44 protein-coding genes, 1 tRNA gene and 1 pseudogene are annotated in these 42,180 nt (G+C 69.6%); 32 read left to right on the forward strand and 14 right to left on the reverse strand.

The window, feature by feature from the left end; translation table 11 throughout:
* Positions 1-7: 7 nt before the first annotated feature.
* From RR1_RS18725 to RR1_RS18740, 4 genes are read right to left on the reverse strand one after another with little or no spacing between them, the layout of a single operon-like run.
* Positions 8-349 carry a response regulator transcription factor gene (locus RR1_RS18725; RefSeq protein ID WP_071990696.1) on the reverse strand — a complete coding sequence of 114 codons (342 nt, stop codon included), beginning with the start codon at positions 347-349 and terminating at the stop codon, positions 8-10.
* Positions 350-384: 35 nt separating this feature from the next.
* On the reverse strand, positions 385-1,560 hold the full coding sequence (gene macS / locus RR1_RS18730) for a MacS family sensor histidine kinase (RefSeq protein ID WP_010836944.1): 1,176 nt from the start codon (positions 1,558-1,560) through the stop codon (positions 385-387).
* Positions 1,561-1,569: 9 nt separating this feature from the next.
* Positions 1,570-1,797, reverse strand: coding sequence for a hypothetical protein (locus RR1_RS18735; RefSeq protein ID WP_010836945.1), 228 nt, complete (start codon positions 1,795-1,797; stop codon positions 1,570-1,572).
* Positions 1,794-2,117 carry a hypothetical protein gene (locus RR1_RS18740; RefSeq protein ID WP_010836946.1) on the reverse strand — a complete coding sequence of 108 codons (324 nt, stop codon included), beginning with the start codon at positions 2,115-2,117 and terminating at the stop codon, positions 1,794-1,796. Before RR1_RS18740 ends, RR1_RS18735 begins: the two co-directional genes overlap by 4 nt.
* A 78-nt stretch (positions 2,118-2,195) precedes the next feature.
* On the opposite strand from RR1_RS18740, the gene RR1_RS18745 reads away from it, so the two are divergent.
* Positions 2,196-3,701, forward strand: a complete 1,506-nt coding sequence (locus RR1_RS18745) for an HNH endonuclease signature motif containing protein (protein WP_238558932.1) — start codon at positions 2,196-2,198, stop codon at positions 3,699-3,701.
* 20 nt (positions 3,702-3,721) lie between these two features.
* Here RR1_RS18745 and RR1_RS18750 read toward each other — a convergent pair whose 3' ends face one another.
* The 4 genes from RR1_RS18750 to RR1_RS18765 all read right to left on the reverse strand — a co-directional run bounded on the left by RR1_RS18750 (position 3,722) and on the right by RR1_RS18765 (position 7,224).
* On the reverse strand, positions 3,722-4,345 hold the full coding sequence (locus tag RR1_RS18750) for an Ltp family lipoprotein (protein ID WP_010836948.1): 624 nt from the start codon (positions 4,343-4,345) through the stop codon (positions 3,722-3,724).
* 97 nt (positions 4,346-4,442) lie between these two features.
* Complete coding sequence (locus tag RR1_RS18755) at positions 4,443-4,934, reverse strand: DUF779 domain-containing protein (RefSeq protein ID WP_010836949.1); 492 nt, start codon at positions 4,932-4,934, stop codon at positions 4,443-4,445.
* Positions 4,935-4,986: 52 nt separating this feature from the next.
* Positions 4,987-6,510, reverse strand: coding sequence for an aldehyde dehydrogenase (gene adh, locus RR1_RS18760; RefSeq protein ID WP_040772302.1), 1,524 nt, complete (start codon positions 6,508-6,510; stop codon positions 4,987-4,989).
* An 87-nt stretch (positions 6,511-6,597) separates the two neighbouring features.
* The gene (locus RR1_RS18765; RefSeq protein ID WP_040772308.1) at positions 6,598-7,224 is read right to left on the reverse strand and encodes a class I SAM-dependent methyltransferase; all 627 of its coding nucleotides are present in this window, start codon (positions 7,222-7,224) and stop codon (positions 6,598-6,600) included.
* Between the two features lie 127 nt (positions 7,225-7,351).
* Here RR1_RS18765 and RR1_RS18770 point away from each other — a divergent pair, with 127 nt between their 5' ends.
* Positions 7,352-8,215, forward strand: a complete 864-nt coding sequence (locus RR1_RS18770) for an aldo/keto reductase (protein WP_051111053.1) — start codon at positions 7,352-7,354, stop codon at positions 8,213-8,215.
* 150 nt (positions 8,216-8,365) lie between these two features.
* Positions 8,366-9,379, forward strand: coding sequence for an alpha/beta hydrolase (locus RR1_RS18775; RefSeq protein ID WP_051111054.1), 1,014 nt, complete (start codon positions 8,366-8,368; stop codon positions 9,377-9,379).
* Here the strand turns inward: RR1_RS18775 and RR1_RS18780 are convergent.
* A complete protein-coding gene (locus RR1_RS18780) occupies positions 9,366-10,814 on the reverse strand; it encodes a phospholipase D-like domain-containing protein (RefSeq protein ID WP_143153929.1) in 1,449 nt (482 codons plus the stop codon). The genes RR1_RS18775 and RR1_RS18780 overlap by 14 nt on opposite strands.
* 97 nt (positions 10,815-10,911) lie before the next feature.
* Complete coding sequence (locus RR1_RS18785) at positions 10,912-12,075, reverse strand: NAD(P)-binding domain-containing protein (protein WP_010836955.1); 1,164 nt, start codon at positions 12,073-12,075, stop codon at positions 10,912-10,914.
* 105 nt (positions 12,076-12,180) lie between these two features.
* Here RR1_RS18785 and RR1_RS18790 point away from each other — a divergent pair, with 105 nt between their 5' ends.
* From RR1_RS18790 to RR1_RS18825, 8 genes are all read left to right on the forward strand, one after another.
* Positions 12,181-12,912, forward strand: coding sequence for an enoyl-CoA hydratase (locus tag RR1_RS18790; RefSeq protein ID WP_010836956.1), 732 nt, complete (start codon positions 12,181-12,183; stop codon positions 12,910-12,912).
* Positions 12,902-14,071: an MBL fold metallo-hydrolase gene (locus RR1_RS18795; RefSeq protein WP_010836957.1), complete on the forward strand. Its 1,170-nt coding sequence runs from the start codon at positions 12,902-12,904 to the stop codon at positions 14,069-14,071. The genes RR1_RS18790 and RR1_RS18795 overlap by 11 nt, the downstream gene beginning before the upstream one ends.
* 10 nt (positions 14,072-14,081) lie before the next feature.
* Positions 14,082-16,592 (forward strand): HAD-IC family P-type ATPase, encoded by a 2,511-nt coding sequence (locus RR1_RS18800; RefSeq protein WP_010836958.1) that lies wholly within the window; start codon positions 14,082-14,084, stop codon positions 16,590-16,592.
* Between the two features lie 68 nt (positions 16,593-16,660).
* Entirely contained in the window at positions 16,661-16,993 is a 333-nt protein-coding gene (locus RR1_RS18805; protein WP_010836959.1) for an antitoxin, read from the forward strand.
* 114 nt (positions 16,994-17,107) lie between these two features.
* Positions 17,108-17,446: an STAS domain-containing protein gene (locus RR1_RS18810; protein ID WP_040772313.1), complete on the forward strand. Its 339-nt coding sequence runs from the start codon at positions 17,108-17,110 to the stop codon at positions 17,444-17,446.
* 46 nt (positions 17,447-17,492) lie between these two features.
* Positions 17,493-17,960 (forward strand): ATP-binding protein, encoded by a 468-nt coding sequence (locus tag RR1_RS18815; RefSeq protein WP_169847067.1) that lies wholly within the window; start codon positions 17,493-17,495, stop codon positions 17,958-17,960.
* 79 nt (positions 17,961-18,039) lie between these two features.
* Positions 18,040-18,756: a GAF and ANTAR domain-containing protein gene (locus RR1_RS18820; protein ID WP_010836962.1), complete on the forward strand. Its 717-nt coding sequence runs from the start codon at positions 18,040-18,042 to the stop codon at positions 18,754-18,756.
* Positions 18,753-19,055 (forward strand): hypothetical protein, encoded by a 303-nt coding sequence (locus RR1_RS18825; RefSeq protein WP_010836963.1) that lies wholly within the window; start codon positions 18,753-18,755, stop codon positions 19,053-19,055. The genes RR1_RS18820 and RR1_RS18825 overlap by 4 nt, the downstream gene beginning before the upstream one ends.
* Before the next feature lie 28 nt (positions 19,056-19,083).
* Here the strand turns inward: RR1_RS18825 and RR1_RS18830 are convergent, their stop codons facing one another.
* Complete coding sequence (locus RR1_RS18830; protein ID WP_010836964.1) at positions 19,084-19,386, reverse strand: MerR family transcriptional regulator; 303 nt, start codon at positions 19,384-19,386, stop codon at positions 19,084-19,086.
* A 132-nt stretch (positions 19,387-19,518) separates the two neighbouring features.
* On the opposite strand from RR1_RS18830, the gene RR1_RS18835 reads away from it, so the two are divergent.
* From RR1_RS18835 to RR1_RS18890, 12 genes are all read left to right on the forward strand, one after another.
* Positions 19,519-20,754 carry a lipase family protein gene (locus RR1_RS18835; protein ID WP_010836965.1) on the forward strand — a complete coding sequence of 412 codons (1,236 nt, stop codon included), beginning with the start codon at positions 19,519-19,521 and terminating at the stop codon, positions 20,752-20,754.
* A complete protein-coding gene (locus RR1_RS18840) occupies positions 20,751-21,953 on the forward strand; it encodes a sensor histidine kinase (RefSeq protein ID WP_010836966.1) in 1,203 nt (400 codons plus the stop codon). Before RR1_RS18835 ends, RR1_RS18840 begins: the two co-directional genes overlap by 4 nt.
* Positions 21,954-22,000: 47 nt before the next feature.
* The gene (locus RR1_RS18845; RefSeq protein WP_040772303.1) at positions 22,001-22,783 is read left to right on the forward strand and encodes a LytR/AlgR family response regulator transcription factor; all 783 of its coding nucleotides are present in this window, start codon (positions 22,001-22,003) and stop codon (positions 22,781-22,783) included.
* Complete coding sequence (locus RR1_RS18850) at positions 22,768-23,142, forward strand: DUF485 domain-containing protein (RefSeq protein ID WP_010836968.1); 375 nt, start codon at positions 22,768-22,770, stop codon at positions 23,140-23,142. The genes RR1_RS18845 and RR1_RS18850 overlap by 16 nt, the downstream gene beginning before the upstream one ends.
* Before the next feature lie 2 nt (positions 23,143-23,144).
* Positions 23,145-24,887, forward strand: coding sequence for a sodium/solute symporter (locus RR1_RS18855; protein ID WP_010836969.1), 1,743 nt, complete (start codon positions 23,145-23,147; stop codon positions 24,885-24,887).
* Between the two features lie 189 nt (positions 24,888-25,076).
* Entirely contained in the window at positions 25,077-25,448 is a 372-nt protein-coding gene (locus RR1_RS18860; RefSeq protein WP_040772317.1) for a DUF485 domain-containing protein, read from the forward strand.
* Entirely contained in the window at positions 25,445-27,076 is a 1,632-nt protein-coding gene (locus RR1_RS18865; protein WP_010836971.1) for a monocarboxylic acid transporter, read from the forward strand. The genes RR1_RS18860 and RR1_RS18865 overlap by 4 nt, the downstream gene beginning before the upstream one ends.
* An 89-nt stretch (positions 27,077-27,165) precedes the next feature.
* Complete coding sequence (locus RR1_RS18870; protein WP_010836972.1) at positions 27,166-27,597, forward strand: type II toxin-antitoxin system Rv0910 family toxin; 432 nt, start codon at positions 27,166-27,168, stop codon at positions 27,595-27,597.
* 57 nt (positions 27,598-27,654) lie between these two features.
* Positions 27,655-29,979, forward strand: a complete 2,325-nt coding sequence (locus RR1_RS18875; protein WP_010836973.1) for an ATP-dependent DNA ligase — start codon at positions 27,655-27,657, stop codon at positions 29,977-29,979.
* 53 nt (positions 29,980-30,032) lie between these two features.
* Positions 30,033-30,452, forward strand: a complete 420-nt coding sequence (locus RR1_RS18880) for a pyridoxamine 5'-phosphate oxidase family protein (RefSeq protein ID WP_010836974.1) — start codon at positions 30,033-30,035, stop codon at positions 30,450-30,452.
* A gap of 47 nt (positions 30,453-30,499) precedes the next feature.
* Positions 30,500-30,925: a pyridoxamine 5'-phosphate oxidase family protein gene (locus RR1_RS18885; protein ID WP_010836975.1), complete on the forward strand. Its 426-nt coding sequence runs from the start codon at positions 30,500-30,502 to the stop codon at positions 30,923-30,925.
* 103 nt (positions 30,926-31,028) lie between these two features.
* Entirely contained in the window at positions 31,029-32,336 is a 1,308-nt protein-coding gene (locus RR1_RS18890; RefSeq protein WP_010836976.1) for a polysaccharide pyruvyl transferase family protein, read from the forward strand.
* A 15-nt stretch (positions 32,337-32,351) separates the two neighbouring features.
* Here the strand turns inward: RR1_RS18890 and RR1_RS18895 are convergent.
* Positions 32,352-32,424, reverse strand: a tRNA-Arg gene (locus tag RR1_RS18895).
* Between the two features lie 250 nt (positions 32,425-32,674).
* Here RR1_RS18895 and RR1_RS18900 point away from each other — a divergent pair.
* Together RR1_RS18900 and RR1_RS18905 are read left to right on the forward strand one after the other, a co-directional pair.
* Positions 32,675-33,661 (forward strand): aldo/keto reductase, encoded by a 987-nt coding sequence (locus RR1_RS18900; protein ID WP_040772304.1) that lies wholly within the window; start codon positions 32,675-32,677, stop codon positions 33,659-33,661.
* Between the two features lie 14 nt (positions 33,662-33,675).
* Positions 33,676-34,287, forward strand: coding sequence for a TetR/AcrR family transcriptional regulator (locus RR1_RS18905; protein ID WP_169847068.1), 612 nt, complete (start codon positions 33,676-33,678; stop codon positions 34,285-34,287).
* Positions 34,288-34,297: 10 nt separating this feature from the next.
* Here RR1_RS18905 and RR1_RS18910 read toward each other — a convergent pair whose 3' ends face one another.
* Positions 34,298-35,641 (reverse strand): lipase family protein, encoded by a 1,344-nt coding sequence (locus RR1_RS18910; RefSeq protein WP_040772305.1) that lies wholly within the window; start codon positions 35,639-35,641, stop codon positions 34,298-34,300.
* A gap of 167 nt (positions 35,642-35,808) precedes the next feature.
* Here RR1_RS18910 and RR1_RS18915 point away from each other — a divergent pair, with 167 nt between their 5' ends.
* From RR1_RS18915 to RR1_RS22970, 6 genes and pseudogenes are all read left to right on the forward strand, one after another.
* Positions 35,809-37,062: a hypothetical protein gene (locus tag RR1_RS18915; RefSeq protein ID WP_010836980.1), complete on the forward strand. Its 1,254-nt coding sequence runs from the start codon at positions 35,809-35,811 to the stop codon at positions 37,060-37,062.
* 111 nt (positions 37,063-37,173) lie between these two features.
* Complete coding sequence (locus RR1_RS18920) at positions 37,174-37,701, forward strand: NfeD family membrane protein (RefSeq protein ID WP_010836981.1); 528 nt, start codon at positions 37,174-37,176, stop codon at positions 37,699-37,701.
* A gap of 15 nt (positions 37,702-37,716) precedes the next feature.
* Positions 37,717-39,255 carry a flotillin family protein gene (locus tag RR1_RS18925; protein ID WP_010836982.1) on the forward strand — a complete coding sequence of 513 codons (1,539 nt, stop codon included), beginning with the start codon at positions 37,717-37,719 and terminating at the stop codon, positions 39,253-39,255.
* A 123-nt stretch (positions 39,256-39,378) separates the two neighbouring features.
* Positions 39,379-39,573 (forward strand): annotated as a pseudogene (locus RR1_RS18930) (alanine glycine permease); the annotation flags it as partial.
* A 28-nt stretch (positions 39,574-39,601) separates the two neighbouring features.
* Complete coding sequence (locus tag RR1_RS18935; protein ID WP_010836984.1) at positions 39,602-41,032, forward strand: recombinase family protein; 1,431 nt, start codon at positions 39,602-39,604, stop codon at positions 41,030-41,032.
* Between the two features lie 171 nt (positions 41,033-41,203).
* On the forward strand, positions 41,204-41,338 hold the full coding sequence (locus RR1_RS22970; RefSeq protein ID WP_010836985.1) for a hypothetical protein: 135 nt from the start codon (positions 41,204-41,206) through the stop codon (positions 41,336-41,338).
* Positions 41,339-41,353: 15 nt separating this feature from the next.
* Here the strand turns inward: RR1_RS22970 and RR1_RS18945 are convergent, their stop codons facing one another.
* Positions 41,354-41,665 (reverse strand): helix-turn-helix domain-containing protein, encoded by a 312-nt coding sequence (locus RR1_RS18945; RefSeq protein ID WP_010836986.1) that lies wholly within the window; start codon positions 41,663-41,665, stop codon positions 41,354-41,356.
* An 86-nt stretch (positions 41,666-41,751) separates the two neighbouring features.
* Here RR1_RS18945 and RR1_RS18950 point away from each other — a divergent pair, with 86 nt between their 5' ends.
* The gene (locus RR1_RS18950) at positions 41,752-42,036 is read left to right on the forward strand and encodes a hypothetical protein (RefSeq protein ID WP_010836987.1); all 285 of its coding nucleotides are present in this window, start codon (positions 41,752-41,754) and stop codon (positions 42,034-42,036) included.
* Positions 42,037-42,180: the final 144 nt, after the last annotated feature.

Raw genomic sequence — 42,180 nt, forward strand, 5'->3', positions numbered from 1 at the left:
AGTTAGGTCAGTCGAGACCGCGTTCGATCGCGTACCTCGCGAGCTCGACGCGATTGGCCAGCTGCAGCTTCCGGAGTGTCGCCTGCACGTGGTTCTCGACCGTGCGATGGCTCAGCGCGGACAGGACGAGGACCGTCGAACCGGGCGACGCCTCGAGCACCGCGGCGGTGGCGTCGGCGCCGTTGCCGTCGGGCAGATGCATGTCCATGAGGACGACGGCGGGCCGGGTGGCCGCGGCTCGGCGCCGCGCGGCCGCGACGCCGTCGGCCGTGGCGACGACCGTGAGCCCGGCTTCCGCCAGATCGCGTGCGACGCCGTCGCGCCAGATCGGGTGATCGTCGACCACCATGACGGTCGGCGGGGGTGCATCGGTGTGGTCCTCGTTCACGCGTGTTCCCTCCCCGGCGCGTGTTTCGCGACGCGGATCTCCCATTCGACGCCTTCGCCCGGCGCGGTGTCCAGTGTCACCGTTCCGCCCAGTGCCGCGGCCCGACCACGGATCGACCGCGAGACGCCCATGCGGCCTTCGGTCTCGGCCTGCTCGAGCCTGCCCGGCGCGATGCCGACGCCGTCGTCGCGCACCGAGACGACGACGGTCTCGCCCAGATCCTCCACCAGGACGAACGCCGTCGCGGCCGGGCCGGCGTGCAGGGCGACGTTGGAGAGCGCTGTGCGGACGATCGCAGCGATCTCGTGGGCGCGCTCTCGTGGCATCGACACGGGAACGCCGGGCGCCGACAGCGATGCGCGGGTGCCTGTCTCCGCGCGCAGGACGCTGCGCAGGTCGGCGGAGTCGGCGTCGTTCACCGGCACCGATTGCTCCGAGATCAGTTCGCGCAGCGCGACTTCCTGCTCGCCGGCCATGTGTGCGAGTTCCGCCGTCGGCCCGCCGATCTCGTTGCCGCGCCGCCGCACGTACGCGAGCACCTGCAGGACGCCGTCGTGCACCTCGCGGCCGAGACGTTCGCGTTCGGCGGTCGCCGCGGCGAGGCGGGTGGCCCGCTCGAGCTGGCGGTGCGAGCGTCGCGCAGTGTTCGCGGCGAGGCCGATCGCGAGTCCCACCGACAGCAGGATCGGCGCGGTGGCGTCGCTGCCGAGATCGAGATCGGATCGTCCGCGCACGACGGCGCCGACCACCGAGATCAGCAGCCCCGTGGTGACTCCGATCAGAGGTCCGCGCAGGATCGCCGCCGACACCACGGCGTTGGTGGCCCACAGCGTCGTCGGCAGCGTCTGGTGGGTGGTGTAGAAGTCGGCATCGGCGACCAGCCGGGTCGCCGCCATCAGCGACACCACGACGGCGATGTCGGCGACGACCGGCCACGTCCGCTCCCGCGCGGTGTCGCGGGAGAGCACGATCGCGGCGGCCCCCGACCACACCGTCAGCAGCGCCACCAGCACCCAGCTGAGCATCGGCCGGGTGTAGGAGTCCACCGACACGATCTGGTAGCCCACCGCGTAGACCACGGTGGCGAGCCGGAAGACCTGTGCGGCACGCCAGATCGGCCGCACCGCGGTCGGGTCGGCGCGCGCCCGATCGGTCATGCGCTGATCGGTCATGAAGAGAGCCTAGGCTCCGAACTGCGTTCCGCCGTAGACCCCGAGCGCGATCAACAGAACGACGAACGAGAGCACCACACCGCAGCTCACCTGACGCACGGTCTCCTGTCGGGTCAGCAGGCCGACCAGCGTCAGCGCGAAGACGAGCCAGATCGCGGGGGCGAGGTAGAAGCCGGTGAACGCGCATACCAGGCCGAGAAGGATTCCTGGCTGAGTCCATTTTCCGAACGAGGTCATTGCCCACCGGTCAGCGTCGACGCGGCGGGAATCGCCACAACGCAGAGAAGTCCGAAGACGAGCCCGTACAGGACCGCGATCGAGATCGTGACTCGTTTGCGTGCCACGACGAACAGGAGTGGTACGTACACGAGCAACACCGCGGCGAGGAGCAGGCGAGAATCCGGGAACTCCGCGTCCCCGTGCCGAGACACGCTCGCCCAGGCTCCGAAGGTGATGCCTGCTGTCGCAACGGTCGTGGCGGTGGACGCGAGCCAGGCCGTGCGATCGATCGAATCCCCGCGTTCACGATCCCCCGCCATGCCGAGTGATCTTTCCATGCGCGGCGTGCGTGAGCGCCGTTCCACTGCTGCGGTCGAGCGCTGATGTGTGTCGGTGGGTCTTGGTAGACTTCGAACGTGCTTTCGGGTGGGGGTGCGGGTGGTGTCGTCCAGGTGGAAGATCACCTGGCGTCGCTCGATGCGGCGGTCGAGGGTCTGCTGGCCGCACCGTTGGCGGGGTTGTCGGACGCCGAGGTCGTCGAGGCCCTGCAGCGGATGGAGGTGTCGTTGCGGAAGGCGTCCGCGGCCGGGCATCGGGTGATCGTGGAGTCCGTGGAGCGGTCGATTCCCGCGACCCTCGCGTGCCGGTCGGTGAACGAGTTCCTGGTCCAGTCGCTGCGGATCTCGTCGGCCGATGCCGCGCGGCGCGTGCGCGGCGCGATCAAGACCGGCACCTGGCACACCGCGTCCGGCGAGGCGCTGGATGCTGCGTTGCCGACCACCGCGGCCGCTGTCCGCGACGGCGTGATCGGTCCCGATCACGTCGCCGCGATCGCGAGGACGATGCGGCAGATCCCGTGCAGCACGCCGACCGAGGAGGTGGACGCCGCCGAGCAGATCCTCGCCGACGCCGCCCGCTCCACCACGCCGGACGACGTCACGAAGATCGGGGTCCGTCTGCTGGCGCACCTCGACCCGGACGGTAAGGCCCCGGACGAGCGTGATCGCAAGCGCCGCCGCGGGCTGCGCCTCGGCAGACAGGGCACCGACCTCATGACCCCGGTCTCCGGGCTCCTCGACCCGCAGACGCGGGCCCTGCTCGAACCGGTCCTCGCGAAACTCGCCCGCCCCGGCATGAACAATCCGGACGACCCCGAATCCCCGTCCGGGGACGTGGATTCACCGGCCGTGGATCGTGATGCATTGGCGAAGGCGGCAGCACGCGACACGCGTTCCGCGGTGCAGCGCAACCACGATGCGCTGAAAGCGGCCCTGCATCACTTCCTGTCGTCGGGGGTTCTGGGGAGCCACCGCGGGCTTCCGGTGACGGCGATCGTCACCATGACGATCGATCAGGTCGAGACAGCAGCCGGGGTGGCGACGACCGCGACGGGCGGCACGGTCCCGGTCGGGGACGCGCTGCGGATGGCCGAGCGTGCACACCCGGTGCTCGCCCTGTTCGACCACCATGGGCGGCCGCTGCACCTCGGCCGCCGCCGTCGTCTCGCCTCCCCGGATCAGCGGCTCGCGCTGATCGCCGCGTCTCGTGGCTGCACCAGGCCGGGATGTGATGCACCTGCGTCGCTCTCGGCGGTGCATCACATCACCGAGTGGCGCGAAGGCGGCGCCACCGACATCACCAACGAAGATCTTGCCTGCGACAGCTGCCATGCCCTCGTCCACGACGGGCCCGGCGGCTGGACAACCCGTGTCGCACCGCCCGGCTCGCCGCATCCCGGCCGCACCGAATGGATCCCACCGCCACACATCGATCCGGCCAGGAAACCTCGCGTCAACCACCGCCACCATCTCGGCGACCTCGTGGCCGGTGCCCTCGCTCGGCGCCGCGCCCGGCAGCCGGCAGAACTGCGCCGTGGACGCGTGACGAACGACGCCGCCGGAGGTGACGGCGAGATTCCCTGACCGACTGATCCGAGCTGCGATCAGTACGCGGCGTCGGCGCCGTACTCGGCCTGCGCAGCGGTGAAGCCCTCGAACACGAGTTGGTCGACCAGTCCCGACCTCGAGAACGAGGTGAAGTCGAGGTACTGCTCGGCGCTTCGGGCTGCCTGCTCGTTCCAGTCCACCGTCACGGTGTCCGCTGCATACGTCGCGTCCTCGGTGGAGAAGCCCTCGAACGCGAGCTGGTCGATCAGCCCGCTGCGGGAGAACGCCGTGAACTGCAGGTACTGCTCGGCGGACCGGAGGGCGTTGCGCTGCCCCGCGCTGACCTGCGGCTCGGTAGGTGCAGGTGCAGACGCTGCCGTGGTCACGGGCAGAACGGCGTCCACGGCCGGCGCCGCGTCCACGGCAGCTTCAGCGGGCGCGACGGGCGCGACGGGCGCGACGGGCGCGGCGGGTGCGGGGGGTGCCGGCACGACCGCCGCCTCGTTGCTCGGCGCGGCTGTCGCCGTCCCGGCAGTGTCCGTGTCCGCTTCACCGAAAGCGGCGCCGAAGGCCAGAACCAGAGCGATGGCGCCGACCACCCACGGCCACTTCTTGCGCTTCTTCGGTGCACTGGCGCCGGTGGGCAGGCCGGGCTGCGCGGTGGGGTAGGACTCCGTCATGTCGTGCTCCTGTGGAGATGGTGCGTCGTCACCGACGCGCCCCGCATGTGCGAGAGCCGTACAGAATGACAGGACCCACCGACAGAACCTCAGCACCTCAGCGCAGCGGCGTTCCCGGCACCGGGCATGCATCGGCCGCCTCGGCGACGACGAGCGGAGCCGTCGGCAGCGCCGGCCGCGCACCGGCCCCCCAGTCGGCGCCGGTCACCGGCGGAGCATCCTCGAGTGCAGCGAGTTCGCCGGGCTCGAACACCCGGCCACGCGTGAGAAAGCGCTTGCCCTCGGGAGTTTCGAGGCTGAACCCGCCACCTCTGCCCTGGACGGCGTCGAGGACGAGTTGCGTGTGCTTCCATGTCGCGAACTGGCTGCCCGAGATCCAGATCGGGACGGCATCGGCGTCGGCGGGCGCAGACGACGGCATCGCGCCGACGTCGAGCGCGAGATCGAGGACGCCCAGCAGCACGTCGCGATCACCGACCACGAACTCGCCCAACGGATAACACATGGGCGAGGACCCGTCACAGCATCCGCCCGACTGGTGCATCATGAGCGCGCCGTGCATGCCGCGGAGGCGACGGAGCAGATCCATCGCCTCCGCGGTTGCGACGGCCCGCGGGGGAGCGGTCACGACAGCCCCCGGCTCAGAAGAAGCCCTGCGCGCCCGGCGCATACGACACCAGCAGGTTCTTGGTCTGCTGGTAGTGATCGAGCATCATGCGATGGTTCTCGCGGCCGATGCCTGACTGCTTGTATCCGCCGAACGCCGCGTGCGCGGGGTACTGGTGGTACGTGTTCGTCCAGACGCGACCGGCCTTGATGTCGCGTCCCGCGCGGTACGCCGTCGAGCCGTCACGCGACCACACCCCGGCGCCCAGGCCGTAGAGGGTGTCGTTCGCGATCGAGATCGCGTCGTCGTACCCCTGGAAGGACGTCACCGACACGACGGGCCCGAAGATCTCCTCCTGGAAGATCCGCATCGAGTTCTGTCCGGTGAAGATCGTCGGCTGGACGTAGTAGCCGCCCGAGAGGTCGCCACCGAGCTCGGCGCGCTCGCCACCCGTGACGACGTGTGCGCCTTCGCCTTTGCCGATCTCCAGGTACGACAGGATCTTCTCGAGCTGATCGTTCGACGCCTGCGCGCCGATCATCGTCTCGGTGTCGAGCGGATCGCCCTGCCGGACGGCCTTGGTGCGGATCGTCGCGAGTTCGAGGAACTCGTCGTAGATGTCCTGCTGGATCAGCGAGCGCGACGGGCACGTGCACACCTCGCCCTGATTGAGCGCGAACATCGTGAAGCCCTCGAGCGCCTTGTCCTGGAAGTCGTCGGCGGCACTCATGACGTCGGAGAAGAAGATGTTCGGGCTCTTGCCGCCGAGTTCGAGCGTCACCGGGATGAGGTTCTGCGACGCGTACTGCATGATGAGCCGCCCGGTGGTCGTCTCACCGGTGAACGCGATCTTCGCGATGCGATCGCTCGACGCGAGCGGCTTGCCTGCCTCGGTGCCGAAGCCGTTGACGATGTTCACGACGCCGTCGGGGAGCAGGTCGCCGATGATCGACCACAGGTAGAGGATCGACGCGGGCGTCTGCTCGGCGGGCTTGAGGACGACGCAGTTCCCGGCGGCGAGCGCGGGCGCGAGCTTCCACGTGGCCATGAGGATCGGGAAGTTCCACGGAATGATCTGCCCGACGACACCGAGCGGTTCGTGGAAGTGGTAGGCGACGGTGTGCTCGTCGATCTCGGAGAGCGAACCCTCCTGTGCGCGAATCGCTCCCGCGAAGTAGCGGAAGTGATCGACGGCGAGCGGGATGTCGGCGTTCAGCGTCTCGCGGATGGGTTTGCCGTTGTCCCACGACTCGGCAAGGGCGATCGACTCGAGATTCGCTTCGATGCGGTCGGCGATCTTGTTGAGGATCACGGAGCGTTCGGCGGGGCTGGTCTTTCCCCACGCGGGTGCCGCGGCGTGGGCGGCGTCGAGGGCGAGATCGATGTCTTTCGCCGTCGACCGGGCCACCTCGCAGAACACCTGACCGGTGACGGGGGTCGGGTTCTCGAAGTAGTTGCCCTCGGCCGGCGGAACCCACCGCCCGCCGATCCAGTTGTCGTAGCGGCTCTCGAACGACATCGTCGCGCCGTCGGTACCGGGGCGGGCGTACACGGTCATCGATGAACTCCTTCGCGTTCGTACATCACATCGGAACGTGTGTGTGATGTATGACACAGTACGCGCTACGCCGGTCTCGCCGAACTCTCACCTGCGCACGAGCCGGAACCACCGCGGGTCGACCTTCTTGAACGGTCCGCTCATCTCCGTCGTGTCGGCGTCCCAGTCGCACACGAACGACCACCCGTCGCCGAACCGCCGCTCGACGTGATGGTGCGACGCGCCGCTCGGGAAGAACCCGCGATGTCCCGCCCCGAAGGCGTACATGAGCAGCGAGGTCCCGGGCTCGGCCAGCCGCGTCACACGCTCGACGTAGTCGCGGCGCCGGGCGTCGTCGAGCCCGTGATAGCAGCCGACGTCGACGATGAGGTCGAACGACGTGAACACACCACCCGCCTCGACGGTGCAGACGTCGACGTTGTGGAAGTCGATCTCGACCCCCGACAGCGCCGCGCGCCGGCGAGCGCGTTCGAGCGCGTACGCCACGGTGTCGACGCCCACGACCCGCCATCCGCGCCGGGCGAGTGCGACTGCGTGCTCGCCCGTCCCGCAGCCCACACCGAGCGCGCGGCCGGGAAGGATTTGCCGGTGGCGCGTCCCCGTCGGCAGCGTCACCTCGCCGAGGAGGGTGTCGATCTGTGCGTCGAACGCGGTGAGCGGCTGCACCCACGGGGTCATGCCGATGCGGAACAACGCTTCGTGAACCAGTCCCACCCGCACACCTCCCCACATTCCGTCCAGTCCGTCTCCGGCTCGGATACCCGTTCGTGACTCGTGTGACACCTGCATGGGACGCGCGGGCCGCCCCGGATGGGGTGGCTGCATGGTTACCGTGGGAAACATGACCTCCGACGACACGCGCTTCGACAGCGCAGGCAGTGCGATCCCGACCATCGTTCTCTCCGACGGCAGACAGATCCCGCAGCTCGGTTTCGGCGTCTACAAGGTCGAGCCGGACGAGGCGCAGCGCGTCGTCGAGGAGGCTCTGACCGTCGGTTATCGCAGCATCGACACCGCGACGCTCTACGGGAACGAGGACGGTGTGGGGCGCGCGCTCGCGAACTCCGGGCTCCGCCGCAACGAGGTCTTCGTGACCACGAAGCTGTGGAACGACGACCAGGGCTACGACGAGACGCTGCGTGCGTTCGACGCGAGCATGAACCGGCTGGGTCTCGACCATCTCGATCTGTATCTCGTCCACTGGCCGGTGCCGTCGCTCGGCAGGTACGTCGACAGCTTCCGTGCGCTGCAGAAGCTTCGCGACGACGGGCGCGTGAAGTCGATCGGCGTCTCCAACTTCACGGAGGAGGCCATCGAGCGGCTCATCGCCGAGACCGGTGAGGTGCCGGCGCTCAACCAGATCGAACTGCATCCCGGATTCACGCAGACCGAGCTGCGCGCGTATCACATGGGACGGGGCATCGCGACGGAGGCGTGGGCGCCGCTCGGGCAGGGCAGCGTCCTCGGCGACCCGACGATCGAGGCGATCGCCCGGACCCACGGCCGCACCCCCGCGCAGATCGTCCTTCGGTGGCATCTGCAGATCGGCACCATCGCGATCCCCAAGTCCGTCACGCCGTCGAGGATCGCCGAGAACTTCGAGGTGATGGGTTTCCGGCTCGGGCCCGACGAGATCGACGCGATCGACGGACTCCGTTTCGACGTAGGCCGCCTCGGTCCCGATCCCGAGACGTTCGGGGCCTGACGGCGGGCTGCTTTCCGGTACCGCGCGTCCGGTTTCTCAGAGATCTCTTCGTTACGAGACGGACCGCACATCTCGGAGGGGTAACGCTCCGAACTCGTTCGAGGATTGACCCGGCAGTAGGACGCACGGGAACGAACGGAGCACCATCGCATGATCGAGACCGGTTCGAGACAGTCGTCGGCGAGAGGTGGGGGTGCAGCGCCGCGAGCCGTGTCCGTACTCGTGGCATTGGTGTTCGCGATCACCGCGGTGTTCGCGGGCACGGCCGCCGCGGCCCCGGGACACAGCACCCCCGCGCGAGCCGTGCCGTGGGGCGGGTACCAGGAACTGTGGGTTCCGTCCTCGATGGGCAACATCAAGGTGCAGGTGCAGTGGGCGTCGCGAGGCGGCACCGCTGCCCTCTACCTCCTCGACGGCCTGCGGGCGCGCGACGACCGCAACGCGTGGTCGTTCGAGACGAACGCGATGGACCAGTTCCGCGGCGACAATCTGACGCTCGTCATGCCCGTCGGCGGCGAGTCGAGCTTCTACTCCGACTGGTACAACCCGTCGAACTTCAACAACCAGCACATCACCTACAAGTGGGAGACGTTCCTGACGCGGGAGCTGCCCGACTTCCTCGCGGGCTTCGGCGTCGATCGCTCGATCTCCGGCATCATGGGTCCCTCGATGGGCGGCACCGCCGCGATGACGCTCGCCGCGCATCACCGCGACCAGTTCCGGTTCGCCGGATCGCTGTCCGGGTACCTCAACACCTCGGCGCCGGGCATGCGTGAGGCGATCCGCATCGCGATGCTCGACGCCGGCGGCTACAACTCGGACGCGATGTGGGGCTTCCCGTGGGATCCGGCGTGGTTGCGCAACGATCCCTTCGTCTCGGCGCCGCAGATGCAGGGCATGTCGCTGTACGTCGCGTCCGGCAACGGGCTGCCCGGCCACTTCGATCACCCGTCGGCGCCGATCGACTACTGGAACACGGCGATGGGCATGGGCCTCGAGTTCCTGTCGATGGTGCAGACCAGGGCCTACCAGATCCGGATGGCCTCGCTCGGCATCCCGGTCACCTTCCAGTTCAACGGCTCCGGCATCCACTCGTGGCCGTACTGGTCGGCGGAGCTGTGGAAGGCACGCCCGCAGATCCTGAACGCGCTCAACGCGTGGTGACGCCGCGGGCCTGCTGATCGGGCCCGCGTTGCCGGCGACCCCGATCGCCGGTACGCAGAATCCGGGTGAGCCCGAGACGGCGAGCAAGCCGTCCGGGCCACCCGGATTCCGCGTATTCGGGGTCGGCGAGCGACGACGACGCGACGATGCTGTCCTCGTCCGAGACGTGCGCGGCGTCGAACGGCACGAGGCTGCGGCCGTCGCCGCGCAGCTCTTCGACGACGGCGTGCAGTCCCGTGCCCGCGTCGTCGGTGCGGCGGGTGATCTCGTCGGCCGTCACCCCGAGGTGTTCGGCGAGCAGCCGCGTCCGGAATGCGGCGACGGCAGCCCGCTGCTCGGGGGCCGGCGGCTCGATCGCGATGTCGCACTCGGTGTCGAAGCCCTGCGAACGATTGTTGAGATTCGACGACCCGATCCGCAGCAGCCGATCGTCGGCGACGAGGACCTTCGCGTGCACGTAGATCGGGGTGCCGCCCTCGGCGACGGGGAAGTGGACGCCGAGCCGCCCGTGCACGTCGGCGTCCCACAGTTCCCGCAGCAGTACGCGGCGCGCGCCGTCCATCGCCTTGCGTTCGAGCCAGCCGTCGGCGTTGCGGGGCAACACGATCACGACGTCGGGGCCGTCCGGCTCGCGGAGGCGCTGCGCGATGGCGTCGACGATCGGCCGCGACGCGAGGTACTGCGTCTCGATGTAGAGCGAGCGGCGCGCCGACGCGATCGCGGCGAACCAGAGCGCCTCCACTTCGCGGATCTCGGCCCGGCCCGGCAGGTGCGGCATCGTGCGCGCGATCGCGACGTCGACGTCGCGGAAGGCGGGTTCGAGTTCGGGTGGCCACGGGTCGCTCGACGGATCGAGCGGGTCGAGGCGTTCGCCCGTCGCGCGCGCCCAGCGGCGGCGGGCGAGGGTCGCGAGTGCGCGGGCGGCCTCGCCGTCGACGGCAGCCGTGACGTCGTGCCACGGGCCGTGCGGGCGGCCCGCCGGGGTGCGGCGCACGGGATGGTCGTCGCGATGCTCGGAGGTGTCCCAGCGGTCCACCGTCATGTCGATCCCGCCGCAGAAGGCGAACGAGTCGTCGATGACGACGATCTTCTGGTGGTGCGCTCCCGCGATCGGATGCTCCGAGTCGGTGCGCAGGTGCAGGCGATCGTCGGTGATCCAGTCCGCGAGGAAGACTGGCGTCGCCGCGCGGCCGAACCGCGACACCGAGCCGACTCCCCATTCGAGAAGATGGATGTCGAGGTCGGGCCGCGTCTTCACGAGCGAGAGAAGGAATCGGCCGAGCCGATCGGGCAACTCGTCGCGACCGCCCGAACGGGGGTCGAGCCGGATGCGGGTGTCGAACTCCCAGCCGATGAGCATGATGCGGTGGCGTGCCCGCAGCATCGCTGCCTTCGCGATGCGGAAGTAGTCGGCGGCATCGACGACGACCGCCATGCGGTCGGCGCGCTCGATCCGCCAGCACGTCTCGCCCGTCCGCAGGACTGCTCCGGGATCAGTGGAGTCGGGATCGGGGACTTCGGAAGCGGGAGCGTCATCCGAGTGCGGAACGCGGCGATCCACCGGCACTGCCTTTCTCTCGATCGGAGACCGGCGGCGGCCCCACGCGGGTGGGAAGTGCGAGGTGACGGGTCAGCTCCGTCGCGGCAGCGCGTCCGGCCCGGTTGGCACCGATGGTGGACGCGGAGGGACCATACCCGACCAGGTGGATGCGCGCGTCGCGGGCGACCTGCGTCGCGAGACGCCCGGTCATCGTGATCCCGCCGCCGGGCCCGCGCAGCCGCAGCGGCGCGAGATGGTCGAGCGCGCTGCGGAAGCCGGTGTTCCAGATGATCACGTCGGCCTCGTACTCGGTGCCGTCCGGCCACCGCACCCCGTGCTCGGTGATCTCGTCGAACATCGGATGCCGGTCGAGCACACCACGTTCGCGGGCCGCACGAACCGCGGGCGTCACCGGAAGACCCGTCACCGACACGACCGATCCGGGTGGAAGCCCGCGCCGCACGCGGTCCTCGACTCGCGCCACGGCGGCGGTGCCCGCCTCGGGGGTGAACGGCACGTCGCTGAAGACCGGTTCGCGGCGGGTGACCCACAGCGTGTCCGCGACGCGGGAGACCTCGTCGAGGATCTGCAGCGCGGAGATGCCGCCGCCCACGACGACGACACGAGCCCCCGCGAACTCGTCGGGCGTGCGGTAGTCGCGCGTGTGCAGGGTGCGGCCGGCGAACCGCGCGGCGCCCGGATGGAAGGGGACGAACGGACGCTCCCACGTCCCTGTCGCGTTGATCACGCCACGCGCGACGTACAGGCCGGCATCGGTCTCCGCATGCAGCAGGCCGTCGCGGTCGCACACGACGCGGACGTCGACGGGGCGCCGCACGGGCAGCGCGAAGCGTTCCTCGTAGTCGCCGAAATATCGGGGAACGGCCGCCGACGCGCGCACCGTGCCCGGGAGATCGCCGATGTCCGCGTACTCGTCGAAGCTCGCGCCCGGCAGATCGTGCACACCGTTGACGGTCGAGAGCGTCAGCGACGGCCACCGGAACTGCCACGCGCCACCGGGCCCCGGTGCGTGGTCGAGCACGACGTAGCCGTCGCCGGGCGACAGCCCGAGCCTGCGCAGGTGGAAGGCAGCCGACAGGCCCGCCTGACCTGCGCCGATCACGAGTACGTCCACGTCGGTGCGCTGCGGTGTCATAACCTTTCGTACAACCGTCGATGTGTCCGCGCTTGTTCCGCGGCCGGCGTGTGAGGTGCGACGACATGGTGTGCGGGACGACATGGTGTGCGGACGAGGAGGGACATGATCGGGACGACCCGAGACGGTGACGTGGTGACCGTCGAGTTGCAGCGCGAGGAGCGTCGCAACGCACTGAACACCGAGCTGTGCACCGCGATCCGGGACGCGCTGACCGAGGCGGTCGACGCGGGTGCCCGCGCGATCGTCGTCACGGGCCGTGGCCCCGCCTTCTGTGCGGGCGCGGATCTGTCGGGCGACGTGTACGCGGACGGCTTCACCGACACGCTCCTCGAGATGCTGCACACCGTCGACTCCGTCCCGGTTCCGGTGATCGCCGCGATCGGGGGTCCCGCGATCGGCGCAGGCTGTCAGCTCGCGATCGCCGCGGACCTGCGCGTCGCCGTTCCCGACGCCGTCTTCGCGATTCCCGCTGCGAAACTGGGGATCTCGGTCGACCGCTGGACGGTGCACCGGCTCGCCTCGCTCGTCGGCGGCGGGCCCGCGCGCACGATGCTGCTCGGTGCGGACAGGCTCGACGCGGTCGCCGGTTTCCAGCACGGGCTCGTCAACCGCATCGGTTCGCGGTCGGACGCGCACGCGTGGGCACAGCAGATCGCGCGGCTCGCGCCGCTCTCGCTGCGTCATCTCAAGATGACGTTCAACGACGACGGCACGCAGGACGACGCTCCCGCCGAGCACATCGCGGCCCTCGAGTCCGCGTGGCGCAGCGACGACGCCGCCGAGGCGCGGACGGCGCGCTCCGAGAAGCGGGATCCGGTGTTCCGTGGCAGGTGACACGACGCCGGGTGTGCGACGCGTGCTCGGCGGGCTCGCGGTGGCCGCCGGAGTGGCGGCCCTCGCGCGGGCGGCGTGGTCGATTCCTGTCGAGATGGGTGCGCGGCGCTCCGCGATCCGCCCGTTCGCCGCGGCGTCGCCGCACTGGCGCTCCGGCACCTTCCACAACGCCGAACCGGCGCACCCCGGGCCCACCGCACCGCCGTGGCGGATCGCCGCCCGGTTCGCGACGCGGGGCCGTGTCGGCAAGCCGCCCACCCCGATACCCGTTGTCGCGCCGCAGTTTCCCGACACCGTGGCCGATCTGGCCGTCACGTGGCTCGGTCACGCGAGTGCGCTGATCGAGATCGACGGCGCCACGGTGCTCGCCGACCCGGTGTGGAGCGAACGTGTGTCGCCGTCGACCGTCGTCGGACCCGCCCGGCTGCATCCGGTGCCGTCGGGTCTGGACGAGTTGCCGCGCCTCGACGCCGTCGTGATCTCGCACGATCACTACGACCACCTCGATCGGCGCACGCTGCTCGCGCTCCGCGATCTGCAGGAGGTCCCCTTCGTCGTCCCCGTCGGCGTGGGCGCTCACCTGCGGCGGTGGGGGATCGCGGAGCAGCGCATCGTCGAACTCGATTGGGACGACTCCGTCGAACTCGGCGGCATCCGGCTCACGTGCACACCGGCACGGCACTTCTCGGGCCGCGGCCTCACGCGCAATCCGACGCTGTGGAGTTCGTGGGTGCTCGCGGGCCCGCAGCACCGCGTGTTCTTCGGTGGCGACACCGGATACACGCGGCAGTTCGCCGAGATCGGCGATCGCTACGGTCCGTTCGACGTCACGGTGCTCCCGGTCGGTGCCTACGACGAGATGTGGCACGAGATCCACATGGACCCTGAAGAAGCCGTCCGGGCCCACCGCGATCTGCGCGGGGGACTGCTGCTGCCGATCCACTGGGCGACCTTCGATCTCGCATTCCATCCGTGGGTCGAGCCCGCCACACGGCTCGTCTCGGCCGCCCGCGACGCGGACGTCCCCGTCCTGATCCCCCGGCCCGGCGAGCGCACCGAGATCGACGACGCACGCCCGGTGGGCATCGTGGGCCTGCGTGAGCAGCCCGACTCCGTGTCACCCTGGTGGATCACAGTGGCGGCGGGGCGCGCCGACTAATCTCGTCGGAATGAAGCAGGACGAACCCGCGCCGTCCGGGGATGTGGACGGGTGCGGCGCAGGAGGGCCGGCCGGCGACGGCGCCGGGGTCGCGGTGGCGACCGATCCGGAGCACGTCCGGCGGGGGCTGACCTCCGACGAGGTAGCGCAGCGCGTCGCCGCGGGACAGACGAACGACGTGCCCGCGCGGGCGAGCAGGTCGGTGCGCGACATCGTGCGCGGCAACGTCTTCACCCGCATCAACGCGATCCTCGGCGTGCTGTTCGTCATCGTCATGGCGACCGGATCGATCATCGACGGAATGTTCGGCCTGCTCATCGTCGCGAACTCGGGTATCGGCATCATCCAGGAGATCCGCGCGAAACGGACGCTCGACAAGCTCGCGATCGTCGGGCAGGCGCGCCCCGTCGTGCGCCGCGACGGTGCGGCCGCCGAGATCGCCCCCGATCGGGTGGTGCTCGACGACATCGTCGAACTCGGTCCCGGCGACCAGATCGTGGTCGACGGCGTCGTCGTGGAGAGCGCGAATCTCGACGTCGACGAGTCGCTGCTCACCGGCGAGGCCGACGCCGTCGACAAGCAGGTCGGATCGCCCGTGCTGTCCGGCAGCTTCGTGTCGTCCGGCAGCGGCGCCTACCGCGCCACGAAGGTCGGCCACGACGCCTACGCGGCGCGCCTCGCCGACGAGGCCAGCAAGTTCACGCTCGTGAAGTCGGAGCTGCGCGGCGGGATCGACCGCATCCTCGCGATCATCACGTATCTGATGATCCCCGCGGGCGCGCTCATCGTCTACAACCAGCTGTTCTCCTCGGGGCAGCCGCTCGGACCCGCCCTCAACGGCATGGTCGCGGCGCTCGTGCCGATGGTGCCGGAAGGGCTCGTGCTCATGACGTCCATCGCATTCGCGATCGGCGTGATCCGGCTGGGCAAGCGGCAGTGTCTCGTGCAAGAGCTTCCGGCGATCGAGGGGCTCGCACGCGTCGACGTCGTGTGCGCCGACAAGACCGGCACGCTCACCGAGAACGGGATGCGGCTCGCCGACGTCCACGTCATCGGGGAGTCCCCGAACGGGCAGGACCCGAAGGCCGCGCTCGCGGCCCTCGCCGCCGACGATCCGCGTCCGAACGCGAGTGTCGCGGCGATCGCGGAGGCGTTCGCGGAGCGGCCCGCGTGGGGCGAGGCCACCGCGGAGGCGCCGTTCTCGTCGGCGAAGAAGTGGAGCGGCCGCTCGTACGGCTCCCACGGGAACTGGATCCTCGGCGCACCCGACGTGCTGCAGGAGCACGGCTCGGACGTCGCGCGCCGCGCCGAGGAGATCGGCGCGAAGGGGCTGCGGGTGCTGTTGCTCGCGAGCAGCGACCGCAGCGTCGACGACGACGCCGCCCCGGGAACCGTGACGCCGCGCGCGCTCGTCGTCCTCGAGCAGAAGGTGCGTCCCGACGCGAAGCCGACGATCGAGTACTTCGACAGCCAGCACGTCGCGGTGAAGGTCGTCTCGGGAGACAACGCGGTGTCGGTCGGCGCCGTCGCCGGGACCCTCGATCTCCCCGGCGCCGAGCATCCCGTCGACGCGCGGACGCTGCCGGAAGGCGGTGAGGCACTCGCCGACGTCGTCGAGGAGTCGACGACGTTCGGGCGGGTCCGGCCCGACCAGAAGCGCGCGATGGTCGGCGCGCTCCAGTCCCGCGGGCACACCGTCGCGATGACGGGCGACGGCGTCAACGACGTCCTCGCGCTCAAGGACGCCGACATCGGTGTCGCGATGGGATCGGGCAGTCCGGCGACGCGGTCGGTCGCGCAGATCGTGTTGCTCGACAACAAGTTCGCGACGCTCCCGTACGTCGTGGGCGAGGGCCGCCGCGTCATCGGCAACATCGAGCGGGTCGCGAACCTGTTCCTCACCAAGACCGTCTACTCGGTGCTGCTGGCGTTCCTCGTCGGGATCTCGGGCGTCGCGTCGCAGATCTTCGCGCTCGATCCCGTGCCGTATCCGTTCCTGCCGCGGCACGTCACCATCGCAGCGTGGTTCACGATCGGCATCCCGGCATTCGTGCTCTCGCTCGCGCCCAACAACGAGCGTGCGCGTTCGGGCTTCGTGCCGCGCGTGCTGCGGCTCGCGATCCCGTCGGGCGTCATCATCGGCGTCACGACGTTCGTCGCGTATCTGCTCGTCTACGCGGGCCCGGACCAGACGCAGCAGCAGAAGGAACAGGCCGGGACGGCCGCGCTCGTCACGCTGATCATGATCGCGCTGTGGGTACTCGCCGTCGTCGCGCGGCCGTACACGTGGTGGAAGATCGTGCTGCTGGCCGGTTCGGCCCTCGGCTACGTGGTGATCTTCGGGGTTCCCTTCCTGCAGCGGTTCTTCGCGCTCGACATCTCCAATCCCGCGGTGCTCGCGACGGGTGTCACGTGCGGGCTGGTCGGTGTTCTCCTCGTCGAGGTCGCGTGGTGGGTGTCGGGCAGGCTCCGCGGCGAGCGCCGGCGGCTGTTCGCGACGGGCGACGACGTGCCCGAGTAGACCGGAGCCGAGCAGTGCCGCTCTCGCGCGCGCTACCGTGAGGTCGGGGGATACCGAAAGGACAGACGATGAGCTGGCGCGATTCGCTCGACAACCTGATCGGCAAGGGTAAGAAGGCGGCCACCGACAACGCCGACAAGATCCACGACGCCGTGGACAAGGCGTCGAAGTTCGCCGACGACAAGACCGGCGGCAAGTACCACGAGCAGATCGGCAAGGCGGCCGGCGCAGCGAAGAACGCCGTTCCGCGCGACGCCGCCGCCGAGCCGGGTGGCACCGAGACGCCGGCACCCGAGGCTTCCGCACCCGAGACGCCGGCACCCGAGCCCCCGGCACCCGAGCCGCCGAAGACCGAGCAGCCGAGGACCGAACCGCCGAAGACGGATCCCCCGACGCCCTGAGCCGGTACGCCCCGAGGCCGATGCCGCGAATCGACAGGTGACGCCGCCGTGGAGTTGCGGCACACTGTCGAAGTGGACCACAGCACAGCGGGTTCGTCGGACGATTACGCATTGATGTCGGTATCGGTGTCGTGGCGCGGCGACGTGCTGCTGATGTCGGTGTTCGGCGAGATCGATCTCGTCACGGCCACGCAACTCTCGGACTCGATCACCGCGGCACTCGGCAACGATCCCCGCGGCTTCGTCGTCGATCTCAGCGGCGTCCATTTCCTCGCCTCCGCGGGGATGAGCGTCCTCATGGACGCCGCGGAGCACGCGGGCCGCTCCGGCACGCGCTACGCCGTCGTCGCCTACGGTGCCGCCACCGCTCGGCCGATGGCGCTCGTCGGAGTGGGCGACGTCCTTCCCGTGTTCGACCGAGTCGACGACGCCGTTGCAGCGTGCCGAGTCTGAGGGGGCGGTCGCGATCACGGCCGCGGCGACGAACGAGCAGATCTCCGTGACGGGGCGTCACCGTCGCAGGCCGCCGTACGCGGAGGTGAGCCTGTCGTATCACGGTATCGGCGCGGACCCGTCGCAGTTGCCGACGCTGCGACGTCAGATCGGTGCGTGGCTCGGCGGGATCGGTGTCGACTCGCGTCAGCAGGGCGACGTCGTGCTCGCGACGTACGAGGCGTTCGCGAACGTCGTCGAGCACGCGTACGTCGACAGCGACGAGGATCCGCTGATGGACGTCGAGGCGACGTACGTCCCCGACACGTCGACGCTGCGCGTGACGGTCGCCGATCACGGCACATGGCGTGAGCAGGCAGGGGACTCCGGACGTGACACCGAGAGCAATCGGGGAAACGGGGTACGGCTCATCCGGCGGCTCGCCGCGCACACCGAGATCGAACGCACGTGCCAGGGGACCGTCGTCACGATGACCTGGCACATCGACGTCGATCCTCGGTCCGCCGTCTGGTGATCCGGGCGTATCGCATAATCTGTGGTGCTCCAGCGGTGAGCGGAATGCGGCCCGGTGTCGACGTGAGAAGAGAGGCCCGATGCGAGACGAGAGCGATGCCGGCCTACGCCTGGCAGACGTGTTCCGTGAGCTGGCCCAGGTCGTCTACGACGCCGACGACGCCAAGCAGATCTACGAAGCGGTGTGCGAGGTCTCGGTCGCGGTCGTTCCGGGCTGCGACCACGCGAGCATCATGCTGCGGCGGCGCGAGGGATCGACCGAGCGCGTCCTCACGGTCGCCGCGAGCGACGAGGTCGCGGCACGCGCCGACGAGCTCGAACGCATCACCGGTGAGGGGCCGTGCCTCGACGCCCTCGACGACGAGGCCGCGCAGATCGAGAGCGATCTGACGTCGCCGACGACGCGCTGGCCCGCGCTCGCGGCCCGGTTGATCGCCGAGACGCCGATTCGCGGCGCACTCGGTTTCCGGCTGCTCGTCGACGATCGGAAGGTCGGTGCGCTCAATCTGTTCGGCGACACCGCGGGCGACTTCGAGGGGGAGAACGCCGACATCGCCGTCCTCGTCGCGGCGTTCGCATCGGTCGCCGTGACGTCCGCGGTCCGGGGCGAGGACGCCTCGACGCTGCGGTCCGGCATCGACAGCAACCGCGAGATCGGCAAGGCGATCGGGCTGCTCATGGCGCAACACGGCGTCACCGACGACGAGGCGTTCGCGTTGCTCCAGCGCGCGTCGTCGCGTGCCCAGGTCCGGATCGCCGAACTCGCGAGCAGGATCGTGCAGGGACACGCGCGGTGACCGATGCGCTCGAGGACGGTCTCGTCGCGCTGTCGATGCTGACGCAGCGTGGTGCGCGGATCGTGACGATCTCCTCGGGCCTCGCCATCCGCGTGGACTACGAGCTCGACCGGGCCGTCGTCGCCGTCCCGCTGGGCGAGCTCGGCGACGTGTCGTGCCGCTGGCGCCTGACGTTGCTGTGCGACGCTCACGACGGCGGCCCCGGGAAGGTCCTCGCGGACGTCACCGACGACTGGCTCGTGGATGCGTTCGAGAAGGCGTTCGCGGAGGTGTCCGGCTCGCCCGAGTGGCACGTGTGACAATTCCGCTGCGCCGGTCCCACGGCGTTCAGCAGTCCGGCTCGGAGTCATCGGTGAGCTGCGTTTCGAGTTGCGCGATGCGGTCCTCGAGTTCGAGGACGAGATCGATCCCGGCGAGATTGAGGCCGCGGGCGGCGAGTTCGTCGATCCTGCCGATGCGGCCGACGTCCGATTCGGTGTAGTGGACGCGGCCGTCGAGCGTGTGAACGGGAGAGATCAGGCCGCGACGCTCGAACAGTCGCAGCGTCTGCGGGCCGACGCCCGACATCGACACGGCGTCCGAGAAGCCGAACAACCGCGTGCGGGCATGCGAATTCGCGACGGAGGACACGTGACCTCTCTCTCCCATCTGCTAGGGCTGAAACGGGACATTACCACCGGGATTCGGGGCCGAGGGGTGACGACCGGGATCCGGAGGCCGGCGGCGCGACGACCGCCGTCCGGCACGCTCGTGGCGAGTAGCGTGGCGGCCGTGATCCGAACCCGTACTCGTGCGTGCGCGCTCGCGGCAGGCCTCGTGTTCCTCGTGGGCTGCGGTTCGAGTGCCGGCGACGACCCCGGCCCCCCGATCGAGACGACGACGCCGGCTCCGGAGGGCGACGAACGCGGCGAGGTCGTCTCCTCGGAGCCGGTCACCGACATCGATCCCGCGGTCGCGGCGACAGGGGCGACCGTCACGCGCGTGACGTACCGGACGACCTCCGGGATCGACGGCAGCGGCGTGGACGTCGTCGCGACGGTGTTCGCGCCCGCCGGTCCCGCGCCCGAGGGCGGCTTCCCGGTCGTCACCGTCGGCCACGGCACGACGGGTGTCGAGGACGAGTGCGCGCCGTCGCTCTCGCCGACGCTCATGGGGACGACGTCGATGGTGACTCCCCTGCTCGAACGCGGCTGGGTCGCGGTGGTGTCCGACTATCAGGGACTCGGCACGCCGGGCCCGCACCCGTATCTCGATGCGGACTCCGCGGGCTACGACCTCGTCGACGCCGTCCGAGCGGCCCGCGAGGTCGTGCCGGAAACCTCGACGCGGTGGGCGGCGATCGGCGGCTCGCAGGGCGGTCAGGCTTCGTGGGCGGCGGCCGAGCTCGCCGCCGAGTACGGCGACGGTCTCGACCTCGTCGGCGCCGCGAATCTCTCGCCCGCCGCCGACCTCTCGCCGATCCTGCGTGACGCGGTCGGCGTCGACGACGGCGGCACGCTGCCGCTGACGTGGCCGCAGACGCTGCTCATGCCGTTCGTGCTCGACGGCGTCGCCGCGGTGGATCAGGAGTTCGACGAGAGCCGGTACGTGCGCGGCGTCGTCGCGGAGAATCCCGACGTCACGCGGTCGTGCGTGACGGACCGGATCGACGAGAAGCTCCGGCTCGCGTCGCAGATCCGGCCGACCGACATCGGGCCGCAGACCACGCGCGACGCGGAGGAGCTGTACGAGCATCTCGCGGACGCGGCCCTGCCGCGCCGTGGCGCGGGCGCGCCGATGTTCGTCGCGGTGGGCGGCGCGGACAACGTCATCGACGCGGCCTGGACGCGCGACGCCGTGCTGCGGGCGTGCGCACTGGGCGACACGATCGAGTACGTGTACTCGCCGGAGCAGGGGCATTCCGATCCGAACGCCACCGCGAGCGCGGTGGAGTGGGTCGGCGCGCGTTTCGCCGGTGAGCCGCCGCCGAACTCGTGCGGCGCGGACCTGCTGCCGTGACGACGGTCCTCGCCGTGATCGTCGCGGCGCTGGTGGGTGGCGGTGCGACGTACGCGTGGCTGCGGTCGCGGCGTGAGCTCGCGACGCCCGCCGAGCGTGCCGTCCACGCGGCGCTGCACTCCGCGTCGCGGGCGATCGCGCCGTTGCGCGGTGGGCTCACCGAGGCCGCCGCCGCGGAGTCGGCGCCGCATCTGCAGACGCTCACCGGTGCCGCGGCGCTCGCCGTCGTGTCCCCGGACGGCGAGGTCCTCGCGTGGAGCGGTGGTCACCGCGCGCTGGGTGCCGATGTCGCGCACGCAGCGCAGACGGCGAGCACGGCGGGCCGGCGCACCCTCGTGGCGGCCGGCGACCTCGACGGCGTGACCGGTCCGCACCCGGTGCGCGCGATCGTGGCGCAGCCTCTCATGGCCGACGACGGCACCGGGCTCGGCGCCCTCGTCGCCGTCACCGAATCCGATCCCGGTCCGGGCTCGCTGGGCGCGCTCGCCGAGGTCGCGTACTTCGTGTCCAGCCGCCTCGAACTCGCCGACCTCGACGCCTCGCGTGCACGGCTCGACCGCGCCGAGGTGCGGGCGCTGCGCGCCCAGATCAGTCCGCACTTCATCTACAACGCGCTCGGCACGGTCGCGTCGTTCGTGCGGACCGATCCCGTCCGGGCACGCGAGTTGATCCTCGAGTTCGCCGACTTCACCCGGTACTCGTTCCGTGCGGCGGGCGAGTACACGGTGCTGTCGGAGGAACTGCGCAACATCGACCGGTATCTCACGCTCGAACGCGCCCGCTTCGGCGACGTGCTGCAGGTGCGGCTGCGGATCGCGCCCGAGGTGCTCGGCGTCGTTCTCCCGTTCCTCGCTCTGCAGCCGCTCGTCGAGAACGCGGTGCGGCACGGTCTCGCGGGCAAGCCGGACGGCGGCACCGTCACGATCGTCGCGACGGACGAGGGCACCGACTGCGTCGTCAGCGTCGAGGACGACGGCGTGGGGATGGACCCGGAGCTGTTGCGGTCGGGTGCCCTCGACGCGGTCGACGAACGCGCCGGTGCGGTGCGCGAAGCGGCGCACGTCGGTCTCGCGAACGTCGACGATCGGCTGCGTGCGGCGTTCGGCAACGACTACGGGCTCGTGGTCGAGACGGCCCCCGGCGCGGGCACGAAGGTGAGCATGCGGGTGCCCAAGTTTCGGCAGGGTGTGCGGGCCTGAGGCCGCCGGGCGTGAATCCCGTCACCCGCGGCACCATAATCACGAGTGTGAACGCTCACGAGACACCTGTGACGCTGACCGTCCTCGCCGTCGACGACGAGAAGCCGGCGCTCGACGAGCTCGCGTACCTGCTCTCGGCGCAGGACGAGGTGGGGCGGATCGAGACGGCGTCCGACGCCACGACGGCGCTGCGGATCCTGCGGTCGGGCGGGATCGACGCCGTCTTCCTCGACATCGACATGCCCGGTCTCGACGGTCTGGAACTCGCCGGCGTGCTCACCCAGTTCACCGAGCGGCCCGCGATCGTGTTCGTGACGGCTCACGACGACCGCGCCGTCGACGCGTTCGATCTGGGCGCCGTCGACTATCTGCTCAAGCCGCTGCGCGACGAGCGGCTCGCGGAGTCGGTGCGCCGCGTCGTCGCCCAGCGCCGGGTCGCCGAACCCGCCGCCGCGGACGAGGAGGGCGAGGTGATCCCCGTCGAGCTGGGGGGCGTCACGACGCTCGTGCATCGCGCGGACGTGCAGTGGGTCGAGGCGGACGGCGACTACGCGCGCCTGCACACCGCGAAGGGGTCGCATCTCGTCCGCATCCCGATCTCGGCGCTCGAAGCGCGGTGGGAGGATGCCGGCTTCCTGCGGGTGCACCGGTCGTATCTCGTGTCGCTCCCGCTCGTGACGGGGATCCGCGCCGTCGGGACGGGGTCGGTCGTCCGGCTGCGCCCCAACGGTGACGATCCCGCCGTCGAACTGCCGGTGAGCCGCCGTCACGCGCGGGGTCTCAAGGACCGCCTGGTGCGTGCGCCGCGGCAGCAGTGGACGACGCGGTGACGGCGCCGCGCCCCCGCGAGCGCGTCGTCCTCGCCCGACGCCGCGGTGCGCGGACGATGCGGACGCGGACCGACGTGCTCGAGCAGACCGCGGTCGGCGACGCCGTCGTGCGTGCGCTCGTGCGCACCCAGTTGCGGCTCGCGATCCGGCTGGCCGTCGTCGCGATCGTGCTCTTCGGGTCGGTGCCCGCGGTGTTCGCGCTCGTGCCCGGCGCCGCCGAGGCGTCGTTGTGGGGCGTGCGGGTCGCGTGGATCGTGCTCGGCGTCCTCGCGTACGTCGCACTGCTCGTCGTGGGCTGGGTGTTCGTCCGACAGGCCGAACGCAACGAGGACGACTTCACCGAACTCGTGGACCGGTGACGGTGGGCGACACCGGGGTTCCCGCCTTCACCGTCGCCGCTGTCGTCCTCGCGGCGGTCGCGACGGTGGCGATCGGCGCGTACGGCGTCCGGCTCGCACGCACGACGTCGGACTTCCTCGTCGCGTCGCGCAGCGTCGGACCGCGCTGGAACGCCGCCGCGATCTCGGGCGAGTACCTGTCGGCGGCATCGTTTCTCGGTGTCGCAGGTCTCGTCGCGAAGTACGGCGCGGACGCGCTCTGGTATCCGATCGGATTCACGGCGGGCTACCTCGGTGTCCTGCTGTTCGTGGCCGCTCCGCTGCGCCGCTCGGGCGCCTACACCGTCCCCGACTTCGCCGAGTTCCGGCTCGGGTCACGGCGACTGCGGACGCTGTCGATGCTCGTCGTCGCGATCGTGTGCGCGCTGTATCTCGTGCCGCAGTTGCAGGGCGCGGGACTCACGCTGCAGATCCTGCTGGGCTTGCCGTCGTGGCTCGGGTCGGCCGTCGTCGGGGCGATCGTCATCGCCTCGGTCGCGTCGGGCGGCATGCGGTCGATCACGTTCGTGCAGGCGTTCCAGTACTGGCTCAAGCTGACGGCCGTCGCGCTGCCCGCGATCGCGCTCGCGCTGTGGTTCGTGGGGGACCGGCACGAGCTGGGCGATCCTGCGCCGCCGACGGTCCCGGAGGCGACGACCGTCGACGTCACGACCGACGTCGTCGTCCAGGTCTCGGATCCGGTGCGGGTCGCGGCCGGCTCGTCCGTCGACGGCGAGGATCGCACCGAGGAGACGGTGCTGACCGAGGGAACGCACACCCTCACGGCGGGAACGGTGCTCGAACTCGACGCCGGTGCCGCGGTGCCCGTCGTGGCCGGTGCACCTGCCGACAACTCCGACTGGATCACTCCCGGTTGGGGATTCGGTGGCGAGTACCCCACCTACGAGGTGTACTCGCTCATGGTGGCGACGTTCTTCGGGACGTTGGGGCTACCGCACGTGCTCGTGCGCTTCTACACCAACCCGGACGGGCGAGCGGCGCGCTCGACGTCGTTCGCCGTGATCGGCCTGCTCGCGGGCTTCTACGTGTTCACGGTCGCGCTCGGGGTGTTCTCGCGGTTGTTCGTCCCGCAGCTTCTCATCACGGGAACGTCCGACGCCGCGGTGCTGCTGCTGCCGTCGTCGGTGTTCGGCGGACTGTTCGGGCAGCTGCTCGCGGCGCTCGTCGCCGCGGGTGCGATCGCGGCCTTCCTGTCGACGTCGTCGGGCCTCCTCGTGGGGCTCGCCGGGGTGATCGGCACCGACGTGCTGTCGGGCCGGATCCGCGACTTCCGCATCGCCGCCATCCTCGCGGGCATCGTCCCCGTCGTGTTGTCGGTCGTCTTCGTCTCGCTCGATCTCTCGCGCACCGTCGGGCTCGTGTTCGCGGTCGCGGCGTCGACGTTGTGCCCGCTGCTCGTGCTCGGCATCTGGTGGCGCGGTCTCACGGCGGTGGGTGCGGCGGCCGGTCTCGTCGTGGGCGGTGTGGTCTCGGGCGGTGCGGCGACGATCGCCGTCATCGGCGGAACGAGCGGACTCGGCGGCGGCCTGCTCGCCGCGATCCTCGGTTACCCGGCGGCGGTGAGCGTCCCGCTCGCCTTCGTCACGATGATCGTGGTGAGCAAGCTGACGCGCCGCCGCCTGCCGCCCGCCGTGGGCGAGCGGTTCGCGCGGATGCACCTTCCCGAACGGATGGGGATGGGCAGCGATCGCGCCCAGGGACTGTGATCGAGCCCGGGGACTGTGATCGAGCCCGGTGACCGCGATCGGGCGCCTGCCGTTCGTCGTGTCGTGGTGACCGCTCGGCGCAGCCTCCGACAGTTCGCCGTGTGACTCGGACCACAGTGTTGGTGAGTGACGTGCATCTCAATAATGTCGCCTGTGACAAGCACCTCACACGCGATCAAGGAGTTCGTCGTGACATCGACCGATCCGGTATCGCCGCAGCAGCGGCGGGTACCCGACGGGCAGGCCTTCGTCGAGATGCAGGCCAGCCCCGAGTTCCAGGATCTGCGCCGCCGCCTGCGTAGCTTCGTGTTCCCCATGACGGCGGTCTTCCTGTCCTGGTATCTCCTCTACGTGCTGCTGGCCACCTACGCGGACGGCTTCATGGCGACGAAGGTCTTCGGCAACATCAACGTCGGGATCATCCTGGGCCTCGGGCAGTTCGTGTCGACGTTCGTCATCACCGCCCTCTACGTGCGGTTCGCGAATCGTGAGCTCGACCCGCGCGCCTCGCTCATCCGCACCGAACTCGAGGGTGCACCAGCACAGGAGAACGGCCGATGACCATCCTCGCCCAGGGTTCCGACGTCGGTAACCCGCTGCTCAACATCGCGATCTTCGCGCTGTTCGTCGTCGTGACGATGACCCTCGTCATCCGCGCGAGCAAGACCACGAAGAAGGCCTCCGACTTCTACACCGGTGGCGGTCAGTTCTCGGGCCCGCAGAACGGGTTCGCGATCGCGGGCGACTACCTGTCGGCCGCCTCGTTCCTCGGTATCGCCGGCGCGATCGCGATCTACGGCTACGACGGCTTCCTCTACTCCATCGGCTTCCTCGTCGCGTGGCTCGTCGCGCTCATGCTCGTCGCCGAACTGCTGCGCAACACAGGCAGATTCACGATGGCCGACGTGCTGAGCTTCCGGCTCCGGCAGCGTCCCGTTCGCATGGCAGCCGCGCTGTCGACCCTCGCGGTGTCGCTGTTCTACCTGCTCGCGCAGATGGCCGGTGCCGGCGGACTCGTCGCCCTGCTGCTCGACATCCACAGCCAGGCGGGCCAGGCACTCGTCGTCGCGGTCGTCGGTCTCCTCATGATCGCCTACGTGCTCATCGGCGGCATGAAGGGCACGACGTACGTCCAGATGGTCAAGGCCGTCCTGCTCATCGCCGGCGCCGGCGTCATGTTCGTGCTCGTGCTGCTCGCGGTGCGCGGCAACTTCTCGACGCTGCTCGCGCAGGCCCAGATGGCGATCAGCGGCTCCGCGAACCCGTCGGTCGCCTCGACCGACGTTCTCGCACCCGGCGCCAAGTACGGCATCAGCGGCATGAGCAAGATCGACTTCATCTCGCTCGGTATTGCGCTCGTGCTGGGTACGGCGGGTCTGCCGCACGTGCTCATGCGCTTCTACACCGTCCCCACGGCACGCGAAGCCCGTCGCTCGGTGACCTGGGCGATCGGCCTGATCGGCGCGTTCTACCTGTTCACGCTCGTCCTCGGCTACGGCGCCGCCAAGCTGGTCGGTCCCGACGCGATCCTCGCGGCACCGGGCAAGGAGAACGCCGCCGCGCCGCTGCTCGCGTTCGAACTCGGCGGAACACTGTTCCTCGGCATCATCTCCGCTGTCGCCTTCGCGACGATCCTCGCGGTCGTGGCAGGGCTCGCGATCACGGCGTCCGCGTCCTTCGCGCACGACATCTACGCGAGCGTCATCAAGCACGGCAACGCATCCGAAGAGGAACAGGTGCGCGTCTCGCGGATCACGGTCGTCGTCATCGGCATCGTCTCGATCGTGCTCGGCATCCTCGCGATGGGGCAGAACATCGCCTTCCTCGTGGCACTCGCGTTCGCGGTGGCCGCGTCGGCGAATCTCCCGACGCTGCTGTACTCGCTGTTCTGGAAGCGCTTCAACACCACGGGCGCCCTGTTCAGCATCTACGGCGGTCTCATCAGCTGCCTGACGCTCATCGTGTTCTCGCCCGCCGTCTCGGGCAGACCGTCCGCGATGTTCCCGAGCGTCGACTTCTCGTGGTTCCCGCTCTCGAACCCGGGCATCGTGTCGATCCCGCTCGCGTTCCTGCTCGGCATCGTCGGAACGTTCGTCGGCGCACGCCGCACCGAGGATCCGGTCAAGCAGGCCGAGATGGAGGTGCGGTCGCTCACGGGTGTCGGCGTCGAGAAGGCCGTTTCGCACTGACCGTACGTACGCACGATCGGCCGAGGGGCCGGTGCATCACTCGATGCACCGGCCCCTCGGTGTGCCGCGACCTGGGTTACGCTCGGTTCGTGGCCCGACTCACATCGAAGATCGACGTCCCGCTGCCCCCCGACGAGGTGTGGAAGCACGCATCGGATCTCGACGCGTTCGACTCCTGGCTCTCGGTGCACGAGGCATGGCGCGGTGAACTGCCCGCCGAACTCTCGGCCGGCACCGAACTGTCGTCCGTCGTGCGCGTCAAGAGTTTCCGCAATCGCGTGACCTGGAAGATCCAGGAGTACACGCCGCCGCGGAACCTGAAACTGAAGGGCGACGGCAAGGGTGGCGTGAAGCTGGGCCTCGTCGTCGACGTGAAGGAGAAGGGCGACGGGTCCGAACTCGCGTTCACGATCGAACTCGGCGGAGCGCCGCTGTTCGGGCCGATCGGGCGTACCGTCGCCAAGGCCCTCGAAGGAGACATCGACGCTTCGCTCGCGCGGTTCGTCGAGATCTACGGCTGATCCCACACCGGAGCCGACCCACACCGGGGCCGATCCACACCGACCCGAGGGGGTCCGATGGCGAAGTCCGAGACCGTTCACCTGGACGGGCAGACGATCTCGCTGTCGAACCTCGACAAGGTGCTGTACCCCGAGACGGGGACCACCAAAGGGCAGGTGATCGACTACTACACCCGGATCGCCTCTGTGATGCTCCCGCACATGGCGGGACGTCCCGTCACGAGGAAGCGCTGGCCGAACGGCGTCGACGCCGAGTCGTTCTTCGAGAAGAACCTCGCGGCTTCGGCGCCGAAGTGGATCGAGACCCACACCGTCACCATCTCGCGCCGGTCGGTGCGCTATCCGGTGTTCGACTCCGTCGCGGGCCTCGCCTGGGCGGGGCAGCAGGCAGCGCTCGAACTCCATGTCCCGCAGTGGCGTTTCGTCCCCGGATCGGGTGACGACGACGAACGCGGCGCTCCGACGCGGCTCGTGTTCGATCTCGATCCCGGTGACGGCGTGGGGCTCCGCGAGTGTGCGGAGGTCGCGCGGGCGATCCGCGATCTCGTCGCGGGGCTCGGATGGTCCGCGTTCCCGGTGACGAGCGGCAGCAAGGGAATGCACGTCTACGTCCCGCTGGATCGGCAACTCGCGAGCGGAGGAGCGTCCACCGTCGCGAAGGAGGTGGCGACAGGGCTCGCCACGACGATGCCCGAACTCGTCACGGCCACGATGGCGAAGGCCGCGCGGCCCGGCAAGGTCTTCGTCGACTGGAGCCAGAACAACCCGGCGAAGACGACCATCGCGCCGTACTCGCTGCGCGGCCGCGCGGCTCCGTGGGTCGCGGCCCCGCGGACGTGGGACGAACTCGACGATCCGGAACTGTCGCAGGTGCGTTTCGACGAGGTGCTCACGCGCGTGGACTCCGGCGGCGACCTGCTGGCCGAACTCGACCCCGCGCTCGGCGACGATCCGCTCACTGCCTATCGCTCGATGCGGGATGCGTCGAAAACGCCGGAGCCCGTGCCGATCTCGCGTCCCGCGGTGGGCCGCGACGACACCTTCGTGATCCAGGAGCACCACGCTCGCCGGTTGCACTGGGACTTCCGGCTCGAACGCGACGGCGTGCTCGTGTCGTGGGCGCTGCCGAAGGGCATCCCCGACGATCCCGCGACGAACCATCTCGCCGTGCACACCGAGGACCACCCGCTCGAGTACGCGACGTTCGCGGGCACGATCCCGAAGGGCGAGTACGGCGGTGGCGCCGTCTCGATCTGGGATTCGGGGACGTACGAGACCGAGAAGTGGCGTGACGACGAGGTGATCGTCCGGCTCCACGGCGACCGCGCGCAGGGCCGGTTCGCACTCATCCGCACCAAGGGCGGTGGAACCGAGCGCGAGCAGTGGCTCATCCACCGGATGAAGGACCAGGACGACGACGCGGCGGCGAAACCCGCCGGGAAGCGGGCGCCGTTCCCGACCGGACTGAAGCCGATGCTCGCGTCGCCGGGGACGCTGAGCGACGTCGACGACACCCGCTGGCAGTTCGAGGGCAAATGGGACGGCGTGCGGATCATCGCCGAGTTCCGCGGCGGAGAGCTGGTGTTGCGCAGCAGGATCGGGCGCGACAAGACGAGCGACTACGACGCACTCGGCGATCTCGCGGACCGGCTCGAGGGCCACGACGTCGTGCTCGACGGCGAGGTCGTGGCGTTCGACGCCCAGGGGGTGTCGAGCTTCCAGCTGCTCCAGAACGGGGGCGCGCCCACCTATCTCGTGTTCGACGTGCTGTACCTCGACGGCGTCTCGCTGCTCACCAAGCCGCTCTCGGATCGCCGGCGCGTCCTCGACGCTCTGGCCACCAAGACGGGAATCGAGGTGCCGCCACTGCTCGGCGGCGGCGCCGACGCCGCGCGCGAGCACAGTCTCGCGCAGGGGTGGGAGGGAATCGTCGCCAAGCGGACGGATTCGGTGTATCGGCCCGGCAAGCGCGGCCGGACGTGGCTCAAGATCAAGAACTGGCACACGCAGGAGGTCGTCGTCGGCGGCTACACGCGAGGCCAGGGTGCGCGGTCGTCGACGATCGGGGCGCTGCTCATGGGGATCCACCGGCCGGGCGGAGAGGAGGGCGGGAAGCTCGACTACATCGGCAAGGTCGGCACCGGGTTCACCGAGCGCGATCTCGACGAACTGCACGGACTGCTCGCGCCGTTGGAACGCAAGACCAGCCCGTTCGCGGGCGACGTGCCCCGCGCCGACGCGAAGGACCCTGTGTGGGTGACGCCGAAGATCGTCGGTGAGGTGCGGTACTTCGAGTGGACCTCGGCCGACCGGCTCCGGCATCCGAGCTGGCGCGGCATTCGCGACGACAAGAACGCGTACGACGTCGTCCGGGAGAGGTGACGGGTCTGGGCATTCGCGCCTCGACGGCCCCACCCGGTCTCTAACCTTGCTGTATGGCTCTCACACAGGACGAGCGCATCGCATTCCTGGCGCAGCCGCACATCGCCGCGCTCGCCGTCACGGACACGCGCGGCCGGGCGCCGCTGACGGTCCCCATCTGGTACGGCTACGAGCCCGGCGGAATGCCGTGGATTCTCACCGGCGCGGGATCGGTCAAGGCGCGGATGATCGCCGCTGCGGCGCGCTTCACGCTCATGGTCGAGCAGGTCGAGCCCACGTATCGCTATGTGTCGGTCGAGGGGCCGGTCGCGATGCTCGAACCGGGGACCGAGGAGATGTCGCGGGTGCTCGCGGACCGGTATCTGTCGGCCGACAAGGCCGCGGCGTTCGTGGCCGCGGCGCCCCACGAGGACGAGGTGGCGATCCGGATGAATCCCGAACACTGGCTCTCCGCCGATCTGGGTGCGCTGTGAGTCGAGAAAGCCTGTCGGTTGTCGGTGGCGCGCAGTAGCGTGCCGACATGGCACTGAGCAGCGACGAACGTCAGCAGTTTCTCGCCGAGCCGCGTATCGCGACCATCGCCGTCGCGCGGGACTCGACGTCGCCTCCCCTCGCGGTTCCCATCTGGTACCAGTACACGCCGGGCGGGCGTCCCTGGATCCTCACCGGGGCGGGCTCGGTCAAGGATCGCGCGATCGCGCGCGCCGGATCGTTCACGCTCGCCGTCGAGACGCTCGAACCGTCGGTGCGGTACGTGTCCGTCGAGGGACGTGCGGTGCGCCGCGCTCCGGGAACGACCGAGATGCTGCGCGAGATGGCCGCGCGGTATCTGCCCGCGGAGATCCTGGACGGGTACGTCGAGATGTCGCTCGCCGAGCACGGCGATCAGGTCCGCATCGAGCTCGAACCGACCCGGTGGTACTCGGCCGACCTCGGGGCATTCTGATCGGCGGCACTCGCCTCGACGCGGCACGGTGCGACTGCGTGATTGGTCCGGTTCGGCACTAGTGTGTCGATCGACCCGAACCGGACGACGCGAAGGTGGCCGTATGTTCTCGCTTCCCCGTCGACGTCGCCGCACGTCCGGAGAGCGCGAACTGATCTACCTCGTCGCGCCGAGCGGTGTACCGAACTACGGCGACGAGTTCGTCCTGCGTGGCTGGCTGCGGTATCTCGCGGAGCATCGTCCCGACGCGGACGTCGTCGTGGACTGTCACACGCCGGGCCAGGCCGCCGTTCTGCACTCCGGCTTCCATCCTCGCGTCCTGTTCGTCGACACGCTCTGGCGGATCTGCGACACGACGCGCGAGATGGACCTCGCGGAGAGTGTCGAGTTCGTGGAGCGGGTCGTCGACAATCCGGGTGTGCTGTGCCGCATGGTCACCGGAATCGAACTGCTCATCCGCGCGGGCACGGTGCACTTCGTCGGCGGGGGATACGTCAATTCGTTGTGGCCGCACCACATCTCGCTGTTCGTGACGGCGTGTGCGGCGATGCGCAAGGGCGGTGGCAGGCTCGTCGCGTCGGGGCAGGGACTGTTCCCGGTCGCGCCGGGTGCGTTGCCGCTGCTGCACGAGGTCGTCGAGCAGTTCGACGTCTTCGACGTGCGCGACGACCCGTCGGCGCTCGCTGCGGGCGGCACCTCGCGGGTGCGCGCGACCGGCGACGACGCGTGGCTGGCGATCGCGGACGACGACACCTACGACGAGGATGCGGCGGCGCTCGAGCGCGAGTTCGTACTCTGTGTCCAGAGCGATCTCATGGACGACTTCGGTGGCGGTGCAGGGGGCGTGGACGGGCTCGTCGACACCGTCACCGAGGTACTGAAGCGCTGGGACGTCGACGGCAGCGAGATCGCGGTCGTCGAGGGAATGCCGGGGACGGATCGGGTCGTGTACGACCGGATCGAACACGCCATCCCGGAGGCGCATTTCGTGCCGTTCACGGAGGTCTGGCGGCGGGGTCTGCCCGCGCGACCGGGCCAGGTGTGGGCGAGCACCCGCTTCCATCCGCACCTGGTCGCGGCCGCGATCGGCGCGAGCGGGACGGCGTTGGGCGGCAGGCGCGACTACTACGCGACGAAGCACCGGTCGCTCGTGGATTCGGGCTCGAACTGGGTCGTCGCGGAGCCGGAGTCGATCCCCGACGATCCTGTGCGCGGTGGCGGGTTCTCGGTGGAGACGGTGCATCGACTGCACCACGGCAAGATTCGGCTGGCGCACGAGATCTACCCGCAGCACTCGCACCCGGTCAAGCGGATCGGCAACCGCGCGACGCGGACCCTGAGGGGTGCGGCGGCGGCGATGCGGCGCCCCGAGCGTGAGGCATCGCTCGCGCACGCTCCGTCGCCGAACTGAGTGCGTCGGTCGTTGTGCCCCCGGCAGGATTCGAACCTGCGACACCGGCTTTAGGAGAGCCGTGCTCTATCCCCTGAGCTACGGGGGCGGGCCACGCTTCGTGGGCTGTCGAAGGCCAGGAACGGGTCGACGGCTCATGCGCGCCACGTGAGTCTAGCGGCTGCGGTGTTCGCCCCGCACACGCGAGGTGGGGTCGTTGCGATTCGCTGTTCGCTCCCGGGTCACCCAGAGGTCACCAACTGGTTGGTTGCCCTCGGGACGGCGGACGTACACCATATTGCATATGCCCACGTCAGCAGGCGTGTGGACTCGGGGAAGCGGCTCGACGAGGGGGAGTTGTGGAAGCTCGAAGGATTGGAAGCTCCGGCCTGACGACGTCCAGCATCGGGCTGGGGTGCATGGGCATGTCGGCGTTCTACGGCCCAGCCGACCACGAACAGAACAAGCAGGTCCTGGCACATGCTGCGGACAACGGCATCACGCTCTTCGACACGGCGGACATGTACGGCGACGGCGCGAACGAACTCCTCGTGGGGGAGTTCCTCCGCGGTCGTTCCGAGGACTCGATCGTCGCGACGAAGGTTGGGTTTCGCACCGACCCGGAGCGAGGGAAGATCGTCGACAACGACCCCACGTACATTCGGCAGGCGTGCGAAGCGTCGCTCCGTCGCCTCGGAGTCGACACGATCGACCTGTACTACCTGCACCGACGCAACCCGGACGTCCCGATCGAGGACTCGGTCGGCACGATGCGGGATCTGCTGCAGGAAGGCAAGATTCGGAACATCGGCCTGTCGGAGGTCAATGCTGCCACACTCGACGCGGCGTGTGCCGTGACGCCGATCGCGGCACTGCAGATCGAATACTCGCTGACGGAACGGTCCGCCGAACGCGAACTCATCCCGGCTGCACGTGCACACGACGTCGCGGTGGTGGCGTATTCGCCACTGGGACGGGGTCTGCTGACCGGCAGGTTCGCCGACGAGAGCCATTTCGCCTCCGACGACTTCCGCCCGAAGGTGCACCCGCGCCTGCACGGCGACAACCTCGCGGCGAACATGGCGATCGTCGAACGGTTCGGCGCGATCGCGGCCGAGCTCGGCCTGCCGAAGTCGTCGGTGGCGCTGGCGTGGTTGCTGTCGCGAGGTGACGACATCGTCCCCATCCCAGGTACGCGATCCATCGCATACCTGCAGCAGAACATCGACGCTGCATCGGTGCATCTCTCACCCGATGTGCTCGCCGACATCGAGGACGTGTTCCATCACGACGCGATCGTGGGTTCCCGCTACGACGAGGCCGGCCTCGCGTTCCTGGATCATTGAGGGTGTCCGGTCCGGTGAGTCAGCCTGCGGAGCCCGGTTCTCGGTCGCGGATTCTGCGTGCCGCCACCGCCGAATTCGCCCGCGTCGGCCTTGCGGGTGCCAGGGTGGACCGCATCGCGGATGACGCGGGGATCAACAAGCAACGGGTCTACGCGTACTTCGGCAGCAAGGCCGCCCTTTTCGACGCCGCTGTCGCGGAGGGCTTTCGGCAACTCCGTGCCGACGTGCCGATAGCGGACGGCCCGGGCGATCTCGTGGACTATGCCCTGCGCCTGTACGACTTCCACGTCGGCAACCCGGCACTGTCCCGTCTGCTGCTGTGGGAGCAACTCGAACGCCCGCTTCTGGACTCGACGAAGCGTCCCGATCATCACGACGGCCGCGTCGCGGACTACGTGAAAGGTCTCGGCGACAACGACACCGACGACGTCGTGCGCCTGTCTCTGGTGCTGGTGTCGATGGCTGCATGGCCGGCGGCCAACCGTCAGGTGGTCATGGACGTGACCGCCACCGACTCACGCTCGGTGCAGGATCTGCTCGAAGGTTCGATGCGAGAGACCGTCGCGAACGCGGCCCGCGCGGTGATCGACGAGTGGCGCGGGCGATCCGGAGCGAGGCGCGAGTGATGGCCACCGGTCACTCGCGCAGCGTGGCGACCATCCAGTCGACGGTCTGCATCCCGAAGAGGTCGGTTCCCCAGCCGTACATGTCGGTGACGAACCGCGTCATGCTGCAGTCGGTCGGCGCGTACGTGACGTCGGTGCCGCCTGCGCGGTAGCGGTCGGCGAGGTCGCGGGCGTCCTGGGCAGGGACGAGCGACATCGGTGAGTCGTCGGCCCCGCACGAGGCGATGAGGACGTCGGCGCCGGGCGCGCGTGTGCCGAGCAGGTTGTCGTCGTAGACGTGCTGGAACTCGGGGATGTCGGCGGGCGCAAGCCCGCTGGTGAAGAACGACGACAGCGGGACGAACGGGGCGGTGAAGTAGGCGGGCGTCTGGCACTGCGTGCGGTACCAGTCGGCGACCTGCCTGCCGAGCGGGGTGAGCTTCTCGTCCACGCGCATCTCGGGATACTTCGGCTCGAGACCCAGCAACGTCGCGAAGGCGAAGCCCGAACCGACGGAGCCGTCGGAGACGCGCATGAAGTTCCGCTGGTCGACGACCATCCCTTCCAGCACAGTGGATCTCACGTCGAGCTCGGGTGCGTACTCGGGCTGTGCCTCGGCGGCGAAGGCGGCGCCGACACCACCGCCCGCGATGCCGAAGATCGACACCGGCGTCTGCCGCGACAGGCCGGCGTCGTCGAGGGTGAGCGCGGCACGCATGCCGTCGAGATTCGCGTGCCCGGCGAAGCGTCCCGCGAACACCCCCTTGGGGGCGGGGTCGGCGTCGTTGCCGACGTCCGAGATCATCACCGCGAGACCGTCGCCGAACATCTGCGCGAGCGGCCCGAGCGCCGACCACGAGGCCCCGTCCATCGGGTTGGCGCCGGTCCACTGCGTACTCGGATGGCACGTGGGCCCGACGCTGTCGTTCGCCTCCTGATATCCGATCAGCGGCCGGGTGGCGTCGTCGCGGCCGTCGTCGGGGACGAGCAGGATTCCGGTGCTGATCTCGGGTGTGCGCGCGTCGAGACCCGTCGTGACGTACATGAGCCGCCACGCCCGCAGGTTGCCGGGCCGGAACCCGGAGAACTGGACCTCGACGGGCATCGACTTCAGCAGCGTGCCGGGCGCTTCGCCGCCGGTGAGCTCCGGTTCGTCGTAGAAGGCGGTGTCGGGGTGCAGGCCGTCGAGGATCTCCTGCGGCGTCGCGAATCGTCCGTCCTGGAAGGTGCTGACGACGTACCCGTCGAACACGTCGGGCAACTGTGGCGTCGACGGCTCGGGGCGCGCCTGCGCCGTCCCCGCGGCGCCGAGCGTGCACAGGGCGACAGCGAGTGCTGCTGCCACGGAACGGGCGGCGCGGGTGCGGGCTGGCATGCACAGGTTGTAGCAAAGTCGCACGCCCCAGGACAATCCCCGCAGCTCGCGACGACGTCCGATGCCCCAGGACAGGGCCCTGCCCATCTTGACCGGACAACCGACTCGCCGGTACGTTGCGCTGGCTCGAACGACGACGACGAGGGGTCTCGATGAGGCGTGGCGGAATGTTTCAGGCGGCAGTCGTCGCGGCGGTCCTCGCGGGCAGCGTCGTCGTGACGCCGAGCGCCGCGACGCCACTCGACGCGGTGCTCGACGTCCCGCGCGACAACGTCACGTCGGAGCACGCGGGTGGTGTCGCCTCGGCGCTGCCGACCGATGTCGCGATCCTCGGTGGTCTGCTCGACCGCGCGCGGAGCGACGGTGTCGCGCCCGAGCGGTATTCGGCTCTGCTGCACCAGTACTGGCTCGCGGTCGCGGCGAACGAGGCGGGCCTCGACCTGAACGCGTGGGATCCGCAGGCCGGTCTCGCCGCGAACGAACGCAATCTCGCGGCGACGTTCTCGTACTATCAGCGCCTCGCACTGGGGCATCCCGACTTCCTGTGGACGGGGCAGGGCGGCATGGCCGGGCCGTCCTTCGCCGCGGGCATCATGGACGTCGACCTCGGACGGGTCGTTCTCGACGTCCACGCCGCGCGCGACGCGATCCACCACATCGTCGCGACCCTCGACGCCGCGACGGCGCCCGCGACGGCACACCTGCCCGGCGACGTGCGGGCCGTCCTGGCCGTCGGCGCCGACATCACGGCCGAGGACATCGCGTGGTTCCAGATCCAGGTGATCGCGATGAGCAAGCACATCTTCACCGATCTGATCCCGCAGCACGAGGCGTACCTCGCGGGCGGACTCGCCGCGATCGCGGAGATGCACGAGGCCCGGCTGATCGACGACCGCGCCCTCGCCGCATGGCAGCTCGTGGACAGCGGCGAGCCCGACGCCGTCGTCCTCGGCAACCAGGAACTGCTCCACCGCGAGCAGTACACGTCGATCGGCGATCAGTGGGACGCCGCGGCGAACTACCGTGGCGGCGAGGAGGATCGGGGACCGATCGGGCGCGCGCTCACCTATCTGAGCACGGTCGCAGCGGATCCCGCTGTCCCCGGTGCGATTCCGCCGCGCGAAGCGAGCCCGCTCACCCTCACCGCCGCCGACGTCACGGGTGAGGAGCTGCCGGGCCCCACGTGGCGGCTGCAGACGCCGCTGTCGGCGTTCAACTGGGCCGACCGTGACGACCGCTGGCGGTACATCACCGAGCGGATGGTCCCCGCGTATCGGTGGACCAAGGAGAACTCACCCGAACAGTGGCGCGCCGCGATGAGCGTCCCGATCGATCAGCAGATCCTGAGCCAGCGAGCGATGCTCCGTCTCCCCGCGGTGCTCCAGTCCGTTGCCCGGACGACGAAGCTCACCTACGAGTAGAGTCCGAATCCCGAACCCGACTCTCGCATACCGGAATACGAGTCCATCGCAGACTGCCGCACAGGTAGCCGGAGTGTTACTGTGTGCGCGATCGGGGATTCGGGGGGTGTCATGACGACGTTGTTCGTCGCGTGCGCCGCGGTGGGCGCCATCGGGCTCGTCGCGGCGTTGCTCTTCGGCGACATCGGCGAGGCCGATGCCGAATTCGGCGGAATCCCGTTCGTGACGCCGACGGTCGTCGCGACGGCGGTGTTCGGTTTCGGCGGCAGCGGCCTGCTGTGTCTACTCGTGGGCCTTCCGTCGGCGGTCGCATTGGGCATCGCCGCCGTGGTCGCCGTCCTCGAGGTGGTGGCGTCGCGCTTCCTGCTGTATCCGTACCTGCTTCGTCAGCAGGACAATTCGCATGTCGCACGCACCTCCTACATCGGGTCGCTCGGTACCGTGACACTCGCGATCGAACCGGGCGGCTGGGGTGAGGTGTCCTTCGTCGATCGCGGCGGCAGCCGCGTGCGTGCCCGTGCCGTCACGCACGAGCCCGAGACCCTGGGCGTGTCCACCACCGTCTACATCGCCGATGTGGACGAGACCAGTCTTCACGTCGTGGCCGTACCGGGTGATGCGCTCACCGGTCACGCGTAATCGAAGGGAAACAACGTGTTCGTCGTCGTGGGGATCGCCGTGGTGATCGCGATCGTGCTGTTCGTCGTGGTACCGCTGATCTACGTCCGCAACTACATCAAGGTGCCGCCGAACGAGGTCGCGGTGTTCACGGGGCGCGGTAAGCCCAAGGTCGTCCGCGGCGGCGCCCGGTTCAAGATCCCCGGCATCGAGCGCGTCGACATCATGTCGCTCGAACCGTTCAACGTGAGCATCAATCTCAAGAACGCGCTCTCCAACGACGGCGTGCCCGTGAACGTCGAGGCCGTCGGGCTCGTGCGGATCGGATCCGCGGACGAGGCGGTGCAGACCGCGGTGCAGCGCTTCCTCACGTCGGATCTCGAAGAGCTGCAACGGCAGATCAACGAGATCCTCGCCGGCTCGTTGCGCGGCATCACCGCGACGATGACGGTCGAGGACCTCAACTCGAACCGGGACTCGCTGGCGCGCAGCGTCGTCGAGGAAGCGGGCGGCGATCTCGCGCGGATCGGCATGGAGGTCGACGTCCTCAAGATCGCGGGCATCTCCGACTTCAACGGCTATCTCGAATCGCTCGGCCAGCGTCGTATCGCCGAGGTCAAGCGCGACGCCGCGGTCGGTACCGCGGAGGCCGAGCGCGACGCGCAGATCCAGTCGGCGAAGGCACGGCAGGCGGGGTCGGTCGCGCAGGCCGAGGCCGATACGGCGATCGCGACGGCGAACCAGAAGCGCGACGTCGAACTCGCGCGGCTGCGTGCGCAGACCGAAGCCGAGAACGCGGAGGCGGATCAGGCCGGGCCGCTCGCGCAGGCGACGGCGACCAAGGCCGTCGGCATCGCGCGCGAGGAGGCCGAGGCGACGCGCGTCGAGGCACGCACCGAGGTCGAACGGCGTCGAGCGCAGCAGTCCGAGGCCGCGTTGCAGGCGGACGTGATCGCGCCAGCGGAGGCCGAGCGTCAGGCCGCGATCGCGCGCGCCGAAGGCGAGCGCCGCGCCGCGATCCTGCGTGCCGAGGCGCAGGCGGAGACCGCCCGGCAGACCGGTGCCGCACAGGCGGATTCGCGCAAGCTCGTCGCCGACGCCGTGCGCGCCGAGCAGCAGGCGGACGCCGACGGCCTGCGGGCCAAGCTCGAAGCGGAGGCCGAAGGCCGCAAGGTCGCCGCCGAGGCGTTGCGTGCCGAGCAGCAGGCGGAGGCGGACGGCCTGCTCGCGAAGCTCGAGGCCGAGGCCGCCGGTAAGCGGCAGGTCGCGGACGCGCTGAACTCCTACAGCGAGGACGCCGCGCGCCTGTTGGTCCTGCCGGACGTCCTCGAGGCGCTCGTGTCGGCGACGAGCGCCGCCGCGGCCCCGGTCGGCGAGATCGACCGGATCTCGATCATCGGGGGTGCCGACGGCGCGCGCGATTCCGTCGGAACGTTGCTCGGCATCAGCCCGCAGGTGGTCGCCGGTGTCATCGAGACGCTCACGGCCAGCGGGATCGACGTCGCGGGGATCGTCGGCCGCCGGACGGCCGCGCCGGAGCGTCCCGACGCGGAGGTCCTGGCGGCGCAGGCGTGACCCGCGACACCCTGCGAGAGTTGTCCGGTTTGTGAAAGTCGCTGCGCAGTAGCGTCGTTCACTCGATTCGGACGGGCGTATGGTCCTCTCGTCGGCGGCGTCGCCGGCGGAACGAAGGGGACCATGACCGCACACCTCGGCGGGGCGCACGAGCGCGGGGAGAGCCCGCACCTGTCGCGCAAGCTCGCCAACCGCCACATCCAGCTCATCGCGATCGGCGGCGCGATCGGCACCGGGCTGTTCATGGGATCCGGCAAGACGATCTCACTCGCGGGCCCGTCCGTGATCTTCGTGTACATGATCATCGGGTTCATGCTCCCGAAGGGGCATAGATAGACTACCGCGCGTGGCCGCCGAGATACTGCCTTTTCCGCAGGAGACCCGAGCAATCATCTACTGCCGCGTGTCCTCGGACGCCGAGGGGCGCTCGCGATCCGTCGGCGAGCAGGAAGCCGAGTGTCGCGCGGTATGTGAGCGCAACGGCTGGCCCGTCGCCGAGGTCCTCGCAGACAACGACGTCGGGGTTTCTCGCTACTCGCGGGTGAAGGACCGGCCCGCATACGACCGGCTCAAGCAGATCCTGCGTCCCGGCGACGTCCTCGTCCTCTGGGAGGCGAGTCGAGCGAGCCGCCGACTCGACGGATATGTCGAGCTCCGTGACCTCTGTGCGAGCCGAGGTGTCCTCTGGAACATCGGTGGACAGACGTACGACCCGGCGAAGTCGAACGACCGAGTCATGACCGGCATCCGCGCGATCCTCTCCGAGGACGAAGCCGAGCAGACTCGGCAGCGTGTCCAGCGCGCCCACCGTCACAACGCCGAGGCCGGCCGCGCGCACGGCACCGCGTTCGGCTACCGGGTCGCACGTGACCCCGATACCGGCCGCGCCGGCATCCTCGACCCGGCGACGGGGAACCTCGTCACGCGCCAGCTCCACCCCGAGCAAGCTCCGATAGTCCGTGAGATGGCTACGCGGGTCCTTGCGGGCGAGTCGGTGTGGGCGATCGCGAAGGACCTCAACGAGCGTGGTGTGCCGACCGCCCGCGGCGCCGCGAAGTGGCACTCGAACGTCATCTCGATGATGCTTAAAAAGCCCACCTACGCGGGCCTGCGAGCCCACCACGGCGCGCTGAGCCCTGCAGAGGCGCAGTGGGAGCCCATCATCACCGTCGAGCAGCATCGCGCGCTCGTCGCGATCCTCAGCGACCCGACCCGTCGCACGCAGCGCGGTACGCAGCCGCGGCATCTGCTGTCGGGGATCGCCACGTGCGGAGTGTGCGGCGGCAGGATGACGCGGTTTCTGTCGATGGGTCGGAACTCCTACCGGTGCCACGACAACGGCTGCGTCTCGCGGATCGCCGAGCCCGTGGAGAGGATGGTCGAGGAGGTCCTGTTGCGCCGCCTCGAGCTGATCGACGGCATTGCCGAACTCGAGCCGCCCGACGTGTCGACCGCGCTGTCAGAAGTGCAGGAGCTGCGGGACAGGCTCGCAGGGTTCGCCGATGATGCCGCCGAGGGAAAGGTCAGTCGCGAGTCGTTCTATCGGATCGAGGCGCGGCTGCGAGAGCAGATCGGCGCGGCCGAACGGCGTGCTCGCCGGACGCTACCGAAGATCGTGGAGGAGCTCGTCGGGCCGAACGCTCGCGCGAACTGGAAGGTGATGGGGATCGACGGTCGACGCGCTGTCGCGCGCGCTCTCCTGACGGTCGAGATCCGGAAGGCCCCGCGGTCGGGCCGGCGGTTCCTCCCGGAGTACGTCCACGTCGACTTTAGGTGAGAGCGACACCACATTACTCAGGCTTTACTTTCAGGTGGGAGTATTGTGAGGCGACTCGTCAAATTGGTTGATGCTTGAACCGGTGTGGGAGGTGCATCGATGTTGTCTCTGCTCGATCCGCGGCCGTCGCCGGACTGTGAGCGATGCGAGGAACCGGTGAGGCGATGTGCGGTGAAGGTCTCGCGTGACCGCGACAGCATGCGCATAGGGGAGTTCCTCGGCTCGCTGTGTCCCAACGTCACGGCCACTCGGTTGGTCCTCAACGCCTTCCGGTCCGGCATCCGGTTCGATCAGTCGACCGACTGACTGTCCGTTGCCGATTCACTCGTCGTCGGCACTGTCGTCGCCGAGTCGGGGCGCGTCGAGCTCTGCGGCCGCAAGCGCGTTCCACGCTGCCTGAAGGATCGCGTTCGGTTCGATCTCGAGCGCGCGAGCAAGCGCAATCAGCTGTGGCGCCTTCGCATCTCGCTGCGCCGCCTCTAGCCGGAAGACGGTGAGCTTCGAGATGCCGGCCCTCGCCGCGACCTCGTCTTGGGTCAGATCGAGGCGTGCTCGTTCGGCTCTCAGGACCCGGGCGATTGCATCGCGGATGATCTCGACCTCAACGCCAGGGGAAGACTGGTGTTTATCCATGCGGTGAACTGTAGACGCCAAATGGTCAATCCACCAGAAAACGGCATCCCTTGTGAATTATCCGTTCGGATACTAGCGTCAACCGCATGGTCAATCCTGGCGTCACAGTAGACACACACGGTCACATCAGCCACGAGATCGCCAATCGTGTGAGATCCGCGATCGACGAGTCTGACACCAACGCCTACGCGATCGCGTGCGCACTCGGCATCCCGCCCACCACCTTCCGTCGCCACGTCCTCGACGGCGGATTCAGCGCGACGGACTTGATCCGCATCGCGCGCCACCTCGACCGGCCGCCCGCCGATCTCTGGCCCGACGACGGCGTCGACCGCACCGACGTCGACGACGGGTCACGCAAGGCGTCATGAGCGCGATCGAGTGGACCGCGGCGATGGAGGAGTGGGTCAAGGAGACCCTCGCCCGCGCCAAGCCCATCACTTCGCGACAGCGCGAAGTGATCCGGCGCGAGTTCTCCCGATCCGCACACGCCACATCAACACCCCACTCCGGGG

Origin of the sequence: Rhodococcus rhodnii NBRC 100604, assembly GCF_001894925.1 — a bacterium.
GTDB classification, from domain to species: domain Bacteria; phylum Actinomycetota; class Actinomycetes; order Mycobacteriales; family Mycobacteriaceae; genus Rhodococcus_F; species Rhodococcus_F rhodnii.

Coding starts and splice junctions, on each gene's coding strand:
- RR1_RS18725 (WP_071990696.1), bottom strand. CDS start 349: ATGGTGGTCGACGATCACCCGATCTGGCGCGACGGCGTCGCACGCGAT.
- macS (WP_010836944.1), bottom strand. CDS start 1,560: ATGACCGATCAGCGCATGACCGATCGGGCGCGCGCCGACCCGACCGCG.
- RR1_RS18735 (WP_010836945.1), bottom strand. CDS start 1,797: ATGACCTCGTTCGGAAAATGGACTCAGCCAGGAATCCTTCTCGGCCTG.
- RR1_RS18740 (WP_010836946.1), bottom strand. CDS start 2,117: ATGGAAAGATCACTCGGCATGGCGGGGGATCGTGAACGCGGGGATTCG.
- RR1_RS18750 (WP_010836948.1), bottom strand. CDS start 4,345: ATGACGGAGTCCTACCCCACCGCGCAGCCCGGCCTGCCCACCGGCGCC.
- RR1_RS18755 (WP_010836949.1), bottom strand. CDS start 4,934: ATGGATCTGCTCCGTCGCCTCCGCGGCATGCACGGCGCGCTCATGATG.
- adh (WP_040772302.1), bottom strand. CDS start 6,510: ATGACCGTGTACGCCCGCCCCGGTACCGACGGCGCGACGATGTCGTTC.
- RR1_RS18770 (WP_051111053.1), top strand. CDS start 7,352: ATGACCTCCGACGACACGCGCTTCGACAGCGCAGGCAGTGCGATCCCG.
- RR1_RS18775 (WP_051111054.1), top strand. CDS start 8,366: ATGATCGAGACCGGTTCGAGACAGTCGTCGGCGAGAGGTGGGGGTGCA.
- RR1_RS18780 (WP_143153929.1), bottom strand. CDS start 10,814: ATGGCGGTCGTCGTCGATGCCGCCGACTACTTCCGCATCGCGAAGGCA.
- RR1_RS18785 (WP_010836955.1), bottom strand. CDS start 12,075: ATGACACCGCAGCGCACCGACGTGGACGTACTCGTGATCGGCGCAGGT.
- RR1_RS18790 (WP_010836956.1), top strand. CDS start 12,181: ATGATCGGGACGACCCGAGACGGTGACGTGGTGACCGTCGAGTTGCAG.
- RR1_RS18800 (WP_010836958.1), top strand. CDS start 14,082: ATGAAGCAGGACGAACCCGCGCCGTCCGGGGATGTGGACGGGTGCGGC.
- RR1_RS18805 (WP_010836959.1), top strand. CDS start 16,661: ATGAGCTGGCGCGATTCGCTCGACAACCTGATCGGCAAGGGTAAGAAG.
- RR1_RS18810 (WP_040772313.1), top strand. CDS start 17,108: ATGTCGGTATCGGTGTCGTGGCGCGGCGACGTGCTGCTGATGTCGGTG.
- RR1_RS18820 (WP_010836962.1), top strand. CDS start 18,040: ATGCGAGACGAGAGCGATGCCGGCCTACGCCTGGCAGACGTGTTCCGT.
- RR1_RS18865 (WP_010836971.1), top strand. CDS start 25,445: ATGACCATCCTCGCCCAGGGTTCCGACGTCGGTAACCCGCTGCTCAAC.
- RR1_RS18875 (WP_010836973.1), top strand. CDS start 27,655: ATGGCGAAGTCCGAGACCGTTCACCTGGACGGGCAGACGATCTCGCTG.
- RR1_RS18880 (WP_010836974.1), top strand. CDS start 30,033: ATGGCTCTCACACAGGACGAGCGCATCGCATTCCTGGCGCAGCCGCAC.
- RR1_RS18885 (WP_010836975.1), top strand. CDS start 30,500: ATGGCACTGAGCAGCGACGAACGTCAGCAGTTTCTCGCCGAGCCGCGT.
- RR1_RS18890 (WP_010836976.1), top strand. CDS start 31,029: ATGTTCTCGCTTCCCCGTCGACGTCGCCGCACGTCCGGAGAGCGCGAA.
- RR1_RS18910 (WP_040772305.1), bottom strand. CDS start 35,641: ATGCCAGCCCGCACCCGCGCCGCCCGTTCCGTGGCAGCAGCACTCGCT.
- RR1_RS18915 (WP_010836980.1), top strand. CDS start 35,809: ATGTTTCAGGCGGCAGTCGTCGCGGCGGTCCTCGCGGGCAGCGTCGTC.
- RR1_RS18920 (WP_010836981.1), top strand. CDS start 37,174: ATGACGACGTTGTTCGTCGCGTGCGCCGCGGTGGGCGCCATCGGGCTC.
- RR1_RS18945 (WP_010836986.1), bottom strand. CDS start 41,665: ATGGATAAACACCAGTCTTCCCCTGGCGTTGAGGTCGAGATCATCCGC.
- RR1_RS18950 (WP_010836987.1), top strand. CDS start 41,752: ATGGTCAATCCTGGCGTCACAGTAGACACACACGGTCACATCAGCCAC.